The 57,671-nt window shown below is 58.3% G+C and carries 45 protein-coding genes; 14 read left to right on the plus strand and 31 right to left on the minus strand.

Annotation, left to right across the window (positions count from 1 at the left end; genetic code table 11):
• Positions 1-48: 48 nt before the first annotated feature.
• Positions 49-1,323, plus strand: coding sequence for a glycoside hydrolase family 140 protein (locus tag JCM17207_RS05975; protein WP_238316711.1), 1,275 nt, complete (start codon positions 49-51; stop codon positions 1,321-1,323).
• 68 nt (positions 1,324-1,391) lie between these two features.
• On the opposite strand, the gene JCM17207_RS05980 is transcribed toward JCM17207_RS05975, so the two are convergent.
• The 4 genes from JCM17207_RS05980 to JCM17207_RS05995 all read right to left on the minus strand — a co-directional run bounded on the left by JCM17207_RS05980 (position 1,392) and on the right by JCM17207_RS05995 (position 6,034).
• Entirely contained in the window at positions 1,392-1,832 is a 441-nt protein-coding gene (locus JCM17207_RS05980; RefSeq protein WP_238316712.1) for an RbsD/FucU family protein, read from the minus strand.
• 16 nt (positions 1,833-1,848) lie between these two features.
• A complete protein-coding gene (locus JCM17207_RS05985; protein ID WP_238316713.1) occupies positions 1,849-2,883 on the minus strand; it encodes an MBL fold metallo-hydrolase in 1,035 nt (344 codons plus the stop codon).
• A gap of 135 nt (positions 2,884-3,018) precedes the next feature.
• Entirely contained in the window at positions 3,019-4,398 is a 1,380-nt protein-coding gene (locus JCM17207_RS05990) for a PTS transporter subunit EIIC (RefSeq protein ID WP_238316714.1), read from the minus strand.
• Positions 4,399-4,429: 31 nt separating this feature from the next.
• Complete coding sequence (locus JCM17207_RS05995) at positions 4,430-6,034, minus strand: glycoside hydrolase family 140 protein (protein WP_238316715.1); 1,605 nt, start codon at positions 6,032-6,034, stop codon at positions 4,430-4,432.
• A 302-nt stretch (positions 6,035-6,336) separates the two neighbouring features.
• Here JCM17207_RS05995 and JCM17207_RS06000 point away from each other — a divergent pair, with 302 nt between their 5' ends.
• Complete coding sequence (locus tag JCM17207_RS06000; RefSeq protein ID WP_238316716.1) at positions 6,337-7,332, plus strand: LacI family DNA-binding transcriptional regulator; 996 nt, start codon at positions 6,337-6,339, stop codon at positions 7,330-7,332.
• A 191-nt stretch (positions 7,333-7,523) separates the two neighbouring features.
• On the opposite strand, the gene JCM17207_RS06005 is transcribed toward JCM17207_RS06000, so the two are convergent.
• The 6 genes from JCM17207_RS06005 to JCM17207_RS06030 all read right to left on the minus strand — a co-directional run bounded on the left by JCM17207_RS06005 (position 7,524) and on the right by JCM17207_RS06030 (position 16,383).
• Complete coding sequence (locus JCM17207_RS06005) at positions 7,524-10,073, minus strand: DUF4268 domain-containing protein (protein ID WP_238316717.1); 2,550 nt, start codon at positions 10,071-10,073, stop codon at positions 7,524-7,526.
• Positions 10,074-10,291: 218 nt separating this feature from the next.
• A complete protein-coding gene (locus JCM17207_RS06010) occupies positions 10,292-11,761 on the minus strand; it encodes a sulfatase family protein (protein WP_238316718.1) in 1,470 nt (489 codons plus the stop codon).
• Between the two features lie 42 nt (positions 11,762-11,803).
• Positions 11,804-12,586: a ChbG/HpnK family deacetylase gene (locus JCM17207_RS06015; RefSeq protein ID WP_238316719.1), complete on the minus strand. Its 783-nt coding sequence runs from the start codon at positions 12,584-12,586 to the stop codon at positions 11,804-11,806.
• Positions 12,587-12,609: 23 nt separating this feature from the next.
• Positions 12,610-14,031, minus strand: coding sequence for a 6-phospho-beta-glucosidase (locus tag JCM17207_RS06020; protein WP_238316720.1), 1,422 nt, complete (start codon positions 14,029-14,031; stop codon positions 12,610-12,612).
• 26 nt (positions 14,032-14,057) lie between these two features.
• Positions 14,058-15,452 carry a PTS transporter subunit EIIC gene (locus JCM17207_RS06025; protein ID WP_238316721.1) on the minus strand — a complete coding sequence of 465 codons (1,395 nt, stop codon included), beginning with the start codon at positions 15,450-15,452 and terminating at the stop codon, positions 14,058-14,060.
• An 82-nt stretch (positions 15,453-15,534) separates the two neighbouring features.
• On the minus strand, positions 15,535-16,383 hold the full coding sequence (locus tag JCM17207_RS06030) for a Nif3-like dinuclear metal center hexameric protein (RefSeq protein WP_238316722.1): 849 nt from the start codon (positions 16,381-16,383) through the stop codon (positions 15,535-15,537).
• Positions 16,384-16,575: 192 nt separating this feature from the next.
• Here JCM17207_RS06030 and JCM17207_RS06035 point away from each other — a divergent pair, with 192 nt between their 5' ends.
• On the plus strand, positions 16,576-17,442 hold the full coding sequence (locus tag JCM17207_RS06035; RefSeq protein ID WP_238316723.1) for a LysR family transcriptional regulator: 867 nt from the start codon (positions 16,576-16,578) through the stop codon (positions 17,440-17,442).
• Positions 17,443-17,786: 344 nt separating this feature from the next.
• On the opposite strand, the gene JCM17207_RS06045 is transcribed toward JCM17207_RS06035, so the two are convergent.
• Positions 17,787-19,148, minus strand: coding sequence for a HAMP domain-containing sensor histidine kinase (locus JCM17207_RS06045; protein WP_238316724.1), 1,362 nt, complete (start codon positions 19,146-19,148; stop codon positions 17,787-17,789).
• Positions 19,141-19,833 carry a response regulator transcription factor gene (locus JCM17207_RS06050; protein ID WP_238316725.1) on the minus strand — a complete coding sequence of 231 codons (693 nt, stop codon included), beginning with the start codon at positions 19,831-19,833 and terminating at the stop codon, positions 19,141-19,143. The genes JCM17207_RS06045 and JCM17207_RS06050 overlap by 8 nt, the downstream gene beginning before the upstream one ends.
• Positions 19,834-20,023: 190 nt before the next feature.
• Between JCM17207_RS06050 and JCM17207_RS06055 the strand changes: the two genes are divergently transcribed.
• The 4 genes from JCM17207_RS06055 (at position 20,024) to JCM17207_RS06070 (ending at position 25,116) form a co-directional block, all read left to right on the plus strand.
• On the plus strand, positions 20,024-22,228 hold the full coding sequence (locus tag JCM17207_RS06055) for an FAD-binding protein (protein ID WP_238316726.1): 2,205 nt from the start codon (positions 20,024-20,026) through the stop codon (positions 22,226-22,228).
• 116 nt (positions 22,229-22,344) lie between these two features.
• Positions 22,345-23,613 (plus strand): S41 family peptidase, encoded by a 1,269-nt coding sequence (locus tag JCM17207_RS06060; protein WP_238316727.1) that lies wholly within the window; start codon positions 22,345-22,347, stop codon positions 23,611-23,613.
• Between the two features lie 260 nt (positions 23,614-23,873).
• Positions 23,874-24,131: a sporulation transcriptional regulator SpoIIID gene (locus JCM17207_RS06065; protein ID WP_238316728.1), complete on the plus strand. Its 258-nt coding sequence runs from the start codon at positions 23,874-23,876 to the stop codon at positions 24,129-24,131.
• A gap of 154 nt (positions 24,132-24,285) precedes the next feature.
• On the plus strand, positions 24,286-25,116 hold the full coding sequence (locus tag JCM17207_RS06070; protein ID WP_238316729.1) for a TrmH family RNA methyltransferase: 831 nt from the start codon (positions 24,286-24,288) through the stop codon (positions 25,114-25,116).
• Positions 25,117-25,214: 98 nt separating this feature from the next.
• Here the strand turns inward: JCM17207_RS06070 and JCM17207_RS06075 are convergent, their stop codons facing one another.
• The 10 genes from JCM17207_RS06075 to JCM17207_RS06120 all read right to left on the minus strand — a co-directional run bounded on the left by JCM17207_RS06075 (position 25,215) and on the right by JCM17207_RS06120 (position 38,676).
• Positions 25,215-26,060, minus strand: a complete 846-nt coding sequence (locus JCM17207_RS06075; protein WP_238316730.1) for an HAD family hydrolase — start codon at positions 26,058-26,060, stop codon at positions 25,215-25,217.
• A 226-nt stretch (positions 26,061-26,286) separates the two neighbouring features.
• Positions 26,287-27,180: a hypothetical protein gene (locus tag JCM17207_RS06080; protein WP_238316731.1), complete on the minus strand. Its 894-nt coding sequence runs from the start codon at positions 27,178-27,180 to the stop codon at positions 26,287-26,289.
• 120 nt (positions 27,181-27,300) lie between these two features.
• Positions 27,301-28,506, minus strand: coding sequence for a hypothetical protein (locus JCM17207_RS06085; protein WP_238316732.1), 1,206 nt, complete (start codon positions 28,504-28,506; stop codon positions 27,301-27,303).
• Positions 28,507-28,531: 25 nt separating this feature from the next.
• Positions 28,532-30,598 (minus strand): ATP-dependent zinc metalloprotease FtsH, encoded by a 2,067-nt coding sequence (gene ftsH / locus JCM17207_RS06090; RefSeq protein WP_238316757.1) that lies wholly within the window; start codon positions 30,596-30,598, stop codon positions 28,532-28,534.
• A 130-nt stretch (positions 30,599-30,728) separates the two neighbouring features.
• Positions 30,729-31,280, minus strand: coding sequence for a hypoxanthine phosphoribosyltransferase (gene hpt, locus JCM17207_RS06095; protein ID WP_238316733.1), 552 nt, complete (start codon positions 31,278-31,280; stop codon positions 30,729-30,731).
• A gap of 3 nt (positions 31,281-31,283) precedes the next feature.
• Complete coding sequence (gene tilS, locus JCM17207_RS06100) at positions 31,284-32,723, minus strand: tRNA lysidine(34) synthetase TilS (RefSeq protein WP_238316734.1); 1,440 nt, start codon at positions 32,721-32,723, stop codon at positions 31,284-31,286.
• An 11-nt stretch (positions 32,724-32,734) separates the two neighbouring features.
• A complete protein-coding gene (gene dnaB / locus JCM17207_RS06105) occupies positions 32,735-34,138 on the minus strand; it encodes a replicative DNA helicase (RefSeq protein WP_238316735.1) in 1,404 nt (467 codons plus the stop codon).
• A 112-nt stretch (positions 34,139-34,250) separates the two neighbouring features.
• Positions 34,251-34,706, minus strand: coding sequence for a 50S ribosomal protein L9 (gene rplI / locus JCM17207_RS06110; RefSeq protein WP_238316736.1), 456 nt, complete (start codon positions 34,704-34,706; stop codon positions 34,251-34,253).
• Between the two features lie 106 nt (positions 34,707-34,812).
• Positions 34,813-36,804, minus strand: coding sequence for a DHH family phosphoesterase (locus tag JCM17207_RS06115; protein ID WP_238316737.1), 1,992 nt, complete (start codon positions 36,802-36,804; stop codon positions 34,813-34,815).
• A gap of 72 nt (positions 36,805-36,876) precedes the next feature.
• Positions 36,877-38,676 (minus strand): ribonuclease J, encoded by a 1,800-nt coding sequence (locus tag JCM17207_RS06120; RefSeq protein WP_238316738.1) that lies wholly within the window; start codon positions 38,674-38,676, stop codon positions 36,877-36,879.
• Between the two features lie 432 nt (positions 38,677-39,108).
• Between JCM17207_RS06120 and rnhA the strand changes: the two genes are divergently transcribed.
• From rnhA to JCM17207_RS06135, 3 genes are all read left to right on the plus strand, one after another.
• Positions 39,109-39,570, plus strand: coding sequence for a ribonuclease HI (gene rnhA / locus JCM17207_RS06125; protein ID WP_238316739.1), 462 nt, complete (start codon positions 39,109-39,111; stop codon positions 39,568-39,570).
• Complete coding sequence (gene mnmA / locus JCM17207_RS06130; RefSeq protein WP_238316740.1) at positions 39,571-40,641, plus strand: tRNA 2-thiouridine(34) synthase MnmA; 1,071 nt, start codon at positions 39,571-39,573, stop codon at positions 40,639-40,641.
• Positions 40,642-40,708: 67 nt separating this feature from the next.
• A complete protein-coding gene (locus tag JCM17207_RS06135) occupies positions 40,709-41,818 on the plus strand; it encodes an endonuclease/exonuclease/phosphatase family protein (protein ID WP_238316741.1) in 1,110 nt (369 codons plus the stop codon).
• 158 nt (positions 41,819-41,976) lie between these two features.
• Here the strand turns inward: JCM17207_RS06135 and mgsA are convergent, their stop codons facing one another.
• From mgsA to JCM17207_RS06180, 9 genes are all read right to left on the minus strand, one after another.
• Positions 41,977-42,381 (minus strand): methylglyoxal synthase, encoded by a 405-nt coding sequence (gene mgsA, locus JCM17207_RS06140; protein ID WP_238316742.1) that lies wholly within the window; start codon positions 42,379-42,381, stop codon positions 41,977-41,979.
• 178 nt (positions 42,382-42,559) lie between these two features.
• The gene (locus JCM17207_RS06145) at positions 42,560-44,620 is read right to left on the minus strand and encodes a peptidoglycan D,D-transpeptidase FtsI family protein (protein ID WP_238316743.1); all 2,061 of its coding nucleotides are present in this window, start codon (positions 44,618-44,620) and stop codon (positions 42,560-42,562) included.
• 29 nt (positions 44,621-44,649) lie between these two features.
• Positions 44,650-45,183, minus strand: a complete 534-nt coding sequence (gene mreD, locus JCM17207_RS06150) for a rod shape-determining protein MreD (protein WP_238316744.1) — start codon at positions 45,181-45,183, stop codon at positions 44,650-44,652.
• Between the two features lie 19 nt (positions 45,184-45,202).
• Entirely contained in the window at positions 45,203-46,033 is an 831-nt protein-coding gene (mreC, locus tag JCM17207_RS06155) for a rod shape-determining protein MreC (RefSeq protein ID WP_238316745.1), read from the minus strand.
• Positions 46,034-46,154: 121 nt separating this feature from the next.
• A complete protein-coding gene (locus tag JCM17207_RS06160) occupies positions 46,155-47,177 on the minus strand; it encodes a rod shape-determining protein (RefSeq protein ID WP_238316746.1) in 1,023 nt (340 codons plus the stop codon).
• A 153-nt stretch (positions 47,178-47,330) separates the two neighbouring features.
• Positions 47,331-47,906: a Maf family protein gene (locus tag JCM17207_RS06165; protein ID WP_238316747.1), complete on the minus strand. Its 576-nt coding sequence runs from the start codon at positions 47,904-47,906 to the stop codon at positions 47,331-47,333.
• Between the two features lie 33 nt (positions 47,907-47,939).
• Positions 47,940-48,386 carry a dUTP diphosphatase gene (dut, locus tag JCM17207_RS06170; RefSeq protein ID WP_238316748.1) on the minus strand — a complete coding sequence of 149 codons (447 nt, stop codon included), beginning with the start codon at positions 48,384-48,386 and terminating at the stop codon, positions 47,940-47,942.
• 21 nt (positions 48,387-48,407) lie between these two features.
• Complete coding sequence (locus JCM17207_RS06175; protein ID WP_238316749.1) at positions 48,408-50,477, minus strand: peptidase U32 family protein; 2,070 nt, start codon at positions 50,475-50,477, stop codon at positions 48,408-48,410.
• A gap of 168 nt (positions 50,478-50,645) precedes the next feature.
• Positions 50,646-51,011: a cell division protein ZapA gene (locus JCM17207_RS06180; protein WP_238316750.1), complete on the minus strand. Its 366-nt coding sequence runs from the start codon at positions 51,009-51,011 to the stop codon at positions 50,646-50,648.
• Between the two features lie 427 nt (positions 51,012-51,438).
• On the opposite strand from JCM17207_RS06180, the gene JCM17207_RS06185 reads away from it, so the two are divergent.
• The 4 genes from JCM17207_RS06185 to JCM17207_RS06200 all read left to right on the plus strand — a co-directional run bounded on the left by JCM17207_RS06185 (position 51,439) and on the right by JCM17207_RS06200 (position 57,505).
• A complete protein-coding gene (locus JCM17207_RS06185) occupies positions 51,439-53,835 on the plus strand; it encodes a glycogen/starch/alpha-glucan phosphorylase (RefSeq protein WP_238316751.1) in 2,397 nt (798 codons plus the stop codon).
• Between the two features lie 184 nt (positions 53,836-54,019).
• The gene (locus tag JCM17207_RS06190; protein ID WP_238316752.1) at positions 54,020-55,876 is read left to right on the plus strand and encodes a glycoside hydrolase family 13 protein; all 1,857 of its coding nucleotides are present in this window, start codon (positions 54,020-54,022) and stop codon (positions 55,874-55,876) included.
• A 258-nt stretch (positions 55,877-56,134) separates the two neighbouring features.
• On the plus strand, positions 56,135-56,587 hold the full coding sequence (locus JCM17207_RS06195) for an NfeD family protein (RefSeq protein WP_238316753.1): 453 nt from the start codon (positions 56,135-56,137) through the stop codon (positions 56,585-56,587).
• A gap of 21 nt (positions 56,588-56,608) precedes the next feature.
• Entirely contained in the window at positions 56,609-57,505 is an 897-nt protein-coding gene (locus JCM17207_RS06200; protein ID WP_238316754.1) for an SPFH domain-containing protein, read from the plus strand.
• Positions 57,506-57,671: the final 166 nt, after the last annotated feature.

Below are 57,671 nucleotides of genomic sequence, written 5' to 3' on the forward strand. Positions count from 1 at the left end.
GCGGCCGCCCGCTTCTTCTTATTTAAATCACCAAAGGAGTATTGCAGCATGAGTATCCTGACCGTTTCCGCCGACCACCGCCATCTGGAGCAGGAGGGCAAACCCTTTTTCTGGCTGGCCGATACCATCTGGAGCGCTTTCACCAACATCACCCTGGAAGACTGGGCCTATTACCTCAAGCGCCGCCGGGAACAGGGGTTCACGGTGCTGCAAATCAACACCCTGGCCCAGTGGGACCGGGGCGAAAGTCCCCTGCCCTGGGCGCCTTTCGCTCTGGCGGAGGATGGATTCCCCGATTACAGCCAGCCCCAGCAGGACTATTTTGACCACGCCCGCCAGATGTGCCGGATGGCCCGGGCCGAAGGTTTCACCCTGGCGCTGGTGGTGCTCTGGTCCAACCAGGTGCCCGGCACCTGGGCCAACCATCTGATTCCCCGTTTCGCCATCCCCCGGGATCAGCTGACGGGGGTTCTGACCAAAATTTACGACAGCTTCGACGAGTTCGAGCCGGTCTACGTCATCAGCGGGGACACCGACTTCCCCACCGAGGAAGCCAATGAATACTACCAGGCCGCCTTTGACCTGCTGGCCCAGCGGGGCTTTGCGGGGCTGAAAACCATGCACCTCCGGGGCCGTTTGACCGACATCCCCGACCAGTTCGCCCGGCAGATGGATTTTTATATCTACCAATCCGGCCACAACAGCAGCGGCCAGGCCACGACCTACCTGGCCGCCGAGGTGCTGTCCAACCGGGAACCCCGCCGCCCGGTCATCAACAGTGAGCCCTGTTACGAGCAGATGGGATACAGCCACAATCTCTATGGCCGGTTCGGTCGGTTTGCGATCCGCCGCGCCGCCTGGCAGAGCCTGCTCTCGGGCGCCTGCGCCGGGGTCACCTACGGCGCCCACGGAGTGTGGAACTGGGTTTCCGCCGGTCTTCGCCCCACTCTGGCCCTGGGCGAGGCCTTCGACGCTCCTCAGCCCCACCAGGCGGCGCTTCATTTCCCCGGCGCCTGGGACTACGGTTTCGCCCGGGAGGTGTTCGATACTTACGGCATCGGCACCCTGGTTCCCTGTCAGGAACGGGTGGCCCACACCTCCCCTGAGATCCGGATTGCCAAAACTCCGGATGAATCCCTCTGCCTGATCTATCTGCCGGTGAACACCCAGCTCACCCTGAACGGGGATTTCTCGGGTCGCAGCGTCCGTGCCTACGACCTGGCCAGCCGCCGCACCGCCTGGCTGACCCCGACGTTCCAGGAGGGAGTCACCACCCTGCCCATGCACCCCTTTGAAGAGGATGTACTGCTGATTCTGCGCTGATCCTTTCAGCGGGACAGAAAAACTCCCTGCGGGAATTCCCGCAGGGAGTTTTTCCTTTGCTTTATGATTCAGCAAATCCCTTTTTGAAAGATCACGCAGCCGTAGCGGTGCGTCTCGCCCGCCGCCACTACCGCATAGGCGTCCCGGGCCAGGGCATAAAAAGCTTCCCGATCTACCACCCGGCACTTTTGGGCTGCTTCCGGCTCGTATTTTGCCACCACGGCGCGGATGGCTTTGCACTGATCCAGCGGCTGCAGCTCTCCCTTTGAGTCTTCCAGCCCCATCAGGATTACCGGGGCCTCCGCCCAATCGTCCAGCGGGAATAGCTGCAAAATTGCATCGGCCAGTTTCTCCGTCGGCAGGCCGTCCGCCCGCACCAGGATACGATCCCGGGCCATGGATGCCGCCGCAAAATTGGCGTCCCCGATCACAAGGGTATCGCCGTGGCCCATCTCGGCCAAAACTTTGAGCAGCTGTGGCGAAAGAAGCGGAGAAATCCCTTTCAGCATTCTTTATTCCCCCTGTTCAGATGGTCGAAGCCAGCGGCTCCGGGGTATCCCAGATCCGATTCAAGTAGTAGCAGACCCGGCAGTCATTCCGGCGCAGTTCCCGGTCAAAGATCCCGTCCGGCGTCAGTTTGCGCAGCAGGCAGAAGCAGGCCCGGCCATCGTTCAGGGCTACATCCTCGGCGTAACCGGCATCGATCAGCACCTGCGCCAGCCCCTCAAAATGCGGGGAACGCCGGGCGTACACCTTTTTGCCGTCCTTTTCGGAAATGGTGGCCACCCGGTCACAGTAGGGCTTGTAGTGCTGCACCCCCTCGTCTGCGTGGCCTTCCAGAATATATTTCAGGGTATCATAATAGCGGTCCACATAGACGGCGTCATGAACTCCGTTGCCGGCACACAGACGGTCGTAGCTGCCCCGCAGGGCTTTCCAGCGGGCCACGTTGCGGAAGGAATGTTCCACCGAAATCCGGCTGTCAAAGAAGTTGCCGTTCAGCTCGTCGCCGCAGAACAGAATACGGGAAGTCCGGTCCAAAAATTGAAGGCTGCCCTGGCAATGTTCCTCGATGTTGAGCACCTCGAGTTTGCGGCAGCCCAGGTCAATGACATCCCCTTCCTTCAAAAAGACCACCGGGTAATCGTCCGGGAAAGTGATCTGGTCCGCCCGCTGTGCAAACTCGGCCATGGGTTTATTGCGGTTGGGGTAGGTTTTTTCGTGCATATACACCACATCGAACAAATAACCATTGGGGGTGTGGTCAAAGTGGCTGTGGGTCAGCAGCATCCGGTAAAGAGGCTTCGAGGGGCAGAGGCTCTGGCAAAATTCCCGAATATTCCCGGCCCCCATGCCGCCGTCAATCACCACCAGCTCCTCGTCCCCCTCCACCACATAGGAGTAGTCGCCGTCGCTCAGCACCTGCCACACCCCTTCGGCCAGGGGCACCGCCTTGAAATACGGTTCACTCATGGGGCGGATGTCGCCCATCTCATCCTCGATGAGAATATCGCTCATGCAGCTCCAGTCCACCGGCTGCATATTCTTTTTCCATTTCATCGAAAAACCATCCTTTCTTTTCGCTCTCTCCCCTAAAACAATGCAGCCGCCAGCCTGCTCTGAAAAAGCCGCCCGGCGACTGCACGGTAGAGCGCCCCGCGCTCTTATGTAAAGGAAGAAAATGCAAGCAATCGTTTATTTGTCCAGCAGGGAGTCACTGAAGGTAAGGTAAGACGCAATCGCGCTGCCAAAGAAACCTACCAGCACGCCCACCAGAATTCCCACACCGCCGGGCAGCAGGGACACAAACATGGGCATAGTATAGATGCTGATGCCGCCCAGCTGGATGGTGCAGTCCGCCCCGGCTATTGCGATGATGGCGCCGCCGACGCCGGTGAAAATGCTGGCGCAGAGGAAGGGGCGCTTATATTTCAGGTTGACGCCATAGATGGCGGGCTCGGAAATGGTGCCGAAGATACCCGAGATAAAGGCGGCAATGCCCACATCTTTCAGGTCCTTGTTCCGGGTGCGCAGTGCAACGCCCAGCGCCGCACCCGCATGGGCAAAGGTGCAGGGGAAGGTGGCCGGCAGCATCCGCATATGGCCGGTGGTCATCAGGTTGTTCAGCTCGATCATAACCAGCGGGAAGTGCAGGCCCATCATAATCATCAGAGACCACAGTGCGCCCACCACAAAACCGGTGACCGGGGGTGCAATCGTCATCAGGAAGGTGATGCCGTCGGCGATGGCGCCGCCCACCACATCGGTAACCGGGCCAATGACAATCAACGTGACGGGGATGGTCACCAGCAGGTCCAGCAGCGGTACAAAGATATTGGCCACCACCTTCGGGACAATCCGTTTCCAGAATTTATCCACCAGCGCCAGCAGCATGCAGCCAAACAGCACCGGCAGAACCGTCTGGGGATAGCTGATCAGGCTTACCGGGACCCCTGCGAAGGTCACCGCCTCACCGGCACTGTACATGGCGGTAAGATCCGGATAAACCAGCACACCGCCGATGACCATGCCGAGGAACTGGTTCACGCCAAACTTTTTGGCCGTACTTGCGCCCAGAATGATGGGCAGGAAGTAGAAGAACGCATCGCCCATGGCATACAGGATGCGGTAGGTGGTGCTCTCGGTGGAGAGCAGGTTGAGCATGGGGAGCATGGCGCACAGGGCTTTCAGCAAGCCGGCCGCCGTCATGGCAGGCAGGGTGGGCAGAAAAGCGCCCGAAACCATATCCACAACGACGTCCAGCGGCCGCTTCTTTTTGAGGTCTTCTTCCTCGCGGATCGCCACTGCCCCTTCCAGGGTGACGCCAGGCAGCCGGCCCAGAGCCTGGTAAGCGTCGTCCACGTCGCTGCCGATGACCACCTGATACTGGCCGCCGGCCTGTACCACGCTGACAACCCCTTTGATCTTCTTGATGGCGTCGGTGTTTGCTTTGCTCTCGTCCTTCAGTTTAAAGCGCAGGCGAGTGATGCAGTGGGTCACAGAGATGACGTTCTCTGCGCCGCCGATCTGTTCCAGAATATTTCTGGCCAGCTCGTCGTAGTTCTTCTTTGCCATGAAACTTCTCCTCTCTCTTATAAAAACGGCTTTATGCCTCTTCGGCCGTAACCAACAGCAGCCAATCGCCGGGCCCCGGTTTGGCGGGCGGAGTCCAGCACCCGCTCTGCGGCGTCACCGGCTCGTCCCAGGCCCGGCTTTCCCCGGTTCGGGGATCGAACCATTCCGCCCGGTAGGGCTCATCCCGCAGCCCTTCCAGGGTGATGGATTTGCGGGTACTGTCCGCATAATAGAGCACCAACCGGGTGGCGTCCCGGTTCAGGGTGACATAGGGCTGCTTTTTGGCAAAGGGGCTGAAGGACTGTTCCTCCGCCTGTGCCCCATAGGGATACAGCTCCCAGAAATGCGCTTTTTCATAAAAGCGCCGCATATAGCCCATCTGTTCCCCGCCGGGGCCGTCGATGGCCTCCGCCCAGGTAATATCAAACCGATTGAACAAGGACATGGGGTTTGGCTGACCTTTTTCCCAAACTACATCCCAAATGCCCTGTGCGCCGTAGGTATAGCCGCAGCCGCCCGCCTGAATGGACATGTAGGCCACCCGCCGGAGCATGTCCGCAGTACAGAGGCGGGTACCCAGCTCTTCCAGGGTAGAGCAATACTCATAGAGGGCCTCCCCCTCCACAAAGGGCTTGGGATGTTTTTGGCAGTAGGAGGTATAATCCCGCAGGCTGATGGGATAGTCCCCATGGCCCGCCTGGTTGAGGGCAAAATCAAACCAGGATTCGTCCTGATAATACTCCGCAAAGGGGCGTTCGTTGGTGTAGTGGGCCGTTTGCAGCTGACCATAACCATCCAGCCGTTCGATCAGCAGCGCCACCTCCCGCCAGCCGTCAATCCGCTTTTGGCGGGCCTCTCCCCCTTCATAACCGGCGGTCTCACCGGCCAGCGTCCACACCATGGGCAGGGCACCGTAGCGGGCCACCAGATACCGCGCCAGATTTTTCTGGTGCTGGATGTCATTGTCAATGGACATAAACCACGCCTGGCCCAAAGCATTCACCAGCCCCAGATCCGCCAGGTACTGCATCCGGCGGTCCAGTTCTTTCTGGTAAAACGCCACATTGGGTAGATCGGAGGGGCTGCTTTCGTCCCAGTACCGGCCGTTGCCTCCCATCGCCCGATCGCTGCGCAGGTTGGTCTGATAAACCGTGTATCCCTGGCGGGCCCGGCGGTCCGCCATCCCCCGGAACATGCTGTCCATGCCAGGGTGGTTGGACTCGTCCCATTTTTCGCGGCAGGCAAACTCCCAGTGAGTATCTCCCAGCCAGAAGAAGGGGGTGCCGTCTGCATAACACAAAAACCGGCCATTTTCCGCCACCCGCAAAAAACCGTGCTGATAGATGGCCAAATCCCCCTCATAGGGCACCGCTTCCACCGTCCAGGCAGCGCCATTCAGACCGGTTTCATCGGGAGCTTCCAGCCGGGCCTGCCAGACCCCCAGCTCGGTGGGCGCAAAGGAAACCTTGTAGTTGTCTGCGCCGTCCCAGTATGCCTCACGGCGAATTTTCCGCCCCGAAGGAGCGGTAAACTCCGCCCAGATCTGCACATCCAAAAAAGGGTTTTGGTAAGACCGCTGACTTTGGAAATCAAAAATCCCCGCGCGCCAGAGGGGCAGAATTTTGGGGTTGAGCATAAAATCCTCCTATCTCATCCAGATTTTGGGCCTCTTGTCGGCGGGGTTTGCCTTGTCTTTCCGCCGTTTTGTTCGCGCCCTTTCGACGTTCTCAATCTATCACGAACGGATTTGAATAGCAACAAATAATTTAGTAAATCAACTTAATATTTTGCTTAATTTCATCTATTTCCATGAATCTATATTTCTATTGTTCGTTTTTTATGGTAAAATAAGCTCAAATCAAGGGGCGGGCCACAGTCCCCGCATTTCATCTGCGATCATTCTTTCATCCTCTCGATTGGTAGAACGGAGGCGTCTCCATGTCTGTTACTGCAAAAGAAATTGCCCGTCAGCTGGGCCTATCCGAAGCCACCGTCTCTTTCGCTCTGCGGGGCAAAAGCGGCGTCAGCACCCAGACCACCCATCGTGTTCTGGAAACCGCCCGTGCCCTCGGGTATGATTTTTCCCGGCTGAACTCCCCCAGCCGGCGAACCGGCAGCATCTGCGTGGCCTACTACAACAAGCACGGCATCTTTGACAACCCGTTCTTTATGGCGCTGCAAAACGGGGTGGAAAGCGCCTTTAAAGAGACCACCTATACCCTGACGGTCTCCTACATTGATACGGCGGAAAACATCCGTGACCAGCTGGAACTGCTGATCTCCAAGGGCTGTGACGGGATTCTTCTGTATGCTACCGAATTGACCCGGGAAGAGTACCAGCCCTTTTTGGATCTGCGGATTCCAGTGGTGCTGCTGGATTCCTCCCTGCCGTCCCAGCAGACCGACTGTGTCGTCATTAACAACGAAGAAGGGGCCTACACCGCCACCAATTACCTGATTCGCAAACGGCACAGCCAGCCCGGTTATCTGCGCTGCCGCACCCGGCTGTATAACTTTGTTCAGCGGGAACGGGGATACTACCGCGCCATTCAGGAGAACGGATTTTCTGTCTCGGAATGCATCATTCACGATCTGCCCATCAACTGCTCCGTCTATCGTGAGCTGAAAGAACTGCTTCGCTCTGACTGCCCCATCGCCAGCTGTTATTTTGCCGACAACGATTTTATCGCCCTGGACGCCATCCGGGCTTTTCAGGAATTTGGGTATCGTGTCCCCCAGGATATCGCCGTGGTGGGCTTCGACAATCTGGCCGCCTCTGCCCGCTCCACCCCGCCCCTCACCACCGTGAACGTCCCCAAGGAATACATGGGCAAGCTGGCCGCCGAGCGGATGCTGACCATTCTCTCGGAAAAAGAATTTCATCCCATCAAACTGGAAGTTTGCACCCAGTTGGTCAAACGCGGCAGCGTGTAATGAAAAAGAATGCCCGGGCCGCCTCTCTCCCCTGCACAGGGTACAAAAAAAGCCGCACACTCTCTGGAATGTCCACGATGAGTGTGCGGCTTCTTCATTCAAGTCAGAATTCGCATGATTTATATTGATCCAAAGATCTTCTCCATCTGGGTGCCAACGGCATCCTCAGAATGGGTCAAAATGATCCCGGCTTAATCCATTTGCTTTAGATAAGGCACAAAGGTATCATAGAACTTTTTGCTCCACTCTGCGTGGAACTTTGCGATCCGTGTCCAGTCTTCTTCCTTTTCAATGCTGACTTCTTCAAGACGAAGCGTGACATAAGAAGCTTTTTTGTCATCCAGCCGGAGCCAGCACAAGGGAGTGCCGAGCTTTGTTTCGATCTCCTCTTTGTGCTGCCACAGGAGATCAAATGCTTTCTTGTTCCGCTCTTTTTTGAAATGAGCCAGACAGAGTTCCACCTTCGCCCCATTGTAATTTGCCACACAGGCAAAGGAAAAACCGCCGATCCCGAAAAAGCCGTTGATCCAGTTTTCTTTGGAAGTTGTGCAGTTTAAAAAACAGCCACGGCCTGTGCCGTCGTTGTTGGCTTGCTGAATGTACGGCAACGCGAACGCCCAGTACCGCCGCCGCAGCTCCCAGCGGGTCCCCGCTTCCTCGGCGCTCTTATCCGCATCCGAATCCTTGAGAATGAAAACCAGATCCTCTGCGTCCGTTCCATAGGCTTTGAAGAATTTTCTCAGGAGAGAGAGTTTGGTAGCGGTACTGGTGTTTCGCTCCACAAAAATATCGTCGTCGATTTTCAGCGCATTCCGCAGATCCTCCGGGCGGCTGCTTACATAGGCGTCCAGCTCATTCTCCGGGTCTGAAGTATGGGCCAGCTTGGACAGCACCGACTGATCCTCTGCGTGGAGAATTTTCAAGACCTGTTCCATCATGTCGATCCAGCTGGTGACCGGCTGCTCCGTATTCTTATAACTAAACCGCAGGATTTCCCGGCCGCTCAGGTCCACATCGTCCTCCAGGGAGTAGGAATCCATCTGTTTTTCCGCCGGTTTATAGTTCGTCTCGGGCATGGGCCAGATGGCCGCTGCTCGCTGCATCAGCATCTGATTCCGGGCTTCCAGTTCCGCCAGACCCCAGTGCTGCTGCTGTCCAATCCAGTTGTTCATGTAAAGATGGCTGCTGATAAAGCCGTTTTCCATATCCCGTTTTTCGGCAAAGGTGCTGTTGCTGTACCGGGAATTGTACCCGGTCAGGGTCAGGTTGGCGAGCCGGTGGAGCCACTGCTCGTGGATCTGCTCATAATCTTCCCCCAGTTCTTTGATCCATGCCGGGGTGAGGTGCTGGGGCATGATGTGCTCGATGGAATAGACGCCGTCATCAAACTGCCTGTACACATCCTGAACCTCTACGGTCCCAAAGTTTTCAAACCGCTCCAATAGATAGATCTTGTTTTTGCTGTTCATCTGGTATACCGGCCGGATGGCAAAAGCCTCCAGGAACTCCGTGTCGTCCGGGAAGCGGCCGCGATCCGTCTTGGAGCACAGGGCGTATTTAAACTTTTCCAGATATCCGTCCTCGGTGCCATCGTACCGAAGGATCTCCCGGTGCAGCATCAAAAAGATTTTATTTAACGCATTGGTGGGCAGATCGCAGATTGTGCGGCGGAACAGATAATTCTCCGTGATGTGGAAAATCTCCTTCACCTGGGCAAGAGGCAATTTTCCCTCGGCATGCAAACGGAGGACTTCCAGAAAGAAGGGGCGGGTAATGGTAGTTTCCAGCCGATTCAACCGGTAAATACAGGCATTCAGCGCTTTATCCGCAGTCCGCCCTTTGAGCAGAATCTCGTACCAGCGGGCATAATTCAGCAGCTCCTGAAGGAGCGGTTCTGTCTCCAGCGCATGATCCTCCACAAAGGCCTTAAAGGTAAAATAGACGCGGTTCATGGAGGGGATCAGCTGCTGCTTGATGCTCAGATAGTCCCGTATAAAACCGCTGACATTGTAGTTGGTGCAAAGCTCAATCTTATTCCAGTATCTCTCGTAAAAATCGTTTTGCTGTTTGGGCGGCTGCCCCATCAGGATAAAGTTCCGGATTTTATCGCCCTCGCTTAATGCCACACCGGTGGAGTTCAGGCTCTCAAAAATCAGCTGGGGATTATCGTCCTGGTTCAAAATAATATTGATGATTTCCAGTTTCGTAATGGCATCGTACAGTTCGTCCAGCGTCACTTCCTCTTTCTGAATCCGGGTGTAAAAATAGTTGTAATTGATGGTAAGGTTGGATTCCGGGATATATTCCGATTCTTCGCCAAACAGCCGGCCAAAGGCCTCCCGATCGTTTTTGACTGGTTTCAGCTTGATCCGGGTATCATCCTCCTGCCATTCGTCAATCAGGTAGGTTTTATAGATTTTTTCGGCGAGGTTTCCTTTGGAAGGGGTAAGCACTCCCTGCTTCATCAGGTTGTACATGGCCAGAAGCAGCAAAGAGATGGTGGTGAGCCGCTGCTGGCCGTCGATCACAAGAAATTCGTTGAACTCGTCCTCGTTATGGACCGACACAATGCTGCCAAAGAAATGACTTTTCCGTCCCTTGCGGACCACCTTGACCAGGTCGTTATACAGCTGTTTACAGTTTTCCGTCTTCCAGTCATAATTTCGCTGGTATACCGGGATGACAAATCGCTTGTCCGAGCCCTGCATATACGCAACCAGCTTTGTTTCAGAACCTTTCATCTTGATTACACTGCCCTTTCCCGTGGAATATTCCGCTGATAAGTTAAATCTATTATAACAAAACGGGAAAGTTCCAACAACGGTTTGTGTCGTAGATTCGGTTCGGTTTTTCCTTAAAACAACAGCACTCCCCCTGTGGATATTTTTGCGTCATCCACAGGGGGAGTGCCTTCTCTACGGTTTATTCGGTTTGCGAAGTCCGCGGACTTCAGATCCTACTATTTGGATTCCCCAAACCGTCTGCTGCTCACCATATGTTCCGGGTAGTGCCGTGCACAATCCGGTGCGTGCCAGCGTTCTTCCGCATTGTCGAAATCACAGCGCCCAAGAATTTTCAAGTTCTCATTGAACTCCTCCGCTCGCTGTCGAATCACATCACTCGGCGCACAGCGCTGCGCCAGCAGCTTTCTCATGGAATCCACCAGGTCCGGATGTCGGTCCACCACATTAACCGTTTCCTCCGGGTCTTGGTCCACATCAAACAGCCTGTCTTCTGCATCGAATCCCTCGTAGTGAACATATTTATACCTGCCGCAGCGGACCATTTGCCCATACAGATATTCTTTCGTCCGGATTCGGATGGTCCCGCCGGTTTCGCTGATGACCATCCGGTCCTGAACATCTTTTCCCCCGCTGAGTTGGGGGAGAAGGCTTACTCCGTCCTGGTCGGGCGGCGTAACCGCTCCGGCAATCTCGCAGAGAGTGGGGGCAACATCCAGCAGCGAAACCGCGCCATAACAGCGCCGTCCTTTTGCAATTCCTTGGCCAGCGAACAGCATCGGGATATGGACAGAGGGCTCGTAGAAGGTGGATTTTCCGTAGTATCCCCGATACCCTGCGTGCTCTCCATGGTCCGAAACGTAGACAAACACGCCTTCCCGCCCGTTACGGGCCAGATATTCCTGGAACGCATCATAAACCCGCCCGATCAGCGCGTCCTCAAATTCCACCATTCCATAATAGGCTGCCCGTACTGCGCGAACCACTTCCGGGTCGGTATCCTGGAGAATTTTCCCGCGGATGGCCGGGTGTTCCGGGTAAGAAAAGCTTTGTTCCGGGATGCTCACTTTGTCGTAATAATACTCATACAACTCTTTTGGGGCTACATACGGGTGATGAGGTCCATAGGTTCCCACACACAAAAACTGTGGTTTCTCATAGTTACCCCGCAGGTACTGCTCGGCATTTTCCACCACATAGCGGTCAAACTCCAGCGTAGGAGAGTTGCCCCCGCCGATGATGCTCAAGCAGGACGGCCCGCCCTGAGGAGTTTTGTCGTGCACGCCCCGCTCGGCTGCAAACGCTTTGTTTGGTCTGTTATGGTAGATCGCCGTAATGTCTCCGGCAATCCGTTTCGAGAACCCATGCCGCTGATCGGGCCCCACAAAGTGCATCCGTCCGCAGAGGACCGTCTCATATCCCGCCGTGTTCAGGCAGTGGGCAAAGGTGGCTCGGTTGGAGTCCAGCGCCGCCATATTGCTCATTACGCCGCAGCGGCTGGCCAGCTGGCCGGTCAGCATCGCCATCCGTGCCGGCACACAGACCGGGTAGGGTGTGCTTGCATTTTGCATGGCGGTGCCCTCGCTTGCAATCCGATCCAGATTTGGTGTGCGGATCACTGGATCGCCTGCATAGCCCTGTTGCAGCCAGGAATGTTGATCGGATATAAACAGCAAAATATCTTTCATGCTACGCTCCTTTTCCTTCATCTAGACCTTCATCGCATGCTGTTACAGATCCCGATACGTGATCAGTTCCACCCGATTGTCTTTTACCCAGGCTTTCAGTTCCTCGCTGACCACGTCGGCCAGGTCGTTCACGCGATAGAGCGTATAGGTCGAAAGCTCCATCAAATCGCGGTCCAGATAGCCCATGTGCCCTGTCAGGATACAGATATCCTGCGCCAAAAGTTCCGCGCTGTGCGTCAGAACATACTCTTTCAAGGAAGAATTCATCTGGTTTTCCAGGGTGGCGGGCTTTTTGTACCAGCCGATCCGGTACTCCGGCACCCCGAACCCTGCCAGCCGCTGCCAGACATCGGAGGAATAGGGCACTCCATATTGATGGGCAAGTTCCCGCTGAACCTCCATGATCCTCGGCGTCGTGTATGCATGGGGGTGGATGTAGTCCGGTTTCTTGCCCACCAGTTCAATAAACCGTTGAATCTGCGCTTCGCATTCCAGCAAAACTTCCTGGCGGCTGGCGTGGTCGGCCCCGCCCAGGGCCGCATCCAGCTTACGGCTCTCCCAACTGGTGTGGAATCTGCCCTCCGCGTTCACCAGTGAAGGGATACGCTCCGGCGGCAGGATGGGCCGGCCTGTGGTGAGGTTCAAATCCAGGCCAAAGGCAATTTGGCGCAAGCAGGGCCGAATCCATTCCACGCATTCTTCCGCCCAGGGCATATTGGCAAAAAGGCCGGTGTTCCGGATAAGCCCCTGGTCGATGCCGTAGACAATCCCCCGCGCGACGGCGCGGGAAATCCCGTAGTCATCGGATTGCAGTAAAAGTTTCATCGCCTGTCCTCTCAAACCGAATTTCAGTCCAAATCTTCCCCATTGGATTCGATCACCTTTTTGTACCAGCCAAACGACTTTTTGCGGCTGCGCTTCATGCTGCCCTTTCCTTCGTCGTCCCAGTCCACATAGATAAACCCATACCGTTTGCGCATTTCGCCTGTGGCCACCGATACCAGGTCAATGGGACCCCAACAGGTATACCCCATCAGGGGCACGCCGTCCAGTTCCACCGCCTTTTTCATCTCCCGGATGTGGTCCCGCAGATAATTGATTCGGTAATCATCTTCCACATAGCCGGTTTCGTCCGGTGTATCCGGCGCGCCCAGACCATTTTCCACAATGAACAGCGGCTTTTGGTAACGGTCGTAGATTTCGTTCATGGTGATCCGCAGCCCCACCGGGTCCAGGAAACGTCCCCAGGGCTCCCGCTCCAGATAGGGGTTATCCGCCGACTTGAGCAGGTTGGAATCGTATTTCCCGTCCGAATTCGCCTCGACCACTCGGGTCGAGTAATAAGAGAAGGAAACAAAATCCACGGTGTTTTCCTGGAGGATCTGCCGGTCATCTTCAGCAAACGGGGGGTTATACCCCCGCCTCTCAAACTCTTTGAGGACATAGGCCGGATAACTGCCCCGCACCTGGACATCGCTGAACATATAGTGTTTGCGGTTTTCCCCTTGTGCGGCCAAAACATCCAGAGGATTGCAGGTTGCCGGGTAAAAGATGCCAGCATTCAGCATGCAGCCCACCCGACTGTCGGGGATGATCTCGTGACAAAGTTTGGTGGCCCAGGCGCTGGCCACCAATACGTGATGTACCGCGTCGTAGACGATTGGATAACGGTCTTCCCCCTCTTGAAAGATCAGGCCCGCCGCCATAAAGCAGGCAGAGGTCATAATATTGATTTCGTTGAAGGTCAGCCAATATTTGACCATATTTTTATACCGGTGAAACAGGGTCGAAACAAACCGTTTATAAAGCTCGATCAGTTTCCGGCTGCGCCAGCCCCCATATTCGGTGACCAGGTGCATGGGGATATCATAGTGTGTGATGGTCACCAGGGGCTCGATGCCATATCGATGGCACTCGGCAAAAACATTCTCGTAAAAGCGCAGCCCCTCTTCGTTGGGCCGGGCATCGTCGCCGTTCGGATAGATCCGGCTCCACGCAATGGAAAGCCGCAGGGTCTTGAAGCCCATCTCACCGAAAAGCCGGATATCCTCTTGATACCGATGATAGAAATCCACGCCGGTCTGGGCCGGATACCGATGGCTACTGTCCGGTTTCAGCATCGGGACATCCCCCTTGACCACCGGCAAGCGATCTTTGCCGTAAGGCAGGACATCTGCATTCGATAGACCGCGGCCGCCTTCGTTCCAGCCGCCCTCACACTGGTTGGCCGCCAAGGCTCCGCCCCATAAAAAATCCTGCGAAAGTGGCATTTTCCCCTCCTGTCCTTCCAAATTTGTTATTCCTTGCTCTTCTCATAACCAAAGACCAAACCCAGACCAAGCGGCACGGCAAATGCAACCGCCATACCGACCGCGCCCAGGATGGCATCCTCGCCAAAGCGCAGGAAGTTCAGCCAGGGGAAACCAACGCCCGAGAAGATATAGATTTTTGCCCCAAGGATGCCCATAACGAGCGCACCGGACGCGCCGCCAATCATTTGGTAAACCAGGGCTCGCTTGTCCCGGAGGAAGATACCGTACAGGTAAGGTTCACCTATATTGGCAAGTGCGTTGGACGTCAGGCAGCTCCAGCCAAGCGCTCTTGCCTCTTTGCTGTTTGCTCGCAGCGCATAGGACAGCTCTACGCCCAGATTTGCCAGACTGGAAGCAATCGCCGCCGGGCTGACGATGGAATCGTAGCCAATGGTGAGCCAGGCCGGCAGCAGCGCGGTCATTACCGGCACATGCATTCCAAAAGCAATCACCAGGGGCCAAGTTGCTCCAACAACCACCATTGCCAGAATGCCGACCGTATTATTGAGCCAGACGATCAGATCCGCCACCCAGCCCATGACTACATAACAGATGGGGCCAAATACGCAGAGCGCCAGCGGCAGCATGATCGCCACAGTCAATGTGGGGACACCCAGCACACGGATGAAATCGGGGACAATCTTCTTAACCCATTTTTCCACATAGGACAGCACCCACACGATCAGAACGATGGGAATCACCGCCTGGGTATAATTGACCAGGTGCATGGGGAACAGACCATAGATGCCGAACGGCTCACCCGCGCTCACTATGGCAAGCATATTGGGGTGAAGCATCACTGCGGCCAGAATCATGGACAGGATCGGGCTGGCTTTGAATTTTTGGGCAGCACTGTATGCGGCAAAGAAGGGCATAAAGTAGAAGCAGCCGTCGTTCACCAGGTTGCACAGCTGGTACAGTTGGCTCTCTTCGCTCAGAAGTCCGGCATTCGACGGGCCCAGCAGCACCGCGATCATCTTGAAAATGCCGGCCACAATAAAAACAGGAAGGATGGGTGTAATGCTGCCGCTCAGTGCGCCCAGAATATTATTCAGAATCACCTTGGGCGTCAGCTTTTTCTTTTTGCCATTGCCGGCCGTTCCCTCTTCTTCCGCCTGGGCCAGGCCGCCCAGTTGGTTGCAGACTTCGTCATATACTCGGTCAACTCCCTGGCCGATGACCACCTGGACCTGGTTTCCTGCGTGAATCACTTTGATTACGCCTGCTACCTTGTTAATGGCATCATCACTGGATTTGGCTTCGTCTTTCAAGTTGAAGCGCAGGCGCGTCATGCAGTGGGTTACGGCTGCAACATTTCCTTTGCCGCCTACGGCCTCGATTATTTCGGAGGCCATTTTGGTATTCTCGAACTGAGCCATACTGATTCTCCTTATTTTTAAAACATACATCCAATATTTTGTTTCTGCGGCAGGCGCGCACTGACGCAGAACTCCAACTGATTTATGCCGGGAAATACGAATATGCATCCCCCGACTGGATAAACGTCACAGGGATCGTCCATCCAAATTTCTCTCGCAGATACTCCGCATAATATTCCATACCGATTTCTTCCAGGTTAAAATGTCCCAGAGCAAAGATACAGCGGTTTTCACCCGTCATGGCGGCATCACGGACGTACTCGCAGACGGTAAAATCCACCATTTCCAGTGTAAGCAAACAGTGGATGTCCAGATCGTTCATTTTCTGAATGATCTGGTTGTCGGAAGGGTGTCCCATAATGTGCATCGGGATATAGACCCTCTTAATCCGGCAGCCTTGATTGCCAATAAAACGAATTCCGTTCAGACGGAATTTCCGATTCAGATGCGCCGCCATCTCGGCCACACTCATCTCCGGCAGAAGAAACTCCTGCGGCACTGGATTATCAGGATAAACCCGATAGGCATCCCAGCCCAGCAGCCGGCTCAGCCCGCCGAAAATCCCGTCCCGGTACTGTCCCTCCATCGGCAGCCCCGCATGAATATGATCGTGGTTCCGCCACACACAGATGTTATAACGGTTGAGAAGCGCTGCCTTCTGTTGAAATGCAGTATTTCCGGCCAGCCAGTCCGTCCGGTCTCCATGATTCCAGAACAGCGCCTCGTGCACTACAATCAGGTTTGCGCCAGCCTCCCCAGCTTTTCGGATGACATCCACCGACGCATAACAAGTGGTGACAACGCCGGTACATTCCTGGTGAGGATCTCCATAAAGGATTTGGTCTCGGGTTGTCTCCTCTTCGATTGTGCGGCCGGTCCAGACGCTTGCCGCATCCTGTTTCATCCTTTCGATCAGTTCTATGATTTTCATGCCGCTTCCCTTTCTCCAGACAGAAGGTTCCTCCCCTGCCCCAGATTTACCGGGTTGGTGGTTTCTGATTTCAGTATAACAGGAACTGTGGAATTGTGAATTTGTATTTAATTATGATATAGTTTACAAAAAGTAAATACTTCGGTATAATCCTTTTAGATAAACGACCTGCATTTTTAGGGGGAACTCACTTTGGACAGTGCAAAATTGGAAACTTTTTTATACGTCTGCAAGGAAAAAAGTTTTACCAAGGCTGCTGAAAAGCTTTTTATCACGCCGGCAGCCATCAAAAAGCAGATTGATTCTCTGGAGAATGAAATCGGCACGCCGCTTTTTTTGCGGACAGCTTCTGGCTGTACGTTGACACCCGCAGGCGAAATTTTTCAGCCCCGCGCAAGAAAGATCCTGAATCTGATCTACGACTCGGTGGAAGCTGCAAGACAAGCCAAAAAAGAACAGCTCCAAAAGCTGCACATCGGGCACAGCGTACGGCTCCACTACGCCTTTGCTTCGAGTCTTGCCACCTATTATACCGAAGCATACCCCGGCGAATTTCTGCTCTTCGACCGAATGAAAAAGACAGAGCTGCTCTCCTCCTTGAAAGATCGTGCCATCGACGGTTTCTTTTACATTAACCCACAAAAAGGAGATTTTCCCCATGTGCCGAACATCCTGTTGGGCACCTCCCAGATTCATGCCATCGTTCAGCAGAATCATCCCTTGTCCAAACGCAAGATGATAACCTTTCAAGATCTGGGCCTGTATGATATCTTTATTTCTGCTGTTTTGGACCACGATCTGTATGAATCTCTCGAATCCCGGTTCGGGGCGAGGCTGCATATTCTGGACAAAGAAGACCGCAACTCCCTGATTTTCAGCTTGCAAAGAAATGCAATTATCCTCTATCCCTGCCCGGTAGATCACGATATCTCTATTCCTTTCGGGTACCCGCCGTTGGAAATCCGGCTTTATTATCTCAAGGAACAACCGAATTTGCAGCATTTTATCCAGCAGTTTCAAAAGCTTTTGGCCGCAAACGCCCGCACTGTAATTATGTAGCCAGGTTCCCGCCCGCATAATCCCCCGCCCTCTCTCATAATTTTTAAAAACGGGAGTAGGGAGGAATCTTTATGAAAGGCGATCCGGAGCAGCGGGCCATCCTGCTGGGGGAGTACATTGCGGAGCACGGGGCCACGGTGCGAGCGGCGGCAGCGTCATTCGCGTACAGTAATAAAATAGTATGGCGGATTCGGTAGACAAAATCAGCTCAACATAAAGATACTCCCCCTGTAGCTGCCCTGAAAAACAGTTACAAGGGGAGTACTTCTTTTTCCTTATCATGAGATCTGGTTGCTCAAAACGAAATAGTCCAATTTATTTTTTTACATCATCAGACCTTTATTTCATTTTTCGCAACTCTCTATATTTTGGCAGGGAAATTCTAGCCATAGTAAAAAGTGATCGTCATGATATTCCCAAAAACAAATTCCCTCCATTTGCCGCATCATTTGCTGGACATTTTTCAACCCCACCCCATGGGAGTCATTTTCCTTATAATTTGCGTCCACCTGGTTGCAGATCTCGATTCGGAATCGCTTCTCCTGTTTACATAAGGAAATACGGATTGGTTCTTTAGAAGACGCATATTTTTTTAAATTTGAAAGCAAATTGTCCGCGATTCTACACAACAGCTCAGTATTCACACGAACACAAAAAGCCTTTTCCGGACACTCTTCAAGCCGAAGCTGCCAACCGAATTCCTCCAGAAGAAAGAACTTTTCCATAAAAATTTGTACAAAGACTTCTGCTCCCATCAGCGGCTCCAGTGCAGGCTGCCGTTGTTCCTCTCCACAAGCCGTTCGGAACAGTTGATTGCTCAAATCAATTAACGTTTGACAGCCGCAAATACATTTTTTTAGGTATTCATCATGTTGTTTTTGCGTCTGGTAATGTCCCTCCTGCAAAATTTCCAGATACCCCAGCTGGGTGGTCAGGGGAGTGCGCAAATCGTGGGAAAGGGCCGTAACCAGCTCGCTCCGCTGTCGTTCCGCCTGGCGTACCTCCTCCATCCGCTGCTGAAACGATTTCCGCATATCGTTCAGACTCTGGGCCAACCCGGCCAGCTCATCTTCTCCCTGTACCGGCACCAGGTAGTCCAGATCTCCCCCTTCCAAAACGCGGATACTCTGTTCCAGCTTTTCCACATAACTGATTTTTTTCCAGACTGCATAGAGCACCGCAGAAATTCCCAGCAGACAACAAAACCAGAATTCGACCGTTCTGACAAGCTCATCGATAAAAAAATCAAAGTATCCATAAAGATAGAGGGTCACCTCTCCATCCAAAAAATACAGCGGATAGGTATGGAGATAGGTTTCTTCGCTCAACGTGCGGCTAGCCTGACTGTTAATCCTTCGATAGTCAATGTTTGTGAGCGAAGAATCGTAGAGAATTACACCGTCTTTTTCCACACGGAGAATACAGCCGCCCCTCTGTTCTCCACCCACATACCACTCAGACAACCGCTCCACCTCGCTGCTGGCAATGGGCATCCTTTCCAGCTGCTGCTGAATCATCTGGGCAACACGATCGCTGCTGCTTTCCAAATAATCGGACTGAGTATAGTAATATTGTAAAACCGCTTTACTCAGGGGCTGCAGCAGCATATAAAGTCCCACCGAAAAAATTGTGGAAAGGCAAACTACAAGCAACAGCTCCTGCCGCAGGCCGCTGCGCGCCTTTTTTATTAATTGAAAATCAAACAAAACGGTATCCCTTTCCCCACACGGTAACAATATGTTTTGGATTTTGGGGGTCATCCTCCAGCTTTACGCGCAGTTTGCGGATATGTACCATCACCGTCCCGTTGGAGGTATAGAGATATGGTTCATTCCAGATACTCTCATATAAATTCTGGGCGGAGAAAATCCGTCCCGGATGGCTGGCCAGAAGGAGCAGCACCCGGTATTCCAGCTCGGTCAGATCTACTGGTTTGCCGTATTTTTCCACCTCGTTGAACTGACGATTGATTCGGAACGGCCCCTGGGTCAGCCAGTCGTCCTCGGGATCCTGTTTTCCCTGATAGATCCGGTATCGGCGCAGCAGGCTCTGGACCCGGGCCGTCAGTTCTGCATGGGAAAAAGGCTTGACCAGATAATCATCCGCCCCCACCCGCAGCCCCAGTGAGATATCTCCATCCTGACTTTTTGCAGTCAAAAAGAGAATCGGCACATTGCTGGTCTGCCGAATTTTTTCGCAAACCCGGATACCGGACATGCCCGGCATCATGATATCCAGGATCACCAGATCCACGGCATCGTCCATCCGTTCCAGAGCTTCTTCTCCGCTCTGTGCCAGAACTACCTGATACCCCTCGCTCACAAGCAGAATCTGTAGCACCTCCCGGATATCCGCATTGTCATCCACTACTAAAATTTTATATTGCGCCATCCGTAGTTTCTCCTTCTCTTGATTAATCCCTTTTTATTTTACAGTATACCGCAACCTGAGGAACACGGCTATGCAAAAAATTAAGAATTGTTAAGAACCCCGTCCCTCATTTGTTAAGGTTTTATCGTTATAATTAAAACAAACTTGGGCTAAGCCCACACAGAACCAGAAGAAAGATGGAGGAACAAACATGAACCATATTTCTCGCCGCAGCTTCCTGCGTGCCGCAACTACCGGCGCTCTGGGTGCCGCTGCTGCCGGTGCGCTGGCAGCATGCTCCAATACAGCCACTTCGACTGCCGCATCCTCTGCCGCCGCAGTTTACACCCCGGGCACCTATACTGCTACTGCTAAAGGCATGAATGATGTAACCGTTACCATGACCTTCAGCGAGACCGCCATCACCGAAGTCAAAGTGGATACCGCAAACGAAACATTGGACCTCGCCGTCAACTCGGCAGAAGATTTTCAGACTATGCTGATGGAAGCACAGAACGCTGAAATCGACGGTGTGTCCGGTGCAACCGTCACCTCCAATGCGGTTAAGGAAGCTGCCGCAAGCTGCATCGAGCAGGCCATGGGTCTGACCAGCGAGACTGACGATGCTACCACCTATGGGGATGACCCCCGCGGTGCTGCCCGCGCTGCCGCAAAAGCTGACGGCCGTGTTTTTGGTTACTCCGGCCCTGGCGACTGGCTGGGCGAGGCACCTGTTTTCGACAATATTGACAGCGAAGTGGATTGTGATGTCTGCGTGGTCGGTCTGGGCCATGCCGGCGTAGCTGCCGTTCTGGGCGCTGCTGAAAAGGGTGCCAAGGTTGTGGGTATTGAATCGCAGAGCAAAGATACCTTTGCCTGGTACGGTGAGGACATCGGTGCATGGAACAGCAAATTCGCGCAGGATGTCGGCATCCCTGCCTGGGATCTGGGCCAGGTCTGCGATGAGTTTGTTACCCGCAGCGGTGGACGCGCCGACCCCGGCATTGTCAACCTGTATGTTCAGCACAGCGGTGAGGTTCTGGACCATATGCTGGAAGTCTGCAAGGAGATGGGCGTAGATGAACGTGTTTACACCTACGACAACACCGAGGACGGTTGGACCATCATCCACCTGAATGCCGACTATGACAAGATTGCCGCAGGCAACAATATTTACGACTGCCTCGATTTGACCAATTATCCCCGCAAGCCGGGCACCCGTACCTGGCCCGCAACCATCCAGTTTATGGGCCCTTACAGTGCAGAGCCGGTTGATGGCGTAGCCGCCAACAGCGTGCTGAAGTACGTCCAGCAGGCGCAGCTGGACAAGGCTGTGCAGGACTACGGCGCTGAGCTGTATTACGGCACTGCCGCGCAGGTTCTGGTTCAGAACGAAAACGGCGACGTTGTGGGCGTCATCGCCAAGGATGCCGACGGCAAGATCATCAAGTACAACACCACCATGGGCGTTGTGATGTGCGGTGGCGACTACGCCGGCAATGCCGAGATGTGCTGGGCTCTGATGAACGAGTACATGGAGCGCAACGAGCGCGAAGGCGGCCTGAAGAAAGATTTCTTCTCCTTTATGGGCGGCCGGGACGGCTCTTCTCTCAAAATGATGTGCTGGGCCGGCGGCATGATCGAACCCGCTCCCCGCGGCACCATGATTCTGGGCGGCGGCATCAACTCCACCCCCTGGGGCGCCAACAGTATGCTGTGGCTCAACAGCGACTGCAAGCGTTTTTGCAACGAAGGCAACGTGACCGGTGCTTCCACCGCAACCGCCCGCCAGAAGAACGCTACCGGCTGGCTGGTCACCGACAAGAATTTCATGAAGAGCGTCTGCGCCTGCGGCATCGAACACTCCGGCCCCAATGCAGGCCGTCCCCAGTACTATCAGGATCTGATGGATGATATGGAGGCTCTGCCCTGCTCCAGCGAGCCGCAGCAGATCCGCAGCTGCTTTGTTGCAGAGCGTATGTTCAGCAACATCTACAAGTGTGATACGCTGGAGGAGCTGGCCAAGGCAATGGGTGTGCCCGATGACAAGATGGACACCTTCATGGCCAGCATCGAGGAATACAATGCCATGTGCGACGCTGGCAACGATCCTCAGTTCGGCAAGGATCCCAGCGCCCTGATCCCCATCCGGGAGGCTCCCTTCTATGGCTGCGCACAGACTCTGGGCAACCGGAGCGCCAGCCCCAGCATGGTTACCATGAACGGCATGATGACCGATCTGAATCTGAACGTTCTGGATGTGGACTATAATCCCATCAAGGGCCTGTACGCCGCCGGCAACAGCCTGGGCGGCCGGTACGGCACCGGTTACTCCACCCCCTGCGCGGGCAACTCCATCGGTTTTGCTGTTACCCATGGCCGTCTGGCTGGTCAGTTCTGTGTGGACAACGCATAAGACAGCTTGATTTTTCCCCAATAACAGGGATAAAATAAAAAGAGGGGCATCCCATGCGGATGTCCCTTTCTTTGGTATGATTTCAATGGCTGCCCAGTGCAGCAACGGAGGCACAAATGGAAAGCAACAAGCTTTTAAATGATCTTTTTCTGACCATGCGAAACGACTATGCGGGATGGACGGCAAAACAGGCCCGGCATAATCCCTCCCCTTTTGTCACCATGCTGGGGCAGGCCTATTACGATCGCCGGATGTCCTCCCTGCTGGTACTTCAGGCAGTCAACCAGTACTGTGCCGGTATGCGGGACCGAAACCTATCCTTTGCCCTTGCCGAGAGTGAGAGTTATCATCCCTTCAGCCGTGGTTTTACGGTTCGCCGCAGCCTGGAAGGGATGTTTGTTGATGGCGTCACCCAAGAGCTGCGGCTCCAGCCCGGCGATCAAGTTTTGGCCATCAACCGGACCGCTCCGGAACGAATCGTCAAAAATCTGCCCAATCCGCTCTTGGGATCAGATGAACCCGAGCGGGAACAGTGGAACGGCTATCTCAAGATGGCAAAGCATCTGACCGTACGCCATTCAGACGGCCAGGAGGAAACATTGGAGCTGGCAGCCTATCCCCTGGACCGTCCCGCAGCGGGGTTTGTACAGCTTCTTCCGGGAGGCACCGTTCTGCTGAATCCCGGCTGTCTGGATGACCCGGATGCTGTCCAGCGGCTGATAGACAAAAACCGCCAGCTACTGGACGGCTGCCCCCGTCTGATTCTGGATTTACGCCGGAATCCCGGCGGCTGCGAGGAGGCGCTACTGCCCCTGCTGCCTTATTTAGCCCATAGGGATGCCACCATCGGAGAGCTATTTGGGGACCGGCGAATCCGGACCAACTATACCAAAATGAATTGCAGCCGGATGATCCACACCCTCCGTCCCTATCTAACCGCAGCCGATTCAGAAGTGCAAGCGATGGCCCGGGAATTGATAGCCCACTATACCGCCATGAGCGGACAGGGCTGGGTGGAAGAAACCGAGGAGCTTTGTGCCCCAGCGCAGACCATGATTCCCCGCCGCGGGCCGGAGGAAGTCATCCTGCTGACCGATACCTGGTGTGAAAAAGAAGCAGAGCTTCTGGTCCAAATTGCTCACAAGGAAGGCCGTGCCTTTCTTCTGGGACGTCCCACTATGGGCACACTGGATTATCGAACCCCTGTACAAGTCCGATACGACGAATTCACCTTTACTTATCCGATGAGCCGCACCATGGCTTCTTGTGAAGGACATGGTGTAGATGAAATCGGCATCTCACCTGATGATTTGGTTCCCTGGACCAGTCTGGAGTGTACACAAGATCTTCTGCTAGTGCGAGCCATGCAACATTCGTTTTCATAACTATGCTCATTCCAAGGGTGCGACCATTGTCTATGATAGACGTAATACCGTTTAAGAGGCTATAAATCAGCAGCATCGAGGCCTTTAAACAAAAGCAGAAAAGAAAAGTGGAGTTTTCCATCTGTCAGGCTCCACTTTCTATTGAGTATTTACATATAGTTAAATACAAACCGGAGAGTATTCCCCCCTTGGCGCTATCCCCCGCATAATCCCCCGCCCTCTCTCATAATTTTTAAAAACGGGAGTAGGGAGGAATCTTTATGAAAGGCGATCCGGAGCAGCGGGCCATCCTGCTGGGGGAGTACATTGCGGAGCACGGGGCCACGGTGCGAGCGGCGGCAGCGGCGTTTGGGTATAGTAAATCGACGGTACACAAGGATGTATCCACCCGGCTTCGATCTTTGAGCCCCGCCTTGTATGCCGAGGTTAAAGCAGTCCTGGCCAAAAACAAAGCCGAACGACATCTGCGGGGCGGGGCCGCCACACGGGAAAAGTATAGTCATCCACCCCCTATTTGAAATCCGTTCGATCCTCAGCGGTGCATCCCTTCACAAGGGGGCACCGCTTTTTTGCGGGATGCAGCAGGCTGCCGGTCGTCTTGAGCCGGGAAAGGTTTCGTGCTATACTTGCAAAAAACAGACCCTTACCAGAAACAAACAACAGGAGAAGTATATGCCCCACATTGTTGAAATCGACAGCCTATCCCTACCGGAGCTGGATGTTTATGCACGGCTGACGCAGGCCCAACTGAGAAACCGTCTCGAACCCGAAAAGGGAATTTTTATCGCTGAGAGCCCCAAGGTGATTGAGCGGGCACTGGAAGCGGGCTGTCAGCCGCTTTCTTTCCTGATGGAACGCCGCCACATTACTGATCAGGCAGCTGCACTTCTCGCCCGCTGCGATCCGGAGATCTCCGTCTACACCGGCGAGAGCAGCCTGCTGGAAGAGCTGACCGGATTCCAGCTCACCCGTGGGGTGCTCTGCGCCATGCGCCGCCCCCATCTGCCTTCCTTTGAGTCCCTTTGTGCCGGGGCCCGCCGGGTCGCTGTGCTGGAAAACATTGTGGACTCCACCAATGTGGGCGCCATCTTCCGCTCGGCTGCCGCGCTTCATGTGGACGCCGTGCTGGTAACCCCTTCTTGCTGTGACCCGCTCTGCCGCCGGGCTATCCGGGTAAGCATGGGCACGGTCTTTCAGGTTCCCTGGACCACCATCGGCCAAAAAGCCGCCGACTGGCCCCAGCCCGGCCTGGCCTGGCTGAACGCCTTGGGGTTCAAAACCGCCGCCCTGGCCCTGAGTGACCGCTCGGTGTCCATCGACGACCCTCAGCTGATGGCAGAAGAAAAGCTAGCCATCATCCTCGGCACCGAAGGGGATGGCCTATCCCCCCACACCATCGCGGACTGCGATTATACCGTGAAAATCCCCATGTCTCACCAGGTGGATTCGCTGAATGTGGCGGCCGCCAGTGCAGTTGCCTTCTGGCAGCTGCGAGCCCGCTAACCCCGCTCTTTTCGCAGCAAAAATATAACCCGTGCATTTGCCCTAGAAAAGCAGATGCACGGGTTTTTATTTCTCTTTCAGAAGATTTCCTGTTCCTATCACACCAGACCCAGGGCCTCAAACTCCCGGGCAAGACCGTCCTCGGTGACTGCGCCGCAGATCCGGGTACAGCGGCGTTTGAGAGCGTCCGAACCATTGGCCATACAGACACTGATCCCCACTACATCGGTCATTTCCAGGTCATTTTCGCTGTCACCAAAGCCAATGGCGTCCTGGGGCGAGACCCCCAGGTGACGGCAAATCCGCTGGATCCCGGTGCCCTTGTTGAACTTGCGGTTGATCAGCTCACCGTTGACCATTTCAGCAGAGAAACGGAGCATCTGCTGTTCACAGAAAATAAACTGGTCCTCATACAGAGCGCGCACTGGGGCGATCTGGGCCGCGCTCTCGGCTGTATAGCAGATCTTATAGATGGGTTCCCCATGATATTCCTTCAAAGGCCGCACCATGGTACCATCCGTCCAAAACTTGCTCCAGCGTTCGGCCTCGCTGTTCATCGCTCCCTGCTGGTTTTGCTGCCGAATCACCCGCTCCAAAACCCGGCTGGGATTGCCGTAGGAGATATCCCGCACTTCCAGCGTGTAGTCTGCGCCGCACTGCTCCAGCGCCGCGCGCAGGCCTTCAGCCTGGGATTTTTCCATGGGGCAGTCAAAGAGCAATTCATCCCCACAGACTACATAGCCTCCGGCGCTGCAAATGTACCCATCGAAGCCATACTGAAACAGAGGCTCGGCCATGTGGCGGTTGCGGCCAGTACAAAGAAAAACCTTGTGTCCCTTAGCCTGTGCCTTATGGATGGCTTTGAGGGCACTCTCCGGCGGCTCCATCTCCCCCGGCGGCAGCAGTGTTCCATCAATGTCCAGAAAAATCAACTTTGAATCCATGGTTTTCCCCCTCCTGTTTCCGCTTTTTTGCAGCAAAACATATCCGCATTTTGTTTGGTATGAAAGTTCTTTTTGATTCTATTATAGGGGTTGGACGGATTTTCAACAAGACATACTATTTCCGTTTTTTGCGCTGCGAATCATCATGTTTTTATGCTTCCTGCACAAAGTGCGCACACCTGTTTTTTACATTTCGCCAAGAAAACACATCCGACTTTTGGAGGAATCAGAATCCCCCCATAGCCCGGGCCCGCAGCAGAAGCCCCACCACCAGGGCCAGCAGCATCAACAACAAAACTGCTTTGTTGACCCCTTTTTTCTGTCTCTGAGCGTGAGATTGCCGCCCCTGGTTCCCGGAACCGGAAGATTTCTTTTTGGAGTTTGTCCGGGGGGAGGTTGTCTTGGCTTTTCCATTGCGGGGAACAGATTTCGCAGAATGTGCGGGTTCCCGGCGCGGTTCTCGTTTGGCTGTACGGGATGCCCCACTGCTGCGGGGGGAGGCTTCCTCTGCGGCTCGAGCAGCCGCAGCCTGTTGGCGGGCAGCCCCTGTCTCGTACAGGTTGACCTCTGGCGGGGACTGGGTGCGCCCGCCTTTGGAGCCTGAACCCCGGCTGGCGCCGCAGCGGCTGAGATATTCCTCAGCCAGACGATAATACTTTTGCAGTTCTTTTTCGCTGAAAGCCGCCCCTGCATAGCCTTCTTCCAGCCGTTCCACCGCCTCATCAAACAGCATGGCCGCCTGAACGCCTCCGGTGCGGTCGGCCGCATGAGCCGCTTCGTTGCGGGCGGTCCGCACCGCGTTACAGGCCCGGCGGGCGGCGCTGGGATGGGCCGTGTTCCCCAAAAGATCCAGGGGATGGGCCGCATCCTTCTCGGGGTCCAGCAGCACCCGCATACAGAGGGTGGTGTCCAGCTGCTGCCAGCTGGTTTTCCGCTCTAGATCGGGCAGGCGGTCATAATAGAGCGGGCTCTCCTGCCGGCGGACCGCCAGATGCTGGAGCAGCGAATCCACCGTATGGCTGCCTGGTTTTTGCTCCCAATGCCACCGCAGCAGACGGCGGCTGATTTCGTCGCAGGTAGCCTTGATTTCAAACGCCACCTGTAAATATTCTTCCGGCATGGCCTTCCTCCTCGTTTATTTTTATCCTGTGGCTGCATAAGCAATGCGGAGGAAGCGCAGCCGCTCCCCCCGCATGGTGCATTCCTCGGCAGCAGCCCAAAACAAGGGCCAGCCTACGCCTTACAGGAAAAATTGATAATAGACAAAACCGCTCAGCGCAATTCCCGCGCAGATCAGGGCTGTGAGAGGCGGAACCCAGCGGATGATGGCCTCGGCCACTGCGTCCTCCGGTTCGTCGTCGTATTCGTCCTCTTCCACCAGCTCTGCGGCCCGGCGGCTCCGGGGCTCAAAAGGCTCATCGGCATGGGTCCGCCAGTGAAGCGGTGCAGCCTGGGTATCATCGATGGATGTTTCCTCTACCACAGAGCGAGAACCGCCCAGCACACGGGTGCTGCCCGCCTCTTCTTCCACCGGCTGGGCCGCTGCGCCCCGCTGCTGACCAGACAGATCAAATGCTCGGGTACCATCCGGGCGGACTTCCTCCACCGGTGCAGAAGGAGCCGTGTAGCCCATAATCCGGGTGGGTTCCTCCACCGGTGCAGCGGGAGCCGTATATCCCATGATCCGGGTGGGCTCCTCCGCCGGCTGGGCCTGAGCCGGCTTCTGGCGGCCAGTCAGGTCAAATGCCCGGGTACCATCCGGTTGGGCTTCCTGAACGGGAGCGGTCGGCGCCGCACCCCCGACAACCCGGGTTGCCTCCGGGGCGGGCTCCGGCTGGGGTTCCGGCTGCTCAGGCTGCATCAGAACGTTCAGGGCGTTCTGAAGCAGGATGCGGTCACAGCCGCACTCGCTGCAATAGACGGTGTCTTCCTCCTTGGGGTGGAAGGCGCCGCAGGCACAGTACCAGCCATTGTCCAGCACCTGGGGAGCATATTTCAGCCCCTTGCGGCTCATCCGCTGTTCCAGAGCAGCTTCCAGCTCTGCGGGCAGACGGCGGGGCGCCGGCAGGCGGACCCGCTTGGTCTTCTCCAGCTGCACCACCTGTTTGCCGTGGTAAACCTTTTTCAAGATCACATCCACGCTGGTGATGACCTTATCGGTGACAAAGACGGCATCGTCCATCCCGAACAGTTCGCCGGGTTTGACGTCCAGATCCCGATACTGGAAATCCGCCTCGCAGAGGATGACGCCGCCGGTTCCCTTGCATTTGAACAGGATATCCAGTGCTGTCAGGTTCACCTGAGAAACATTTTTAAAGGTCAGGCAGACGGCGCGATCGCCGCTGATGCTGCCCTTGAGCAGCTCGACCTGCACAAACTGAACCGGACTGCCCGGGGTGTAATAGTTGGCGCGGGTTTGGGCAATCGGATCAAAGCTTTCCTCCACAACACTCACTCCTTTGCTGGTTGATTTATTCGCCGGCGGGCTTTTCCCCGTCTTCCGGCGCGGGGGCCGGGGCGGGTTCCGCCTTTTCCGCAAACTCAGCCGTCTCAGCAGGCTCGGCCATCTCCACCGGCTCCACCACGGGCTCGGCCGCAGGCTGGGCAGGGGTTTCGGCCTTGGGGGACTCAGACTCCCGGGCAGGGAGGGTCTCGCCCTTCATGATGGCGTTGAACTCGGCCTCGTTGAGCTTCTCACGCTCCATCAGAGCATGGGCCAGCGCATGGAGCTGGTCCATGTGCTCGGTCAGGGTACGGCGGCAGGTCTCATAGGCCTCGTCGATGATATCCCGCATCTCGCTGTCAATCTCGGCGGCAGTGCTCTCGCTGTAGCCCTTGCCCATACCCAGATCGCGACCCAGGAAGGTCTCCTCCTGGGCGGTGCCGTAGACCACAGGGCCCAGCCGCTCGGAGAAACCGTATTTTGTGATCATCTGGCGGGCGATGTTGGTGGCCTGCTGCAGGTCATTGGAAGCACCGGTGGAGATATCGTCCAGGATCAGCTGTTCGGCTACGCGGCCGCCCAGACTGGAGACGATATCCTCAAACATCTCGCCTTTGGTGACGTAGCTGCGGTCTTTTTCGGGCAGGTACATGGTGTATCCGCCGGCCTGGCCGCGGGGGATAATGGTAATCTCATGGACGCGGGGGTGATGCTTGCAGTAGAAGCCCGCCACCGCGTGGCCCGCCTCGTGATAGGCGGTGAGCTTTTTCTCTTCGGGGGTGACGATCCGGCTCTTCTTCTCGGGGCCGGCCATGACCTTCATGGAAGCTTCCTCAATGTCCTCCATGGTGATGGCCTTGCGGTTGCGCCGGGCAGCCAGCAGAGCTGCCTCGTTGACCAGGTTCTCCAGGTCGGCGCCGGCAAAACCGGGGGTCCGCTGGGCGATCACCTTGAGGGAGACGTCCGGGGCCAGGGGTTTATTCCGGGTGTGGACCTTGAGGATCTCCTCGCGGCCCTTGACATCGGGCAGACCTACATAGACCTGACGGTCGAAACGGCCGGGACGGAGCAGAGCTTTATCCAGGATATCGGCCCGGTTGGTGGCCGCGATGACGATAACGCCGTCGTTGGCCTGGAAGCCGTCCATCTCCACCAGCAGCTGGTTCAGAGTCTGCTCGCGCTCGTCGTGGCCGCCGCCCAAACCGGCGCCGCGCTGGCGGCCCACCGCGTCGATCTCATCGATGAACACGATGCAGGGCATGGTCTTTTTGGCCTTGTCGAACAGGTCGCGGACACGGGAAGCGCCCACGCCGACGTACATTTCCACGAAATCGGAACCCGAAATGGAGTAGAAGGGCACCCCTGCCTCGCCGGCGCAGGCGCGGGCCAGCAGGGTTTTACCGGTGCCCGGAGGGCCCACCAGCAGAACGCCGTGGGGAATCCGGGCGCCCAGGGAGTTGAATTTGTTGGGGCTCTTGAGGAACTCCACCACCTCTTGCAGTTCCTCTTTTTCCTCGTCCTCGCCCGCGACATCGGCAAAGGTGGCGGTCTTTTGGTTCTCGGACTCGTCCTTGACCTTGGCGCGGCCCACATTCATAATGTTGCCGCCTGCGCCGCCGCCCCGGAGCATGGAGAACAGGATGAAGCCGGTGCAGCCCAGCATGGCCAGGTAGAACAGGATCTCCATCCAGGGGATGGTTTCTTTGAGGGCCACATAGTCATAGACCATCGGGGCGTCGGGGTTGGCCTCGTTGTACGCCTCGATGTAGCCGGTCACGTTCTCCACGAACATGGCGGCATAGGGCAGCTGGTAGCGCACCGTGACGGTGCCGTCCTCTTCTTCCTGGACGACGTCGCCGGTCTGGCTGGGGGCCAGCATGCCGGAGAGCAGCCCGCCGGTGCTCTCGGTGGTGGACTGGTCGGTCTCGCCGGGCAAGGGCAGGTCGCCTTCTTTGATCTTCATGGTGATTACGCCGGTATTCCGGTCCAGCGTAAACTCGGTCACCTGCAGGTGCTCGAAGTAGTTGACCACCGTGGAATAGGTCATGGACGAGCTGGCTGAGCTGGTGGAAGTACCCAGCATGGACCAGATCATCAGCACGGCGGCCAGCGCCAGGGCCAGCACCAGCGGGTTAAAACGCGGTCTTTTCGGTTGCAAAAACAATCAACTCCCGTTCTGCTTCTGACGAAGCGATTCTATGGTTCAAACTCTCTGTGCGGTTGGCTCATGCCCGCTCGTAGACATGGGGCTTGAGCACGCCCACATAGGGCAGATTGCGGTATTTCTCGTTGTAGTCCAGGCCATAGCCCACCACAAACTCGTCCGGCACCTGGAAGCCCTCGTAATCGGGCTGGATGTCGGCCTTGCGGCGGGTGGGTTTATCCAGGATGGCGCAGATCTTCACCGAGCTGGGGTTGCGCATCTTGAGCATGGGCACCAGGTTGGAGAGGGTGACGCCGGTGTCCAGAATATCCTCCACAATCAGCACGTCCTTGCCGGTGAGGTCGGCATCCAGGTCCTTGACGATCTTGACCAGACCGGTGGTCTGGGTGTTGGTGCCGCCGTAGCTGGACACCACCATGAAATCGATGCTGCACGGAATGGTCACCGCCCGCATCAGATCCGCCATAAAGACCACCGCACCCTTGAGGATGGAAACCAGCAGCAGGTTTTTGCCCGCATAGTCGCGGCTGATCTGAGCGCCCAGATCGGCCACCTTGGCCTTGAGCTCTTCCTCAGTGACCAGAACGTTCTTGATATCGTCGTGCATACTCATGATTCAAACTTCCTCTCTTTTTTCCGGTTCCAGCAGCAGGATGGTGCCGCCGGTTTCATCGGGGGCCAGCCCATCCGCAAAGCCCGCGCCATAGACCCAAAGGATCTCACTGCCGTCCGCCAGCAGGGGCAGCCGGTCCCGCTCCTCGGAGGGGATCGCCGCTTCGTTCATCCATTTGCGCAGGCTCTTGCGGACGCCGCGCCCAGCCGGCCGGAAGAAGTCGCCCGGCCGGCGGCTGCGCACAACAAGCGCAGGATGCAACATGGTTATTCTAGCATAATCTGCCTGATTTTTTAAGTCTTTTTTATGAACGACCTGTGTTTTTTCTTGAAAAGTCGGCTCGAAAAGCCGCGTGTGAAGCCGATATCCCCCCGGCAGAGGGTATTCGGCCTGCCGGGCGGGGTCAAAGGGGACGCACCAGCCCGGTTCGGGCGGCATTTCTGCCCGCCGGGGGCGGGCCTTTTCCAGCCAGAAAAGCCCCCGCTCCGCCCGGGCCCGCACCTCTGGCCGCAGCTGCACCGCGCCGCTGCCCCGCTCCACCAGGCCGCAGAGCAGACGGATGTATTTTTCTTCCGGGTCCCGCACCGAGGCCGTCAGTCGGTGGATCGCCGCCTCTAGTATCAGAGGGTCCGCCTGCCGGAGAACTTCCAGACGGTAAGCCTCCGCCCCCGGCAAAGCGCCCGGCGCCAACGCCCCGGCCAAAAGCCGCCGGGCTTCCCGGGCGAAATAGGCGTCGGCCCGGGCGGCCTTCTCACAGAAGCGGGCCAGATTTTCCTCCGCCGCCCCGTTTGCCGACCGCAGGGCAGGCAAAGCGTAGCGGCGCAGGCGATTGCGGGCGTAGGCATCGGTCAGATTGGTCTCGTCGGTGACCCACCCTTGCCCCACCGCCTGACAATAGGCCTCGGTCTGGGCCCGGGTCAGGCAGAGGAGCGGCCGGGCGTAGAAATCCCGGGCCGGGCGGATCCCCGCCGCCCCGTGGAGCCCGGCCCCCCGGGCCAGCCGGAACAAGAGGGTCTCGGCCTGGTCGGTAACAGTATGGGCCGTCGTCACCCAATCTATCCCCTCAGCGTGGAGGGTTTCAAAGCAGCGATACCGCAGGGCCCGGGCCCAGTCCTCCCCGGGGTGGGGCGGGATGGGCCCCAGCTCGGCAGCCCGGAAAACCCGCAGCTCCACCCCGAGATCCGCGCAGACCGCCCGGACGAAAGCTTCGTCCCGGTCGGCGGCAGCGCCCCGCAGACCGTGGTTGATATGGCAGGCGGTCAGTTCCAGCCCCAAATCCGCCCGCAGCGCCCAGAGCAGCCGCAGAAGAGCCATGCTGTCGGCCCCGCCCGAGACCGCCGCCGCCACCCGCAGGGGGCCGTTTTTTTCCCCGTGCAGAAAAAGCCCGGCCTGCCTGCAAAATGCAAGGACCTGGGCTTCGATCCGGCTGGGGGAAAAATCCATCCTCCCGCCCCTCATCCGCGCTTGAAGTCCACATCCATAAAGCGGGTGTGGGCGCCGTCCCATCCCAGCGGGACAGTGCTGGTCTCGCCGTGGCGGTTCTTGGCCACAATGCACTCGGCGGTGTCGGCGTCCACCTCGGCGCCGTCCTGCTGCTGGCTGGAATAGTACGCCTCGCGGTAGAGGAACAGAACGCAGTCGGCGTCCTGCTCGATGGAACCGGAGTCACGCAGGTCGGACAGCTGGGGCCGGTGGCCGGAGCTGTTGCCCTGTTTTTCCACCGCACGGGAGAGCTGGCTCAGGGCGATGATGGGGACGTTCATCTCTTTGGCCATGATCTTAAGGTTTCGGGTGATGGAGCTGATCTCCTGCACCCGGTTCTCGCTCCGCTGGCCGGAGGTCATTAGCTGGAGATAGTCGATGACGATCAACCCAATATTGGGCCGGCGGGGGTCCTGATTGACCCGGCGGATCTTGGCTTTCATCTCAGCGATGGTGATGCCCGAGGTGTCGTCCATGTAGATGGGGGCATCGTGGAGCTTTTCGGTGGCCAGGGCCAGATACTCCCAGTCCCCTGCCTTGAGAGCGCCGGTCCGGAACGCCTGGCTGTCGATGCCCGCCTCCGCCGAGAGAATACGGTTGGTCAGCTGCTCCTTGGTCATTTCCAGGCTGAAGATGGCCACCGGGATCTTCTCCCGCATGGCCACGCGAGTGGCAATGTTCAGGGCAAAACTGGTTTTGCCCATACCGGGGCGGGCCGCCAGAATAATCAAATCGCCCCGGCCCAGGCCGGTGAGGACCGTGTCCAGCAGCCGGAACCCGGTGGGAATCCCTTTGTATTTATCTGCATCCGGGCCGCTGATTTTTTGCAGGTTGGTCAAGGTCTCCACCATGCTGGAAGCCAGCGGGGTCAGGGCGCTGGAATCCCGGCCGGAGCGAATCTCATAGATCTTCTGCTCGGCATTTTCCAGCAAGAGATCGGCGTCCGGCTCATCGCCCGCGTTTTCCAGGATATCCTTGGCCACCCCCATCAGCTGGCGGACCAGATACTTCTCCTGGACGATCTTGGCGTAAGCTTTGACGTTGGAGATGCTGGGCACCGTCTCGGCCAGGCCGGTCAGGTAAACCTTGGCCTCGTCGGCGCTGCTGAAAGCGCCATCCGAGATGACGGCATCCAGCAGGGTGACGAAGTCGATGGTCTGGTCGCTGGTGAACAGCCGGAGCATCTCGGTGTAGATCCGCCCGTTCTGCCGGGTGTAGAACATCTCCGGCCGGAGGATCTCCACCAGCTCGGTGAGGGTCTCGGGCTGGAGCAGCACCGCGCCCAGGACGCTCTGCTCCGCCTGCATGCTGTAAGGCAGGCTGATGCCCACGCTCTCGAGATTCAGTTCATTGGAATACCGGCGTTCCGACGGCATAGGGTTCCTCCTTCCGCCGCCCGGGGCGGCTGTCTTGGCCCCCAAATCAGGGCCCGGACAAAAAACGCCCCCTGGCGAGAGGGGGCGCCGAAATTACTCTTTTGGGCCCGGATCAGGCGGGCTCCACTTCCACGTTGACCTTAAAGCTGGCCACAACGCCAACGTACAGCCGGACTTTGCCGTTGTAGACGCCGGCTTCCTTGATGTCCCGGGTCTCCAGCTCCACCTTCTTTTTGTCGATGGTGGTGCCGGTCAGCTCGCTGAGTGCAGCGGCGACTTCCTTGCCGGTGACTTTGCCGAACAGACGGCCGGATGCGCCGCCCTTGGTCTTGACGGTGACCGTCTTATCGTTGATCTTGGCAGCCAGCGCCTGGGCGGCAGCCACATTCTCTGCCTCGTGGAAGTCGGCGGCAGCCTCCTTGCTGCGGGCGATGTTCAGCGCGCTGGCGTCCGCCACAGCGGCCAGCTTGCGCGGGAACAAAAAGTTGCGGGCGTAGCCGTCCGAAACCTCGTGGATCTCATCCTTCTTGCCGATGCCCTTGACATCCTGCTTCAAAATAACCTTCATCGCTTTATCCCTCGTTTCCGTCCGGGGTGCTGTCTGGGCAGCCCCGGCATAATCTCTGTTTAGTATACCGCATCCGTATGAATTGGGCAATAGCGTATTTCCGCCCTTAGGCCTTGGTGCCGGGGACGGAGCTGCCCTTCTTCTGGGCGGCCCGGTAGAGGTCGATGGCCGCATAGAGCCGGACCCGGGCCTCCTCGGGGGTGGTGTGCTTGAGCTGGGCCGCCGCCATGGTCTGGTGGCCGCCGCCGCCCAAAGCTTCCATAATCACCTGGACGTTCACCTGGCCCATACTGCGGGCCGAGATATTCACCCCGCTGCCCGACTGGACCGCCACAAAGCTGGCCTGCACTCCCTGAATGGTGAGCAGGTCGTTGGCGGCCTGGGGCACCGCCACCCGGGCCTCGGGGGGCAGCTCGCCGCAGACCGAGACAGCACAGCTCTTGTACATCTGGGCCGCGGCCACCAGATCGGCCTTGGCCTTGTATTCCACCATGCTCACATCGAACAGGGCCCGGACCCGCTCGGTCTCCGCGCCGTAGCGCCGCAGGGCCGCCGCCGCCTCGAAGGTGCGCACGCCGGTGTGGAGGGTGAAGTCCCGGGTATCCAGCATAATGCCGGAGAGCAGGCCCTCGGCCTCCACCCGGCTGGGCTTATCCTCCCGGCTGCCCACATATTGCAGCAGCTCGGTCACCAGCTCGCTGGTGGAAGAGGCGTAGGGCTCGTGACAGACCAGTACCGGATCTTTGATATAGCCCACGCCCTTGCGGTGATGGTCGATGACCGCCACCTTGCCGCACCGCTCCAGAATTTCCTTGCTCTCCACCAGGTTCACCTGGTATGTATCCACCACGATACAGAGAGTGCTCTTGGTGATGATGCTCAACGCGCCCTTGGGATCGATAAAGTCCTTTTCCTGCCCGGCCTCAATCAGCGCGTCGATGAGGCTGGCCGCCAGGGTGGCGTCCTGCCGCACTGCGATAACCGCAGGCACATCGCAGATTTTGCAGATCCGCAGAACACCCTCGGCGGCGCCGATGGCGTCCAGATCGCTCATCCGGTGGCCCATAATCACCACATGGTCGGCCTCTTTGATCAGGCCCACCAGGGCATCGGCCACAATGCGGCTGCGGACTTTGCTCCGTTTTTCCACGCCGTGGCTTACGCCGCCGTAGAAGGTGAAACCGTCCGGCGTCATCTCGGCGGCCTGGTCGCCGCCCCGGCCCTGGGCCATATCCAGGGCCTGGACCGCCATATCCTGGGCCTCGTGGAGGGTGGAGGCCCCCCGGCCGATGCCGATGGAGATGGAGAGGTTGACGCTGGGGTTCAGAGCCCGGATCTTATCCAGCACGTCGTAGCTGCGCTGGGCGTATTGCTGGAGGTGGCGTTCCTCCACCACCGCAATGTAGCGGCCGTTGGCCACCCGGCGCAGAAAACCGGTGCCCCGGCCGATCATCCCCTCCAGGGTACGGTTGATTCCCTCCAGCAGGCGGGCACTCTCGCTGTCCAGCATATCGCCGAACACATCGTCGAAGCCATCCACCGAGAAGATCATATACCCCGGGCGGCTGGCCTTATATTCAGCCTCCACCTTCCGCAGGGCGGTCTCGTCGCTGAGAACCAGAATGGTGAGCGTATCCTCGGTGCCGGAGGCGGCCGAGCTGTGGATCTTCCACATTCCGCCGGCACAGGAGAGCAGCTGGCCCTCCTCACCCTGGCAGAGGGTCAGATCCAGCCCCGGCAGCACCTTGCTGATCCGGGCGGCCAGAGCGTCCTGCCCGTTCAGCAGATGCTCCCGAAAAGCATCGTTGTACCACAGCAGGGTGTCCTCGGCCGAGAGCAGGGCCGCCGGCTGGGACAACACACTGAGGGTATATTGGGTTTTGGAATTTTCAAACTCGCCGCCAATAATCCAGCGGGAGATCTGGGTGCGCAGCTGGTAGCGGAACAAAAAGACGAAAGCCGTGCAGAGCACCAGCGCCGCCACCGCCACCGGCCAGAGGGCCGGTTGGGTCACCACCAGCAGAACCGCAAAGGCAAGCCAGAGCAGCCCGAACGCCGCAGTCAAAAGTTCCAAAGTAAATCTGGGTTTCTGTTTCATGATTTCTGTCTCCCCGGAAGGGTTTTGGCGGGCAGGGCCGGAGCCTTACCCGCCGGGAGGGGGCGCAGCGCGTCAGACCTCCATTAAAATAGGAAGGATCATGGGGCTGCGCTTGGTGCGGCGGTAAATATAGCTGCTCAGCGCCTCCCGCACCCGGGTCTTGACGCTGTTCCAGTCCCGGACATGCTCCTCGACGCAGCGGTCCAGCGCCATCTCCACCACACTCTGGGCCCCATCCATCAGGCTCTCGTTCTCGCGGACGTAGACAAAGCCCCGGCTGACCAGGTCCGGCCCGGCCAGCACTTTGCCGGTGCGGTTGTCCACGGTGGCCACGATGATCACCAGGCCGTCCTCCGACAGATGCTTGCGGTCCCGCAGAACCACGTTGCCCACATCGCCGACCCCCAGGCCGTCCACCATGACGGCGCCGGCCGCCACCGGCTCGCCCAGCTTGATCTCATCCTGCGAAAGAATGACATTGGAGCCGTTCTCTGCAATCAGGATATTGCTGTGGGGGATGCCCAGGCTGGCCGCGGTCAGGGCGTGCTTCTTGAGCTGCTTATACTCGCCGTGAACCGGCAGGAAGTACTTGGGCTTGGTCAGGCTGAGCATGAGTTTCTGCTCCTCCTGGCAGGCGTGGCCCGAGACGTGGACATCGTACATGCTCTCGTAGATGACCTGGGCGCCCAGCAGCAGCAGGCCGTTGACGATCTTGGTGACGCTCTTTTCGTTGCCGGGGATGGGGTTGGCCGAGATGATGATGAAGTCCCCGGGGCCCACCCGCACCTGCCGGTGGCTGCAAGAGGCCATCCGGGACAGGGCGCTCAGGGGCTCGCCCTGGCTGCCGGTGGTGATCAGCACCACCTGCTCAGGGGGATATTTGTTCAGGTCCTCGATGTTGATAAGGGTCCCCTCGGGGATGTGCATATACCCCAGCTCCTGGGCCATGGCCGTGTTGTTGACCATGCTCCGGCCGCTGAAAGCCACCTTCCGGCCCTCTTCCACCGCCAGGTCAATGATCTGCTGGACCCGGTAGATGTTGGAGGCGAAGGTCGCAATGATGATCCGCTTGTTCCGTGCCTGGGTAAACAGGTTGTGCACACCGGCGGCCACCTTCTGCTCGGTGGCGGTGAAGCCCGGCCGCTCGGCGTTGGTGGAGTCGCTCAGCAGAGCCAGAACGCCTTTCTGGCCATACTCGGCCAGGGTGGACAGGTCGGTGGGGCCACAGCCCAGGGGGGTGTAGTCGATCTTGAAGTCGCCGGTCTGGATCACCACGCCCGCCGGGCTGTCGATGGCAAAGGCCACCGAATCCGGGATGGAATGGTTGACGTGGATGGGCTCAACGGTAAAACAGCCCGCTTTGATCTTATGGCGGGGGGTAATCTCCACAAACTTGGTTTTGCCCGCCAGGTTGAACTCCTCCAGCTTGTTCTTAATCAGGCCGCAGGTCAGCCGGGTGCCGTAGATGGGCACATCAAACTTCTGGAGCAGATAGGGAATGCTGCCGATGTGATCTTCGTGGCCGTGGGTGATGAACAGGCCCTTGATCCGGTCTTTATTCTGAACGACGAAGGTGAAATCCGGGATCACCAGGTCGATGCCATACATTTCGCTGTCCGGGAAGACCAGGCCGCAGTCCACGATGATCATATCGCCGCAGCACTCATAGACGGTCATGTTCTTGCCCACTTCGCCCAGGCCGCCCAGGGGATAGATGTGCAGCGGGGTGGCTGCCTCTTTGGGCTGCTGGGGCCGGCGGGACCGCCGGGGATGATAGGGGCGGCGGGGTTTGGCCGACCGACCCTCGCCGGATGCGCTGGATTTGGCCCCGCTGGGGGTGCCGTTGCCGTTATTCTCTTTTGCTTGTGCCATTTGTACCTCCAAAAATTATACGCAAAGCGGGGCCCGCCTCCCGGCATGGCCCGCTCTGTTCAGGGAGGCAGGGGACGCCATTGTCCGCGCCTGTCTCCGGGTGGATACACCGTATAGAAATCACAAAAAGCCTGCTCACAGGCTTTGAAACCTACTCTTCAAAGGCCCCGTTGACCCTCGCCAGTCCATCTGCTCGATGCGACCGTGGTCCGCCTTTTGCCGAGATCGGGCATACGCCGCGCCTATGCCCCTATACGTCAATTGTTGGTTTTAGTATAGTAGCCCGGCCTCTTTTTGTCAATTCCGAGCTTTGGCAGCCTAGTTGGAAAATATGCGTTTTCTCTTGACAGCGAGGGCAAAATAGCTCTAAATAAAGGTAGCGCCGCCCGCCTTTGGGAGGCGGCAGAACGTCTTGTGCAACAGGAGCAACCCATGAAACAGGTCGAAATTTACACCGATGGCGCATGCAGCGGCAACCCCGGCCCCGGCGGCTGGGGGGCGGTGCTGCGCTACCGCTTCGGCGGCAAAATCTACGAAAAAGAGCTCAGCGGCGGCGCCGCCAGCACCACCAACAACCGGATGGAGCTGACCGCATTTATTGAGGCCCTGCGCCAGCTGAAAGAGCCCTGCGAGGTGCGCTACTGCTCCGACAGCCAGTATGTCATCAACGGGCTGCAAAAGGGCTGGGCCAAGGGCTGGCGGGCCCGGGGCTGGAAAAAGTCCGACGGCTCCCCTGCCCTAAACCCGGACCTCTGGGCCCTGGCGCTGGAACAGGAGGCCCGGCACAAGATCACCTACATCTGGGTGAAAGGCCACGCCGGACACCCGGAAAACGAACGCTGCGACCAGCTGGCCGTGGCCCAGAGCAAAGCATACGGCGGGAGGCAAGAGTAAATGCAGGATGTTTTTTTGCCCGGCAACGGGTTTGATACCTACGAGGCACAGGACAAGGTTCTGGTGGGAATGAGCGGCGGGGTGGATTCCAGCGTCGCGGTACGGATCCTCCAGCAGCAGGGCTTCGCGGTGACGGGGGCGGTGATCCGCTTTTCCCCCGCACACGAGGGGGCTGTGGAGGCGGCCCGCCGCTCTGCCGAACAACTGGGGATCGAGTGCGTGGTGCTGGACGCCCAGGATCTGTTTGAAAAAGAGGTAATCCGCCCCTTCTGCGCCGACTACTGCGCGGGCCGCACCCCCAACCCCTGTGTGATGTGCAACCCGGCGGTCAAGTTCGCGGCCCTGCTGGAGGCCGCCAACCGAATGGGGATCTCCTATATTGCCACCGGCCACTATGCACGGGTCGAGGTGGATGAGGACGGCGTCTGCCGGATTCATCGGCCCGCCAGCCTGGCCCGGGATCAGAGCTATATGCTCTGCCGTCTGGACCAGAAGGTGCTCAGCCGGCTGATCCTGCCCCTGGGCGAATTCGAGAAGGAGGACATCCGGGAGATGGCCCGGGACTTTGGGCTGGACTGCGCCGACGCCCCCGACAGCATGGAAATCTGCTTCATCCCCGAGGGGGACTACGCCGGGTACATCACCCGGCGGGGCCTCACCGGCAAAGCCGGGCACTTCCTCTCCCCCGACGGGGCGGACCTGGGCCCCCATAAAGGGGTGCTTCACTACACCATCGGCCAGCGCAAGGGGCTGGGCCTGGCTCTGGGAGAGCCGGTGTTCATCAAGTCCATTCTGGAAAATGGCGACATCCAGCTGGCCCGGGCTGGGCAGGAGTATTTCCGCACCGTGACCCTGCGGGACATCGCCACAGCCGACGGTCAGCCCCTGGCCGCCGGGACCTACCTGGTCAAGGTGCGGAGCGCTGCTGCCCTCACCCCGGCGGAGTTCGACGGCCGGGATACCCTCACCTTCCCCGAGCCGGTGCGGGCCCCCGCCCCGGGCCAGACAGCCGCCCTTTACCGGGACGGCGCTGTGCTGGGCGGCGGGTTTATCGCCAGCGCAATGGAATAATCCGTTAGAATATAACTATCCGTTATTAAAGTTCACCCAAAACTATGGTAAATGAGAGGAGAATTGTATGAGCCGCGTTACATCCCGTTTTGCTTCCATCCCGCTCTGGGTGCGGGGAATTCTGGGGCTGTTGGCCCTGGTGCTGCTTCTGGTGATCGGCTATGTGATCTACTACTTTGCCAGCTACTACCGCATTGAGGACAACCTAACCCTGGAGGTCCGGGGGGCGGCGGCCGCCGCTGACGAGACCCTGGCCGCCGGGCAGGAGTACAGCATCCTCACCTGGAACCTGGGCTTTGGGGCGTACAGTGCCGATTACAGCTTCTTTATGGACGGCGGCACCGAGTCCCGGGCATACAGTGCCGACGCGGTGCGGGAGAATATCGGCGGAACCCTTTCGGCTGCTCAGGCCTTAGATCCGGACTTTATCTTCTTCCAGGAAGTGGACGTGGACGCCACCCGGTCCTATCATGTGAATGAGTACGAAATGGCGGCGCAGTCCTTTGCGAGCTACGACAACGTGCTGGCCATCAACTTTGACTCCCCTTACCTGTTCTGGCCTCTGCTGGAGCCCCACGGCAAGTCCCTGGCGGGCATGGTGACCCTCTCCCGCTTCCCCATTCAGAGCGGACTGCGCCGCAGCCTGCCCATCGACAAAGGCCTGACCAAGGTGTTTGACCTGGACCGCTGTTACAGCATCAGCGAGCTGGAAGTGGAAAACGGCCGCAAGCTCTATCTCATCAACCTCCACGCCTCCGCTTACTCGGAGGAGCCCGAGACCGTCCCCGCCCAGATGCGGCAGCTGGCTGCCGATCTGGAGAAATACTACGCGGACGGCGAAAACTATGTGATTGTGGGCGGCGACTTTAACCAGGATCTGCCCGGCGACTCCCTCTCTCGGCTGAACGAAAGCGTTGGCGGCTACACCTGGGCCCGCCCCTTCGACCGCAGCTATCTGCCGGAGTCCTTCTCGGTGGCAGACTACACCCAGGATCCCCTGGTACCCAGCTGCCGCAACTGCGACACCCCCTATGTGCCCGGCGAGACCTTCGTTATCTGCGTGGACGGGTTTATCGTATCGGACAATGTGCGGGTGGAAAGTGTGGAAGTCCAGGACGAGGGCTTCGCCCACACTGATCACAATCCGGTCCTGATGCGTTTTGTACTGGAAGGATAATCCGACCAAATTATTACATTTAATTTAATATAGCAGACAAAAAGCTGCACCCTGTCGGCCCCGAGGCGTTTGGCCCGGCCGTGAGGATGCAGCTTTTGTTTTACTCTTGCTTTGGGTTTGAGTGGGCGCCCGCGCAGACGCCCGGCGCAGAATACGCCTTATTTCTGAGGGTTTACGATGTCGCGCCAGTCCAGATCGCCCCGCTCGAGGCCGTGGATCAATACTTCCGCCGTCGCAATGTTGGTGGCCATGGGGATGTTATGTACATCACACAGCCGCAGAAGGGTCATCTCATTGGGTTCGCTGGGTTTCGCATTGATCGGATCACGGAAGAACAGCAGCAAATCGATCTCATTGCAGGCAATGCGGGAGGCAATCTGTTGGTCGCCGCCCTGAATCCCCGCCAGGAAACGCTGTACCTGCAAGCCGGTAGCTTCGGAGATTAGTTTGCCGGTCGTACCGGTCGCCACCAATTTGTGCTGGCTTAAAATGCGGCAGTACGCCGTGCAGAACTGTACCATCAGCTCCTTTTTGGAGTCATGCGCGATCAGCGCAATCGTCATTCGCCCCATCTCCTTTGCTCACACTTCAGACTCGAATCAAAAAGGTTTCACAGAACCATATTACCACAATTTGCGTTCCATGACAACAGTTTTTATACAGAACATTCAATTTCTTGGAATTTACACGTTGAAAACCATCCTTGCCCACCCCCAAAAGGGGCGGCAGACCAAGTTTTTTTCACTCCAGCAGCTGACCCTCAGGCACGGGGGTCATGGTGTTGGACCGCTCGAAGAAATAGGCGTTGAAGATATCCGCCACCAGATTGCCCGCACGGGAACCGCCGCCGCCGTACTCGATCACAATGCCGAGGGCGATCTGGGGGTCCTCCACCGGGCCGTAAGCAATCATGGTGGTATTGGTATAGTGCTTGCCGTTTTCGTCGGTCTCACTGCGCTGGGGGGTGCCTGTCTTACAGGCAATGGTATAGGGGTAATCGGCCAGGCCCGAAACTGTATCGGAAACGCCGATCATGCCCTGCTCCACCAGGTCAAAGGCCCCCATATTGTCCTCGATGATATCCACAATCTCGGGCTGGACCTCCTCCAGCACCTCGCCGGTGTTGGTATCCAGAAGGGCCTTGACAAAGTGGGTGCGGTAGCGCACCCCCTTGTTGGCGATGGTGGCGGCATAGGTGGCCAGCTGCACCGGCGTCACCACCGTATTGCCCTGGCCAATGGCGGCCTGGACTTCCAAGGATTCGGTGTAGTTGGAATCCTGCTTGGTGGTCAGGCGGCCGGTAGACTCGCCCACCTCCACGCCGGTGGCCACACCCAGGCCCAGGCGGTAGGCATAGGCATCGTAAACGTCGCTGGTGGTGCGGCGGCCTACGTCATAGAAGAAGATATTGCAGCTCCACTTGATGGCGGTGACAATGTCAATATCTCCGCTGTGGCCGTGGCGGGTACACTTGGGGTGATAATCCTTGAAGTAGGTGTAAACGCCGTTGCAGTAGACAGTCTCATCCTTGGTGATGGTGCCGCTGAGCAGGGCAGCCAGGGCCACCGAGGGTTTATAGGTGGAACCGGGGGTATAGAGCCCCTGCAAGGCACGGTTATACAGGGGCAGACCGGGGTCTGCACTGTACTCGCTGTACTGGGTGCTGTACAGGTTCTGGTCAAAGCTGGGATAGTTGGAGCAGGCCAGGACGCTGCCGTCCTTCACATCCAGCACCACCACCGCACCCGCGCTGGCCGCCGTACCATAAGTCTCGGCGATCTGCTGGATGTTCCGGGCCAGAGCCTCATCCACCGCTTTCTGGAACTCGCTGTTCACCGTCAGCATCACGGTTTTGCCCGGCTGGGGCTCGGTGGTGATGCTGGTGTCGATGATGACGCCGTTTGCGTCCCGGGTGATGGTCTCGACGCCGTCCTTGCCCCGCAGTTCATCCTCGTAGACCGATTCCAGCCCCGAGATGCCGATGACGTCGTTCATGGCGTACCCCTTATCCCGCAGGGGATAAGTTACCTGGCCGTTTTCGTCCACCACCTTCCAGCGCTCAGCGGTGATCTTGCTCACCCGGCCCAGCACATGGGGCAGAATGGTGCCGTCGGTATAACTGCGGGCGCTGGTCTCGGCGATCTCCACCCCGGGCAAGGTCAGGCTGCGCTCCTTGATGGCCGCCACCGTCTGGTCCGAGACGTTCTCCGCCAGAATGAAGTTGTTCAGGTTGGAAAAATCCTCCTGCTCCATCTGATACCGGATGCCGGCCAGAACCCGCTGCCAGCCGGGCTCGTACCCGGTCAGCTCGTATTCCTCCACCAACTTTTCCATGATATCGTCGGCAGTGGCATACTGCTGCATCCCCAGCGAATCTTTGAGGTTCGCAAGGGCTTTCTGGTCGCTCTCGCTGGCGGGGTCGTCGGTAAAGGCATAATGGCCCTGGGCGTCCGGCGCGCCGATCAGCATTTCATCGTTCCAGCTCTCGCCGCAGGACTGCAAAAGCAGCACGGCCTGGCGCAAAGTCTCGTTGAGGTCGCTGTCGCCCATCATGAGCTTGTTCAAAATCACATTGTAGCAGGTAGTACTGGTGGCAATCCGCCGGCCATAGCTGTCCACGATATCGCCTCGGGCCGCCGTCACCGTAAACTTATACTCGGTGGTGTTGGTGGCCTTGGCGGCGAACTCGTCTCCATGGACCAGCTGCAAAAAAATCAGGCGCAGGACATACAGCCCAATGATGGCCCCAGCCACCGCAATCAGGAGCATCATGCGGCGCACCACCGTTTTCCGTTCTTCCAAGGCTGCCGCCTCCTTCCTGTTTTTTCGGGTTATATAATCCCGGTGTCAATCTTGAATTCCGTATGGATTCTCCGGACCGCCATAAACAGCGGCATGGAAATCACCCCCGACATCAGCACCGTCAGGGGCACATACCGCAGATAGCGGGCCAGCGCGCCGCTGTACTCGGGCATCACATAGAAAAAGAGGTGATCCCCCGAAAGGACAAACCAGACCAGCAGCCCGCTGATCAGCCCGAAATTGAGGGTAGTGGTCTTGAGATAGAGCTGGGCCGTCACCGACAAAAGAAAGCAGAGGATCATCAGCTCCAGGGCCAGCAGGCCCACCGTCCGGCCGGCAGTGTAGTCCCACATGAGACCACAGACCGCCCCGAACAGGGCCCCGGCGAACTCTCCCTCAAACACCGCCACCGCCAAACCCAGGGGCAGCAGGAACACCGGCTTTGCCTCGCCCAGCTGCAAAAAGCCGGGGGTGGTCTGAAGCACCGTGCATCCCAGCAAGAGCAAAAGATAACAGCCCCATTTAAAGCCCTGGGCGCGCTTGCGTTTCCGGCGTGATTCCATGGTCGGCCTCTCCTTTGCCTTAATACTGGGTGATGACAAATGCGTGCTTGGCCCCAAAGACGTCGCCGCCCGGCTCCACCACCGCGATGGTGGATTTGCCGCTGCTCTCGGGCAGGAGCTCCACAATGGTGCCCACCAGCACATCCGGAGGGTACACCCCGCCCAGGCCGGTGGTAATCACCTGGTCACGGACGGTGGCCATGGAGTCCCGGGCCAGGTTGGTAAACAGGCACAGCCCCTGCTCGGCATAGGAGGCGTCCCCGGTGAGGATGCCGTTATCCCGGGTGCGGGAGACCACCACCGACGCATTGAAGCTGGGGTGGAGGATGGTCAGCACCTTGCAGCTGGTGAGATCGGCCTCAATGACAACCCCCAGCAGATACCCCTCGTCGCTGACCACGGTGTCCCCCCGCTCCACTCCGTGGGCGGTGCCTTTGTCCAGGGTAAAACCGCCGAACTCGTCCAGGGTGTCCCGGCCGATGACAAAAGCCGAGACATAGGTGTTCTGGGGATTTTCCTCCTGGATCTGTTCCAGTTTTTTGTAGGCCTCGTTTTCCGCCTTGAGGCGGTCGTACTCCACCATCTGGGACCGCAGCTCGGCGTTCTCCTCCCGGAGGGTCTCATTTTCTTCCATGATGGCGTCAATGTTGGTGTACTTCTCCCAGAGAGAGGACACCCCGCCGCTGACGGCGGCCGCCACCTTCTGGAAGGGGGCTACCGCCACGCTCAGCAGCTCCTGGGGAGCAGCGGTCAGGCGGCCGTTGGCCCCGGCGTAGGCCATCAGACCCACCAGGAACACCGCCACCGCGATCAGAATCTTAAATTTCCAGGTGTCGAAAAAATCCTTCACCGCGCCAGCCTCCTGTTCCTGCGGTATCTGGTTTGTAAAAAAGCGCGGACAGCCGCCGCCATCCGCACTTTTATTTCGCTTTCAGCGGCATACGGGCGCGCCCGATGTACGGCTCCAAAGCTTACATCCGGCCGCCGTCGGTGTCCAGCACGTCGTGCAGCAGGTCCACATGGTCCAGCACAGCGCCGGCGCCCTTGGCCACGCAATCCAGCGGGTCCTCGGCGATGTGGACGTCGATGCCCGTCTCGCTCTGGATCAGCTGATCCAGGCCCCGCAGCAGGGCGCCGCCGCCCGTCAGGGTGATGCCGCGGTCGATGATGTCGGCGCTCAGCTCGGGCGGGGTCCGCTCCAGGGTCTCCTTGATGGCGCTGGTGATCTTGACCAGACACTCCAGCAGAGCCTCCCGGATATCCTCGGAATGGACCACGATGTTCTTGGGCAGGCCGTCCACCAGGTTGCGGCCCTTGATCTCCATGGTCATCTCCTCTTCCAGGACATAGGCCGAACCGATTTCGATCTTGATCTGCTCGGCGGTGCGCTCGCCGATCAGCAGGTTGTATTTGCGCTTGATAAAGGCGATGATGGCCTGGTCGAACATATCGCCCGCCATCCGCACGCTGCGGGAAGCCACGATGCCGCCCAGCGAGATCACCGCGATCTCAGCCGTGCCGCCGCCGATGTCCACGATCATGCTACCGGTGGGCTCGCTGATGGGCAGGCCCGCGCCGATGGCGGCCGCCATGGGCTCCTCAATCACCGACACCTGACGGGCACCCGCCTTGAGGGTCGCCTCACGAACGGCCCGGCGCTCCACCTCGGTGACGCCGGAGGGGATGCAGATGACCACCCGGGGCCGGGCGAACATGCTGTTGCCGCAGGCCTTCTTGAGGAAGTTCTCCAGCATATTGGCGGTGATGTCAAAATCGGCGATGACGCCGTCCTTCAGGGGGCGGACCGCCACAATGCTGCCCGGGGTACGGCCGATGACCGCCTTGGCCTCGGCACCCACACAGCGGACCTCGTCGGTCTTGGTGTCCACCGCCACGACAGAGGGCTCCCGCATGATGATGCCCTTGCCCTTCATATATACCAACGTATTGGCGGTGCCCAAATCTACGCCTACATCTTTCGACAGAAAACTCATAACCCAGCTGCTCCTTTTATATACTCCTATAACTCCGATCCATTCTAAACGTAAAATGGCCGCGGCTCGGCGCCGCCGCCACAGAATGACACAACTATATTATAGTCACCGAAACCCGTTTTCACAAGCGTTTCTGCAAGTTTTTCGATTTTTTCATCTTTTACCGCCTTTTTCCGCTAAAAAAGACGCAATGAGGCGGGCGGTTCGGCTGATGGGCAGGCCCATGATGGTGTAGTAATCCCCTTCCAGCCGGTCCAGCCAGAGGGCGGCCCGGCCCTGGATGGCGTAGGCCCCCGCCTTGTCGTAGGGTTCGGCTGTGGCGGTATACCGCTCGATCTCCTCCTCATCCAGGGGGAAAAACCGGACTTTGCAGCTGTCCACAAAGCTCTCGGTCCGGCCGCCGCCGGACACGCACACCCCGGTATGTACCGCGTGGGTGCGGCCCGAGAGGGCCCGCAGCATCCGCTTGGCGTCTTCGGCGTCCTGGGGCTTGCCCAGCACCTGGCCGTCCACCTCCACCACGGTATCGCTGCCCACCACCAGACAGTCCGGGTGATCCCCCGCCACCGCCAGGCATTTGCCCCGGGCCAGAGCCTCCACCAGCTGTTCGGGGGTGTCGGCCTGGACGGCCTTCTCGTCAAAGTCGCTGGCACAAACGGTGAAATCCTTGATATACAGCTCCAGCAGCTGGCGGCGCCGGGGGCTGCCGGAGGCTAAAATCAGTTCCATAGTTGCTTCTTCTCCTGTTTTGCAATTCCTGATTTATTTACCGGTGGAGCCGAAACCGCCCTCGCCCCGGGCGGTGTCTCCCAGCTCCTGCACAGGCAGGAACGCCGCCGTGTACACCGGCGCGATGCAGAGCTGTGCCACCCGCTCCCCGGGCTGGATGGTATAACTCTCGGTGCCCAGGTTGATGAGGGGGACTTTCAGCTCCCCGCGGTAATCGCTGTCAACGACCCCCACCCCGTTGGCCATACAGACCCCGTGTTTGATGGAAAGTCCGCTCCGGGCGTACACCAGGGCCACCGCCTCGGAGCCGGGCAGCTCGATGGCAAAGCCGGTGGGGATCAGGGCCCGCTCCATGGGAGCTAGGGTTCGGGGCTCATCCAGCACCGCGCAGAGATCCGCCGCCGCAGCCCCTGCCGTGGCGTAGGCGGGCACCTGGGCGCGGGGGTCCAGTACTTTATATTTTACAGTAATCGTCTGCATTCTATACCTCTCTTGTCTGGGTCAGTTGGTACCCTTGAAATAAAGCCCCCGGGTGAACTCCCCCTCGAAGGGCTCGCCCCGGCGGATCTTGTCCAGCACCTGGGCAGCTTCGGCCTGGGTTTCCAGGGTGAAATAGGCCACACCGTAATCCACCGCCAGGGCGTCGGGTTTGTCTCCCATATAGATGGGCACCGGGTTATAGATGGTGCGCACCCCCAGCCCGCAGCGGACCGGGAACTTTTTGGCCTTGCGGTCGGTCAGCTCCCCTTTTTTGTCGCAGTGGGTGCAGTCCCGCACCTTTTGCAGGGGGCAGGCCCGGGTCAGCATCAGGGGCATATGACCATAAATCAGCGCTCCGGTGGGGACGGGTTTTCCCTCACGGGCCGGTGCGATCCAGACCATCTCGCTGTCTTTGACTTCGGGCAGGACCAACAGGGCGTTGATCCCCAGGTCTGCATAGCTCTGGGCCGCCAGAGGATTGGTGACATTCAGCCCCAGCCCGCCCGAGAGGGGCAGGCCCCGGCAGATCCGCAGGTGGGCGATGTTGTTGGCCTCGTACCCGGCAAAGCCCTGGTCTTTTGTGGCTCCCACCCGCCGAAGGGTGTCCGCTTCCAGCGCGCCGAACATGGCCCGGGGCAGTTCCAGGATGGTTTTGGCTCGCCACTGGGGCGGCACCTGGTCGGCCTGACCGATGGGCAGGATCAAATATTCCACCCCGTCCAGAGCCTCGGTGGGCACCTGGTCCCACCGCTCGAACCGGGCCCGGAGGGTCCGGCGGGCGGGAATCTCCCGCCGGGTCAAAGTCAGGGGCTCCATCGGCTGGGTGGGCCAGGGGCGGAGGGTCTCCCGTTTTTGGAGCAGACTCTCCAGGGCCTGGCGGCGCAGCTCGTTGACGGCGCTGCCCGGCAGATACCAGGGCCCGCCCTCCATTTCTACGGTGATCTCCCCTGCCTGGAAGGGGGTGCCGCCGGTCTTGGCCAGACTGCGGCGCAAGCTCTCGGTGGGGTCGGTGCGGGCGGGGGCGGGTTCGGCGTCCCCGTAGGCAAACGCCCGGTTGCCGTCGGCATCGGTGACGGTGAGCTTTTCGCCCCCCTCCTCGATTTCCAGCTTCATCTCCACCGGCACCCGGGACCGCTCCCGCCGGTAGAGCTCCCGCAGAGCAGGCAGGGTTTTGCGGGTCAGCTCGGCGTCCGCCTCGCTGCGGGTGCCGAACATGGTGCCATCGATCTTGCCATCCAGATAGCCGGAGGTGAAGCCCGACCGGCTGAAGGCATTTTTCAGCAGTTCCCGGTCGTAGGCCCGGCCCTCCCGGCCCGCCAGGCAGGCATCCACCGCCGCCGCCACATACTCCGGCGTCCGCAGGCGGCCCTCGATCTTGGCCGAGGCCACCCCCAGGGACTGGAGGATGTTCAGCTGGTCGATCACCGAATTATCTTTCAAGGAAAGATGATGGGCCCGGCCGGGGCGCCCCTCCGGCAGGGAAGTTGCATCGAAGGGCAGGCGGCAGGGCCCGGCGCAGGAGCCCCGGTTGCCGCTCCGCCCGCCCAGAAAGGCGGACATATAACACTGGCCGCTCATGCTCATGCAGAGGGCGCCGTGGACAAAGCACTCGGTTTCCACAGGGCAGTGTTTGGTGATGTATTCAATCTCCGAGAGGCTCAGCTCCCGGGCCAGGATCACCCGTTTGAACCCCTGTTCCGCCAGTTCCAGCGCCCCTTCCAGGGTGTGGACGCTCATCTGGGTGGAGGCATGGCGGGGCAGATCGGGGGCGATCCGGGCGATCAGCCGGGCGGTGGCCAGGTCCTGGCAGATCACCGCATCGGCACCGCTGGCGGCCACCGCCCGGACGGCTGCGGCCAAATCCTCCAGCTCGCTGGCGTAAACGGTGGTGTTCATGGCCACATGGACCCGAACCCCCCGCCCGTGGCAGAAGCGCACCGCCTCGCAGAGGCTGGCTGCGTCAAAGTTGCCGGCCCCTGTGCGGGCGTTGAAGCCCGAAAAACCCAGGTAGACTGCGTCCGCGCCGCTGTATACCGCCGCCCGGAGCATCTCTTCGCTGCCCACCGGGGCAAGAATCTCAATCTGTGCCATAGCTCTCCTTTTTGCTGTTCCTTGGTTTATTTTGGATTCGGGCGGGCCATCCTCTCCCTGGGGGCGGCAGGTCTCGGCTGCCTCTCTCCCCCGGGCCGCCCTATTTTCGCCCGTCCCATAATATGTCCCATAATATAATGTATAATAATGTGCCCTGGATTGGGCAGATCAGGTCTTTTCGCCCTTGCGCATCCGGGCCAGCTGCTCTCGCAGAGCGGCAGCCTCCCGGCGCAGGCTCTCATTTTCGGCCTTGACCTTGTCCTCGGCGGCCTTGGCCCGGGCCGCATCGGCGATATAATCCTGGATCTGGCTGCGCATGTTCTCGGCGCTGCCGGTGCTCTTGCGGTATTCGTCGAGATAGTCCATTGCGCAGAAAACCGCCGCCTTGGTGGCCGAAAGGCTGGGGTTCTCTTTCATCAGTTTGCTGATGTCCCGGTCCAGCTTGTCCGCCAGAGAGAGGATATACTGCTCCGAATCGGTGGTTGCGATGGCGTACTGCGCCCCTGCAATCATCACTCTAACCTTGTTTACCATAGCTGCCTCGCTTTCTGGGCCTTTTCCGGCGCCGGCGGCGGCCCAAAGCCCGCCCCGGCAGGCCCGGCGTCCTCTGTTTTGGAACCCACCGCGTTTGGCGGGGAGTTTGTGGCCGCATTTGTGGGCGAGTTACCCCCGCCATTGCACCCTGCGCCCCCCGTTTGCGGCACATTCCGCTCTATCTATTATAATATAAATATGGTGCGAGAGAAAGTGGTATTTTCAAATTCTTGCACTTTCAGCACAAAGTTTCACGGTAAAAAATAGCAGTAACAGAAAAAATAGGCTCTTTTTCTTGCAATCAAAGGGGCAACAGATTATAATAAAAAAGCTGTATTCCCTATAACAGGGTCAAACGATGCAATTTAGAATTTATTTTCACCCACCGTTTCTAATACTGAGCAAGTACGCAGACAGGAGATCATCTATGACTACGAAAGAATTTGCAAAAATTCTGCAAGACAAACTGACCAGTGAGTACGGCGTCGATCTGAGCGTGGCCTCTCACCAGCAGATTTATCGTTCTCTGGCACTCATCTGCCGCCAGATTATGAGCGAAAACCACAAGAAGTTCCAGTCCAAGGTCATCGGCTCGGGCTCCAAGCAGGTTTACTACCTCTGCATGGAGTTCCTGATGGGCCGCAGCCTCAAGACCAGCCTCTTCAACCTGGGCCTGAACGAGGCCGCCGAGGCTGCTCTGGCCGCTGCCGACATCAACATCGAGAGCATTTATGAGGAAGAGCCCGACGCAGGCCTGGGCAACGGCGGTCTGGGCCGTCTGGCCGCCTGCTACCTGGACGGCATGGCCACCACCGGCATCTGCGGCACCGGCTACTCCATCCTGTATGAGTACGGCATCTTTAAGCAGAAGATCGTGGACGGCTGGCAGCAGGAGCGGGCCGACAACTGGCTGCCCGGCGGCCAGGTCTGGCTCAAGAGCCACCCCGATCAGGCGGTTGAGGTCCGGTTCAACGGCGAGATCCGGGAGAACTGGGATCACGGCTTCCACTATATCCAGCACCTGAACTACAACAGCGTCATGGCTGTTCCCTCCGATATGTACGTCCAGGGCTATGACGGCCAGGGCGTGGCAAAGCTCCGCCTGTGGCAGGCCAAGGCCCCCGATTTCGACATGTCCAGCTTCTCTCTGGGCGACTACGGCGCCGCCATGAGCAAGAACGCCTCGGCTGAGCTGATTTCCAAGGTGCTCTACCCCAACGACAACCATGTTGAGGGCAAGATCCTCCGTCTGCGCCAGCAGTACTTCCTGTCTGCGGCCTCCATCGGCGACATCGTCCAGAACCACCTGGCCACCTACGCCACCCTGGAGAACCTGCCCGACAAGGTCGCCATCCAGCTGAACGACACCCACCCGACCCTGGCCATCCCCGAGATGATGCGGATCCTGCTGGACGAGTGCGGCTTCAGCTGGGAGAAGAGCTTCGACATCTGCCAGAAGGTCTTCTCTTACACCAACCACACCGTCATGGCCGAGGCTCTGGAGAAGTGGAACGAGGACATCTTCCGCATGACCCTGCCCCGGATCTACCAGATCGTGGTGGAGATGAACCGCCGCTGCCGGATGGACCTGGAGAAGGCTTTCCCTGGCGACAAGGGCAAGATCGACTATATGGCCCTGATCGGCGACAACCAGATCCGAATGGCCAACATCTGCGCCTACACCGCCAACAGCATCAACGGCGTTTCCAAGCTGCACAGCGAGATCATCAAGCAGAGCGTCTTCCACGACTACTACCTGTTCAAGCCCCAGGCCTTCAAGAACGTGACCAACGGCATCGCATACCGTCGCTGGCTGCTGGCCTCCAACCCCCGTCTGTGCAAGCTGCTGGACGAGACCATCGGCACCGAGTACAAGCACGACGCCGCCGAGCTGTCCAAGCTGAACAAGTTTGCCGATGACAAGAAGGTCCTGACCCAGCTGAACGAGATCAAGCTGGCCAACAAGACCGACTTCGCCAACTACCTGGCCAAGAGCACCGGTCAGGTCATCGACCCCAACTCCATCTTTGACTGCCAGGTCAAGCGGATGCACGAATACAAGCGCCAGCACCTGAACGCGCTGAACATCGCCGCCCAGTACCTGTACTTGAAGGAGAACCCCAACGCCGACTTTATCCCCAAGACCTATATCTTCGGCGCCAAGGCAGCCCCCGGCTACTATATGGCCAAGCAGATGATCCGTATGATCTGCAAGCTGGGCAACCTGATCAACAACGACCCCGCTGTCCGCGACAAGCTGCGGATCGTCTACCTGGAAGAGTACTGCGTCTCCCTGAGCGAGCACCTGATGCCCGCTTCTGAGGTATCCGAGCAGATCTCTCTGGCAGGCACCGAGGCTTCCGGTACCGGCAACATGAAGTTCATGCTGAACGGCGCCATCACCCTGGGCACCCTGGACGGCGCCAACGTGGAGATCGCCGACGCAGCCGGCAAGGAGAACGAGATCATCTTTGGTATGCTGACTCCCGAGGTCAACAGCCTGAAGAACATGGGCTACCACCCCAACGCCTTCATCATGGGCGACGACGTGGCCAACGCGGTCCTGAATTTCCTGGAGCGTGGCTGGAACGGCGAGAACTTCCACGAGGTGACCTCCAACCTGCGGTCCAGCGACCCCTATATGGTCATGGCCGACTTCAAGGATTACCGCCGCGCTCAGGCCGACCTGCAGCGGCTGTACGCCAACCGCGAGGGCTGGGCCCGGATGAGCCTGAAGAACATCGCCAACAGCGGCATCTTCAGCGCCGACCGCTCGGTCCTGGATTACGCCCGCGATATCTGGAACGCCCCCACCGTAAAGTAATCTTCTTTTGTGCTGCCGGCTTGGCCGGCTAGAATCTGTGACACTGCCCCGGTGCAAGCCGGGCCCTGTCCGGGACGCGAAATCCCCCGTTTGGCGGGGGCTGGGCGCCGCTTGGCGGCTGCCCTCTTCGAGTATCCCGGCCGGCCCGCTGCCCGGGGCCTTTTTGGGAAAGGAACGACGCACTTTGGCTTGTCTGTTCAACAGCTACGACACCTACTACAAGCGCCCCTTCGGTGCGCTGTTTGCGGGGCAGAGCGTCCATCTGGCGCTCTCGATCCCCGAAGAACTGGACTATGTGGACCCTCACCTCGTCCTTCAGAAGGACGGCGCGGGCCATATCCCGGTGCACTACCGGATGTCCTTTGAGGGCCAGACCCCTCAGGTGAACCATTTTTCGGTGGACGTAACCATCGAAACCGCCGGAATCTACTTCTATTATTTTGACCTGTATACCGACTTCCGGCGGATTTATCGCGGCCCGGACAACCAAGGTGTGCTCAGCTGGCAGGACGGCGAGCCCTGGCAGCTGACCGTCTGCGAGGCCGATTTCGAGACCCCGGACTGCGTCAAAGGGGGCGTGTTTTACCAGATTTTCCCCGACCGGTTCTGCGAGTCCCAGGAGAACAAGCACATGCCCTTCTCCGACCGGATCTACCGGGCCGACAAGCACGCCGAGCCTTTCTGGCAGCCCAACGAGACCGGCGGCCACCTGAACCACGATTATTTCGGCGGCGACCTCAAGGGCATCCAGTCCAAGCTGCCCTACCTGCACGAGATGGGGGTTACCTTCATCTACCTGAACCCCATCTTTGAGGCCCACTCCAACCACCGGTACAACACCGCCAACTATCTGAGCGTGGACCCTCTGCTTGGCACCAACCAGGATTTTGAGGAGCTCTGCACCGAGGCCAAGCGGTACGGCATCGGCATCGTGCTGGACGGCGTGTTCAGCCACACCGGCTCGGACAGCATCTACTTCAACCGGGAGGGCCGCTACGGCAACGGCGGCGCCTGGCGGGACCCCAATTCCCCCTACCGCAGCTGGTACGATTTTTCCTCCCAGTATCCCTGCGGCTACCGCAGCTGGTGGGGTTTTGAGACTCTACCCGAGGTCAACGAGGAAGATCCCTCCTATGTGGAGTTCATCACCGGCGAGGGGGGCGTCATCGACACCTGGCTCCGCCGGGGCGCAGCGGGCTTCCGGCTGGACGTGGCCGACGAGCTGCCCGACAGCTTCATCGAGAAGATCCGGGTAGCAGTCAAGCGGGTCAGCCCGGAAAAGTTTTTGCTGGGCGAAGTCTGGGAGGACGCCACCACCAAATACGGCTTCGGCAGCCGGCGGACCTATCTGCTGGGCAAGGGGCTGGACAGCGTCATGAACTACCCCTTCAAAAACAGTGTGCTGGATTTCGTCTGCGGCAAACCTGCCGAGCAGGCCGCCCAGGAGATCATGTCCATCTGTGAGCACTATCCTGCCCCGGCCCTCCACACCCTGCTGAACTTCCTCTCCACCCACGACACCGAGCGGGCCCTGACCGTCATCGCCGACGAGCCCGCCAACGGCCGGGGCCGGGAGTGGCAGAGCGGCCGCTGCGTCACCGGCGAAGCCTATGAGGAAGGGATGCTCCTTTTGCGGATGGCCTATGCCATCATCTTCACCCTGCCGGGGGTGCCCTGCATCTACTACGGCGACGAAATCGGCATGCAGGGCTACCGAGACCCCTTCAACCGGACCTTCTATCCCTGGGACACCACCGAACACCGGCTGCGCCCGGTGCTCTCCAACCTGGCTGAGCTGCGCAAGAGCTGCGAGGCGTTCCGCACCGGGGATCTGCGGATTCTGCGAGCCGAAGGCGGCGTGCTCCACTACCAGCGGGTGGGCGAACTGGAGACCGCCGAGATCATCGTCAACCGCACCGATCATATGCTGATCGAGCCCCTGGCCAACGGAAAGCACACCGTCATCAACCCCATGGGCTTTACCATTCTGGTGGATGAAATCGGCCACAACCCCGATCACAGCTACTACGACTACCAGTAATTTTTCATCAAACAGGACAAATTCAGGTTTTTATTTCGCCTGGATTTGTCCTGTTTTTGAATTATTGCAGAATTTATTCATCGAGTTTTTAGAAAGTGCTGTGAATTTTTTGTCGATAATCATGAATTTGATGCCATTTGACCTGTGGAAACAAAAAATGCTTGACCTCTCCCCCGGGGTTTGGAATATAATAGAACCATCCATAGAAGCAACGTTCTATGAATTCCTGCAACCGTCTGCTTCAAAGGAGGGAAGCACATGCCTATGGACGCAATCTGGTGGCTGATCGCCGCCATCGGTTTCCTCATGCTGGAAGCTGCAACCTTTAATCTGGTGTCGGTCTGGTTTGCGGTGGGCAGCGCCGCGGCGCTGCTCAGCTGCCTGGCCACCGACAGTCTTAAAATTCAGGCTGTGGTCTTTATCGCCGTCAGCGCTTTCTGCCTGGTAGCCTTCAAGCCCCTGGCCGCCAAACTCCGCCACACCTCCACCCCCACCAACGGCGACCGGAACATCGGCCGCACCGCCGAAGTGCTGACCCCGGTCAGCCCCAGCGCCACCGGCCGGGTTCACCTGGACGGCGTGGACTGGAACGCCCGGGCGGTACCGGGGGCTGAATTTCAGCCGGGCGATACCTGCCGGGTAGCAGCCATGGAAAGCACCCTGCTGATTGTCGAACCTGCCATGGCACCCAGCCATGCGGATGCAACCTAACAGAAAAAGGAGTGTACATTTATGATGATCTTTGTGGTCCTGGCACTGATCTTTGTGATCCTGCTGATTGTGGTCACCAACATTGTGATCGTGCCCCAGTCCCTGGTGTATGTCATCGAACGTCTGGGCAGCTACTCCACCACCTGGACCGCTGGCCTGCACGTCAAAGTCCCCTTTGTGGAGCGGGTGGCCAAAAAGGTCAGCCTGAAAGAGCAGGTCTGTGACTTCCCGCCCCAGCCCGTCATCACCCGCGACAACGTTACCATGCAGATCGACACGGTGGTGTTCTTCCAGGTCATGGATGCCAAGCTCTACACCTACGGTGTCAACCAGCCCATCGCCGCCATCGAGAGCCTGTCCGCCACCACCCTGCGGAACATCATCGGCGAGATGGAGCTGGACCACACCCTGACCAGCCGTGACGTCATCAACTCCAAGATCACCGCCATCCTGGACGAAGCCACCGACAAGTGGGGCATCAAGGTCAACCGGGTGGAGGTCAAGAACATCATTCCGCCCCGTGAGATTCAGGACGCCATGGAAAAGCAGATGAAGGCCGAGCGCGAGAAGCGCGCCGTCATCCTGAAGGCCGACGGTGAAAAGCAGGCCGCCATCACCGCCGCCGAGGGCGAAAAGGCCGCTGCCATCCTGCGGGCCGACGCCGTCAAGCAGCAGCGGATTCTGGAGGCCGAGGGCGAGGCCCAGGCCATTCTGGCGGTCCAGCAGGCCAACGCCGACGCAATCCGCCTGCTGAACGAGGCCATGCCCACCGACAAGGTGCTGGCCCTGCGCAGCCTGGAAGCTCTGGCCAAGGTGGCCAACGGCCGCGCTACCAAGCTGATCATCCCCTCCGAGCTGCAGAACCTGGGCGGCCTGGTGCCCTCGGTGAAGGAGCTTTTGACCGATCCCAAGGAATAAACCAAATCCATCTGCCGCAGGGCTTATGCCCTGCGGTTTTTGTATGTTTTACCGAAAGATGGGCCATTTCACCATTCTTTTTGCATTGTTTGTTGCAAATTTCACAATTCTATGGTATACTTGCCCCACAGAAAAGCACCATAAAATTCCCCTCTGTTTTGTCCGT

The organism is Faecalibacterium gallinarum (genome assembly GCF_022180365.1).
GTDB lineage: Bacteria > Bacillota > Clostridia > Oscillospirales > Ruminococcaceae > Faecalibacterium > Faecalibacterium gallinarum.

Excerpts from the sequence above, each read along its gene's own strand:
- JCM17207_RS06070 (WP_238316729.1), top strand. The coding sequence starts at position 24,286 with ATGCCCCACATTGTTGAAATCGACAGCCTATCCCTACCGGAGCTGGAT.
- JCM17207_RS06160 (WP_238316746.1), bottom strand. The coding sequence starts at position 47,177 with ATGAGTTTTCTGTCGAAAGATGTAGGCGTAGATTTGGGCACCGCCAAT.
- JCM17207_RS05975 (WP_238316711.1), top strand. The coding sequence starts at position 49 with ATGAGTATCCTGACCGTTTCCGCCGACCACCGCCATCTGGAGCAGGAG.
- JCM17207_RS06005 (WP_238316717.1), bottom strand. The coding sequence starts at position 10,073 with ATGAAAGGTTCTGAAACAAAGCTGGTTGCGTATATGCAGGGCTCGGAC.
- mgsA (WP_238316742.1), bottom strand. The coding sequence starts at position 42,381 with ATGACGATTGCGCTGATCGCGCATGACTCCAAAAAGGAGCTGATGGTA.
- JCM17207_RS06020 (WP_238316720.1), bottom strand. The coding sequence starts at position 14,031 with ATGCCACTTTCGCAGGATTTTTTATGGGGCGGAGCCTTGGCGGCCAAC.
- JCM17207_RS06165 (WP_238316747.1), bottom strand. The coding sequence starts at position 47,906 with ATGGAACTGATTTTAGCCTCCGGCAGCCCCCGGCGCCGCCAGCTGCTG.
- hpt (WP_238316733.1), bottom strand. The coding sequence starts at position 31,280 with ATGAGTATGCACGACGATATCAAGAACGTTCTGGTCACTGAGGAAGAG.
- dnaB (WP_238316735.1), bottom strand. The coding sequence starts at position 34,138 with ATGCCGTCGGAACGCCGGTATTCCAATGAACTGAATCTCGAGAGCGTG.
- JCM17207_RS06055 (WP_238316726.1), top strand. The coding sequence starts at position 20,024 with ATGAACCATATTTCTCGCCGCAGCTTCCTGCGTGCCGCAACTACCGGC.
- JCM17207_RS06010 (WP_238316718.1), bottom strand. The coding sequence starts at position 11,761 with ATGAAAGATATTTTGCTGTTTATATCCGATCAACATTCCTGGCTGCAA.
- JCM17207_RS06175 (WP_238316749.1), bottom strand. The coding sequence starts at position 50,477 with ATGGCACAGATTGAGATTCTTGCCCCGGTGGGCAGCGAAGAGATGCTC.
- JCM17207_RS06065 (WP_238316728.1), top strand. The coding sequence starts at position 23,874 with ATGAAAGGCGATCCGGAGCAGCGGGCCATCCTGCTGGGGGAGTACATT.
- JCM17207_RS06080 (WP_238316731.1), bottom strand. The coding sequence starts at position 27,180 with ATGCCGGAAGAATATTTACAGGTGGCGTTTGAAATCAAGGCTACCTGC.
- rnhA (WP_238316739.1), top strand. The coding sequence starts at position 39,109 with ATGAAACAGGTCGAAATTTACACCGATGGCGCATGCAGCGGCAACCCC.
- dut (WP_238316748.1), bottom strand. The coding sequence starts at position 48,386 with ATGCAGACGATTACTGTAAAATATAAAGTACTGGACCCCCGCGCCCAG.
- JCM17207_RS06115 (WP_238316737.1), bottom strand. The coding sequence starts at position 36,804 with ATGAAACAGAAACCCAGATTTACTTTGGAACTTTTGACTGCGGCGTTC.
- mreD (WP_238316744.1), bottom strand. The coding sequence starts at position 45,183 with ATGGAATCACGCCGGAAACGCAAGCGCGCCCAGGGCTTTAAATGGGGC.
- JCM17207_RS06000 (WP_238316716.1), top strand. The coding sequence starts at position 6,337 with ATGTCTGTTACTGCAAAAGAAATTGCCCGTCAGCTGGGCCTATCCGAA.
- JCM17207_RS06200 (WP_238316754.1), top strand. The coding sequence starts at position 56,609 with ATGATGATCTTTGTGGTCCTGGCACTGATCTTTGTGATCCTGCTGATT.
- JCM17207_RS05995 (WP_238316715.1), bottom strand. The coding sequence starts at position 6,034 with ATGCTCAACCCCAAAATTCTGCCCCTCTGGCGCGCGGGGATTTTTGAT.
- JCM17207_RS06135 (WP_238316741.1), top strand. The coding sequence starts at position 40,709 with ATGAGCCGCGTTACATCCCGTTTTGCTTCCATCCCGCTCTGGGTGCGG.
- JCM17207_RS06025 (WP_238316721.1), bottom strand. The coding sequence starts at position 15,452 with ATGGCTCAGTTCGAGAATACCAAAATGGCCTCCGAAATAATCGAGGCC.
- JCM17207_RS06120 (WP_238316738.1), bottom strand. The coding sequence starts at position 38,676 with ATGGCACAAGCAAAAGAGAATAACGGCAACGGCACCCCCAGCGGGGCC.
- JCM17207_RS06195 (WP_238316753.1), top strand. The coding sequence starts at position 56,135 with ATGCCTATGGACGCAATCTGGTGGCTGATCGCCGCCATCGGTTTCCTC.
- JCM17207_RS06075 (WP_238316730.1), bottom strand. The coding sequence starts at position 26,060 with ATGGATTCAAAGTTGATTTTTCTGGACATTGATGGAACACTGCTGCCG.
- JCM17207_RS06060 (WP_238316727.1), top strand. The coding sequence starts at position 22,345 with ATGGAAAGCAACAAGCTTTTAAATGATCTTTTTCTGACCATGCGAAAC.
- mnmA (WP_238316740.1), top strand. The coding sequence starts at position 39,571 with ATGCAGGATGTTTTTTTGCCCGGCAACGGGTTTGATACCTACGAGGCA.
- ftsH (WP_238316757.1), bottom strand. The coding sequence starts at position 30,598 with ATGATCTGGTCCATGCTGGGTACTTCCACCAGCTCAGCCAGCTCGTCC.
- JCM17207_RS06030 (WP_238316722.1), bottom strand. The coding sequence starts at position 16,383 with ATGAAAATCATAGAACTGATCGAAAGGATGAAACAGGATGCGGCAAGC.
- JCM17207_RS06050 (WP_238316725.1), bottom strand. The coding sequence starts at position 19,833 with ATGGCGCAATATAAAATTTTAGTAGTGGATGACAATGCGGATATCCGG.
- JCM17207_RS05985 (WP_238316713.1), bottom strand. The coding sequence starts at position 2,883 with ATGAAATGGAAAAAGAATATGCAGCCGGTGGACTGGAGCTGCATGAGC.
- JCM17207_RS06180 (WP_238316750.1), bottom strand. The coding sequence starts at position 51,011 with ATGGTAAACAAGGTTAGAGTGATGATTGCAGGGGCGCAGTACGCCATC.
- JCM17207_RS05990 (WP_238316714.1), bottom strand. The coding sequence starts at position 4,398 with ATGGCAAAGAAGAACTACGACGAGCTGGCCAGAAATATTCTGGAACAG.
- rplI (WP_238316736.1), bottom strand. The coding sequence starts at position 34,706 with ATGAAGGTTATTTTGAAGCAGGATGTCAAGGGCATCGGCAAGAAGGAT.
- JCM17207_RS05980 (WP_238316712.1), bottom strand. The coding sequence starts at position 1,832 with ATGCTGAAAGGGATTTCTCCGCTTCTTTCGCCACAGCTGCTCAAAGTT.
- JCM17207_RS06015 (WP_238316719.1), bottom strand. The coding sequence starts at position 12,586 with ATGAAACTTTTACTGCAATCCGATGACTACGGGATTTCCCGCGCCGTC.
- JCM17207_RS06185 (WP_238316751.1), top strand. The coding sequence starts at position 51,439 with ATGACTACGAAAGAATTTGCAAAAATTCTGCAAGACAAACTGACCAGT.
- tilS (WP_238316734.1), bottom strand. The coding sequence starts at position 32,723 with ATGGATTTTTCCCCCAGCCGGATCGAAGCCCAGGTCCTTGCATTTTGC.